Raw genomic sequence first — 57,671 nt, forward strand, 5'->3', positions numbered from 1 at the left:
AGGGCTTCTGTCCGGTGGACGGCACGCTACGTCGAACAAGCGTGTAACTTGCCGGGGGCAGAGGGCCGGGGGGCCTGTTTCCGGAGTGGCGCGGCAGTACATGGGGGGTTGCTCGATGGGCGTGCGGCTCATGGTGGTCGATGACCACCGTCTGCTCGCCGAGGCGCTCGCCTCGGCACTGAAACTGCGCGGCCACCGGGTGCTCGCCGCGGCCGCGCCGACGTCCGGGGCCGCGGAGCTGGTGATCAGCAGGGCGCCCGAGGTCTGCCTGTTCGGTACGGCGGCGCCCGCCGAACCGGGGGTGTTCGACCCGATCGCGCGGATCGGGCGGGAGCGCCCGCAGGTGGCCGTCGTGGTGCTGGGTCCGGTGCCGAGCCCGCGCGGGATCGCGGCGGCCTTCGCCGCGGGGGCGGCCGGGTACGTCCGCCACGACGAGCGCATCGAAGGCGTCGAACGCGCGATGGCCAAGGCCCGTGCCGGGGAGGCCGCGGTCGCCCCGCAGCTGCTGCGGAGCGCGTTCACCGAGCTGCTGCATCCGGCGGTCCAGCCGGACGACGAGGGGCAGCGGCTGCTGCGGATGCTCACCCCGCGCGAGGTCGAGGTGCTCGTGCGGGTGGCCGAGGGCGAGGACACCCGGCTGATCGCGGCCGGGATGCGGATCGCGTCGAGTACCGCGCGTACGCATGTGCAGCGCGTCCTGATGAAGCTGGGTGTCGGCTCCCGGCTGGAGGCCGCGGCCCTCGCGGCCCGGACGGGGCTCCTGGACCGGGCGGCGGGAACGCGGCAGGGGCCGGACGGCCTCGCGTGAACGCCTGACTCCCCGGCCTCTGCGATGCGCCGAGGCCGGCATCCGCATGGGGCCGGGTCGTGGGTGTGCCGCAGGCGGCGGCCGGTGCGTTCGGCGGGCTTCGCGGTGCCGCTCGCGCCCGGCGGTGCGCCGCTCCGGGCACAGGAGCTTCGCGACGGCGGCAGGATTCGCCCGCCGCGCCCGTGACGGATCCGGTGATCGCTGGACGAACCTGGGTCCTGGGGCGGTCGCGTGATGCCGATGGTGCCCTGTGGGCGGACGGCGGAGCCGCCGGCCGTCGCGGTGGCCCCTGCCCGTGCCGTCAGGTGACTGAACCTGGAGAGCCGCCGGGTCCCGGAAGCCGGGGCCGAGTGCTGACCTTTGTTTGATCGTGATCGCCCTGGTTCCCCGAGCGGACGTCACATCGCCCTCTCGCATTGACGCGCGTGTTGGCTTGTGATTTGTTATGTTCGGTTATGTTTGACGGGGTGGTACGGAGGAGCCTGGTGAAGAAGACGGTCACGACCCTCGCCGACGGCCGGGAGCTGATCTATTACGACTCCGCGGACGACGTCGTCCGCGATGCCGTCGACCTGCGGCCGCTGGACGCCGTCCCCGCGTCCGAGGGGGACTCGGAGATCCGCCGCGATCCGCTGCTCGGCGACGCGGTGGCCATCGCCTCGCACCGGCAGGGGCGCACGTACCACCCGCCCGCCGACGAGTGCCCGCTCTGCCCGTCGCGGGAGGGCAGGCTGAGCGAGATCCCCGACAGCCACTACGACGTCGCCGTCTTCGAGAACCGCTTCCCCTCACTGGCCGGCGACTCCGGCCGCTGCGAGGTCGTCTGCTTCACCTCCGACCACGACGTGTCCTTCGCCGGTCTCACCGAGGAGCAGGCCGGCCTGGTCCTGGAGGCCTGGACCGACCGCACCGCCGAGCTCGCCGAACTTCCGCAGGTCACCCAGGTGTTCTGCTTCGAGAACCGGGGCGCCGAGATCGGTGTCACGCTCGGTCATCCGCACGGGCAGATCTACGGCTACCCCTTCGTGACCCCGCGCACCGAGCTGATGATGCGCTCGGCGCGGACCCACCGGGCGGAGACCGGCCGCAACCTCTTCGACGACGTGGTCGCCCGGGAGCTGGCCGACGGCGACCGTGTCGTCCTGGAGGGCGAGCACTGGGTGGCCTTCGTGCCGTACGCGGCGCACTGGCCCTACGAGGTCCACCTCCACCCGCGCCGCCGCGTCCCCGACCTGCGGGAGCTCGACGACGCCGCCCGCACGGAGTTCCCACAGGTATATCTGGAACTCTTGAGGCGATTCGACCGGATCTTCGGCCCCGGAGAGCCGCCGACCCCGTACATCTCGGCCTGGCACCAGGCCCCGTTCGGGGTCCCCGGGCGGGAGGAGTTCGGGCTGCACCTGGAGCTTTTCACCATCCGGCGCACCTCCGGCAAGCTGAAGTTCCTCGCGGGCTCCGAGTCCGGCATGAGCGTGTTCATCAACGACGTGCCGCCGGAGACCGCGGCCCAGCGACTGCGAGAGGTAGCGAGCCAGTGAGCAACCCCGGTAAGAAGTACCTGGTGACGGGCGGCGCGGGATACGTCGGCAGTGTCGTCGCCGCGCATCTGCTGGAGGCGGGTCACACCGTGACCGTCCTCGACGACCTGTCGACCGGCTTCCGCGAGGGGGTCCCCGACGGGGCCCAGTTCATCGAGGGCCGCATCCAGGACGCCGCCGAGTGGCTGGACGCCTCGTACGACGGGGTGCTGCACTTCGCCGCGTACTCCCAGGTCGGCGAGTCCGTCGTCAACCCCGAGAAGTACTGGGTGAACAACGTCGGCGGGACCGCCGCCCTGCTCGCCGCCATGCGTGGCGCCGGCGTGCGGACGCTGGTCTTCTCCTCCACGGCGGCCACCTACGGCGAGCCGGTCTCCAGCCCCATCACGGAGTCCGACCCGACCGCGCCCACCAGCCCGTACGGCGCGTCCAAGCTGGCCGTCGACCACATGATCACCGGTGAGGCGACCGCGCACGGCCTGGCCGCCGTCTCCCTGCGCTACTTCAACGTCGCGGGGGCCTACGGCAGCTGCGGCGAGCGCCACAGCCCCGAGTCACACCTGATCCCGCTGGTCCTCCAGGTCGCGCTCGGGCAGCGCGAGGCGATCTCCGTGTACGGGGACGACTATCCGACCCCGGACGGCACCTGCGTACGCGACTACATCCACGTCGCCGACCTCGCCGAGGCCCATCTGCTGGCCCTGGACGCGGCCACCGCGGGCGAACACCTCATCTGCAACCTCGGCAACGGCAACGGCTTCTCCGTGCGCGAGGTCATCGAGACCGTCCGGCAGGTCACCGGCCATCCGGTCCCCGAGATCGCCGCCCCGCGGCGGGGAGGCGACCCCGCCGTCCTCGTCGCCTCCGCCGCCACCGCCAGGGAACGGCTCGGCTGGCAGCCGTCCCGCGCCGACCTGGCCGGAATCGTCGCCGACGCCTGGACGTTCGCCCGCCGAGAGGAACCCACCACGCCATGACCGACCACGCCGAGCTGACCGCCTCCTTCACCGAGCTCTACGGAATCGCGCCCGAGGGGATCTGGGCGGCGCCCGGGCGGGTGAATCTGATCGGTGAGTACACCGACTTCAACGACGGCTTCGTCATGCCGCTCGCCCTTCCGCACGCCGCACGCGCGGCCGTCGCCCGCCGCACGGACGGCGTGCTGCGGCTGCACTCCACCGACGTACCCGGCGGCGTCGTGTCCCTGCGCGTCGACGAGCTGACCCCGCACTCGGGTCACGGCTGGGCGGCCTACCCGGCCGGTGTCGTCTGGGCCCTGCGGGAGGCGGGCCACCCCGTCACCGGCGCGGACATCCAGCTCACCTCCACCGTCCCGGTGGGCGCCGGGCTCTCCTCGTCCGCCGCCCTGGAGGTCGTCACCGCGCTCGCGCTGAACGACCTCTTCGAGCTGGGCCTGAGCGCCCCGGAGCTCGCGGTGCTCGGCCAGCGCGCCGAGAACGCGTTCGTCGGAGTGCCCTGCGGGGTCATGGACCAGATGGCCTCGGCCTGCTGCACCGAGGGACACGCCCTGTACCTCGACACCCGTGACCTCACCCAGCGCCAGGTACCCTTCGACCTGGCCGCGCACGGGCTGCGACTGCTGGTCGTCGACACCCGGGTCAAGCACGCCCTGGGTGACGGCGCCTACGCGGAACGCCGCGCGGGCTGCGAGGCGGGGGCCCGGGCCCTGGGCATCGGCACCCTGCGGGACCTCCCGTACGAGGGTCTGGACGCCGCGCTCGACGCCCTGGCCGCAGCGGGCGAGGACGAGTCCGTCGTGCGCTACGTCCGCCATGTGGTGAGCGACAACCACCGGGTGGAGCAGGTCATCGCGCTGCTCGACGCGGGCGAGGTGCGTGCGGCGGGCCCGGTGCTCAACGCGGGGCACGTCTCGCTCCGCGACGATCTGCGGGTCTCCTGCCCGGAGCTGGACCTGGTGGTCTCCTCGGCGAACGCGGCCGGGGCACTCGGGGCCAGGATGACCGGAGGCGGCTTCGGCGGTTCGGCGATCGTGCTGGTGGAGGAGGAGGCGGCCGACAGGGTCGCCAAGTCCGTCGCGGAGGCGTTCACTTCGGCCGGTTACGCCGCCCCAGGAGTCTTCCCCGCGGTGCCTTCGGCGGGAGCCCGGCGGGTGTCAGCCGCTTGACCAGGATGAATTCGGCGACGCCGGGCGGATAGTCCTCGATCTCGCCGGCCACCTCGTACCCCTGCTTCCGGTAGAAGCCGGGGGCCTGGAAGTCCCAGGTCTCCAGCCGGGAGCGGGTGCAGGCCCGGTCGTCGCGGGCGAGGCGTTCCGCCTCGGCGAGCAGCCGTGCGCCGAGGCCCAGGCCGCGGTGGCGGGCGTCCACCCAGAGCAGATCCACATGGAGCCAGTGGGCCCAGGTCCGTCCGGACAGCCCGCCGGCGAGGGCTCCCTGTCCGTCCAGGAGCCATACCTCCAGGGGGACTTCGTGCTCGGCGGAGGTGGACCGCAGGGCCCGCAGTCCGGCTGATGCGTTCCCGTTGTCCTCGTGCAGTCGGCGGCCCAGCAGAATGCGTCGTTCCTTGTCCACTTCTGTCTCAAGACGGAACATGAACCACACCCTAAGGGCTGTCCCGCAACTCCTGGCGGGCGCACGACGACAGCTACGGCACCTCGCCGCGTTGTCGGAACGCCTGAATACGTCCAGTATTCGGGCGTCCCTCCGCCTTGCGACGCACCGCATCTGACGCCGCGCGCTGATCCACCAGGAATTGCGGGACAGCCCTTAGGCGCCGTGGGCCATCAGTTCCGTGAATTGCCTTCCGCGGTTCACCGCCCGCCGTACGCTGATGCACAGCACCGGTGGGGGCCGGTGTTGATTCAGGGGACGAGACAGTCGGATACGACGCCCGGGACGGGTGACGGTCGGACACGGCGGCGGCCGTGGATCGGCGGTCATCACAGACGTCCCGGGCGTCGTATCCGCAGCGGTCCGTCCCCGTCGGGGCAGGCCGATCAGGGGCGCCCCGGGAATGCACGCAGCATGGGGGTGTCTGTGGCTCGTATCCGGGTTCTCGTGGTCGATGACCACCGCATCTTTGCCGAGTCCCTCGCGGCCGCCCTTGCGGCCGAGCCGGACGTCGACGTGTCGGCGGCGGGCAGCGGCCCCGCCGCCCTGCGGTGTCTGGAGCGGGCGGCAGCCGAGGGGCACCGTTACGACGTGATGCTGGTGGATGCCGAGCTGGGCATCCTGCCGACGGGCGGTGCCCGCACCGTGCCCGTCGCCGTACCGAACGGGAACGGCCCGGTGGACGGCATCTCGCTGGTGGCCGGGGTGCGTTCCAGGCAGCCGTCGATCCGTACGGTGGTGCTCGCCGAGAAGGACGACCCGCGCAGGGCCGCGCTGGCACTGCAGGCGGGGGCATCGGGCTGGGTGGCCAAGGACTGTTCGCTGCAACGGCTGTTGACGGTCGTGCGGGGCGTGCTGCGGGACGAGACGCACCTGCCGGCCGCGCTTCTGACCGGTGTCCTGCGGGAGTTGACGGCGGCGCGCAAGCACCGTACCGAGAGCGAGCAGCTCGTGGAGTCGCTCACCCCGCGCGAGCACGAGGTGCTGCGCTGCATGGTGGCGGGCCTGGGCCGCAAGGCGGTGGCGGAGCGGCTCTTCCTGTCCCCGCACACGGTGCGTACGCACATGCAGAACGTGCTGGGGAAGCTGGGCGTCCACTCGACGCTGGCCGCCGTGGCGCTGGCCCGCAGGGCCGGGGTGGGTCCGGCCGCGCTAACCGGGGATGTTGTCGAACGGGGCGGTCAACTGGCGTAGCAGTCCGGCCAGTTCGGACCGCTGCCGGGGGGAGAGCTCGCCCAGGATGGCCCGCTCCTGGTCGAGCAGTCCGGCCAGCGACTGGTCGGCCTTGTCACGGCCCTCCGCGGTCAGCCGTACGAGCACCCCGCGGCGGTCGTTCGGGTCGGGCAGCCGCTCGACGAGGTTCTTCTTGGTCAGCCGGTCGATGCGGTTGGTCATCGTGCCCGAGGTGACCAGGGTCTGGGTCAGGAGCTGGCCCGGGGAGAGCTGGTACGGGGCGCCCGCGCGGCGCAGTGACGTCAGGACGTCGAATTCCCAGGGCTCCAGGTGGTGCTCGGCGAAGGCGATCCTGCGGGCCCGGTCGAGGTGGCGCGCCAGCCGGGAGACGCGGCTCAGCACCTCGAGTGGTTCCACGTCGAGGTCGGGGCGCTCTCGGCGCCATGCAGCGACCAGTCGGTCGACCTCGTCCTCCATGCCGATCAGTGTAGAGGGTCCCTCGACGTGAAGTCTCTTGAATTCGAGTGTCTTGACATCAAGATATTTGGGGGATGATCCTGAACCCATGACCGCACCCCTCTGGGATCCGCAGCAGTACCTGCGCCACGCGGACCACCGCACCCGGCCCTTCCACGACCTCCTGGCCCGGATCGGCCCGCTTCCCCATGACAGCGCCCCCCGCATCGCCGACCTCGGCTGCGGCGCCGGCAACGTCACCGCCCTGCTGGCGGCACGCTGGCCGCAGGCCCGCGTCACCGGCTACGACAACTCCCCGGAGATGCTGGAGCGGGCCCGTGCCCACACCGGACCCCGGCTGGACTTCGCCGAAGCCGACGCCGCGACCTGGACGCCCGACGAGACGTACGACCTGATCGTCTCCAGCGCCCTGCTCCAGTGGGTCCCCGACCACGCCGGCCGCTTCCCCCGCTGGCTGGACGCCCTCACCCCCGGCGGCACCCTCGCCTTCCAGGTCCCCGGCAACTTCGACGCCCCCAGCCACACGACCGGGTGCCGGTCGCTGCCGGCCATCTCGACCAGCCAGAAGTTCGGGATGCCGACCACACTACGGCCGCGAATCCGCGGGCGTCACGCGCCGGGCGTCAGCTCCTGCGGTGGCCGATCAGCCGCGGCTTCGACTCCAGGTTCTCCAGCCCGTGCCAGGCCAGATTCACCAGGTGCGCCGCGACCTCCGCCTTCTTCGGCTTGCGGACGTCCAGCCACCACTGGCCGGTCAGCGCCACCATGCCGACCAGGGCCTGCGCGTACAACGGGGCCAGCTTCGGGTCGAAGCCCCGGGCCTTGAACTCCATGCCCAGGATGTCCTCGACCTGCGTCGCGATATCGCTGATCAGTGAGGCGAACGTGCCCGTGGACTGCGCGACCGGGGAGTCGCGGACCAGGATCCGGAAGCCGTCCGTGTACGTCTCGATGTAGTCGAGCAACGCGAACGCCGCCTGCTCGAGCAGCTCCCGAGGATGGCCCGCCGTGAGGGCGCCGGTCACCAGATCCAGCAACTGGCGCATCTCACGGTCGACCACGACGGCGTACAGACCCTCCTTGCCTCCGAAGTGCTCGTAGACCACCGGCTTGGAGACCCCGGCGCGTGCCGCGATCTCCTCCACCGATGTGCCCTCGAACCCCTTGTCGGCGAAAAGGGCGCGGCCGATGTCGAGCAGCTGTTCACGGCGCTCCTTGCCGGTCATCCGGACCCGCCGGGTCCGCCGGGTGGGGGCAGGCCTGGTCGTCTCGCCGCTGGTGCTTCCGTCGGTCGCCACGTCGTCAATCATGCCGGGTCGGCAGCCACGGACTTGCGCCGGGAGTCGATACGCGAGGCATCGGGCCAGCGGACGTCGTACGCCCAGCCCAGCTGCTCGAACCAGCGGATCAGCCGGGCACTCGAATCGATCTGGCCCTTCATCACCCCGTGCCGTGCGCTCGTCGGGTCCGCGTGGTGCAGGTTGTGCCAGGACTCGCCGCACGAGAGGACCGCCAGCCACCACACGTTCCCGGACCTGTCACGGGACTTGAAGGGCCGCTTGCCGACCGCGTGGCAGATCGAGTTGATCGACCAGGTCACGTGGTGCAGCAGCGCGACGCGGACCAGGGACCCCCAGAAGAACGCGGTGAACGCACCCCACCAAGACATCGTCACCAGGCCCCCGACCAGCGGCGGGATCGCCAGCGAGACGACCGTGAAGGTGAGGAAGTGACGTGAGATCGCGCGCAGCGCCGGGTCCCTGACCAGGTCGGGGGCGTACTTCTGCTGAGGCGTCTGCTCCTCGTTGAACATCCAGGCGATATGGGCCCACCACAGGCCCTTGAGCAGCGCGGGCAGGTTCTCTCCGTACCGCCACGGCGAGTGCGGGTCGCCCTCGGCGTCGGAGAACCGGTGGTGCTTGCGGTGGTCGGCCACCCAGCGCACCAGCGGACCCTCCACAGCCATCGAACCCGCGACGGCCAGGGCGATGCGGAGCGGACGCTTCGCCTTGAACGAACCATGCGTGAAGTAGCGGTGGAAGCCGATCGTCACGCCGTGGCATCCGAGGTAGTACATGCCGACCAGCAGACCCAGATCGAGCCAGCTGACACCGCGGCCCCAGGCCAGCGGCACCGCCACGACCAGGGCCGCGAACGGCACCACGATGAAGAGCAGCAGGGCGATCTGCTCGATCGAACGCTTCTTGTCGCCGCCGAGCGTGGCGGAGGGAGAGGTGGAGTCGCCTGCCACCGTGGGCAGGCCGTCGTCGATCACGTCGGGGCTGGTGGGCATTGGGGAGTCCCCCGTGGGGTGAGGAAATGTGACGGAATGAGCATGCTACGCATCCGTAACCTACGGCAACGTAAGTATGCCAGCGAAGTGGCCCGCAGCACGAGAGCGGCGCCGTCACCATCCTTGCGGCGCCAGGACCGTGCCGTCGGGACGGACCGCCCCCAAGGGCAACGAGCACGCCCGTCCTCGGGACACCTATCCTGGGTGGGTCGGACAGCGCGGTCCGCACTCTGCTTTCCCGGGGGTGACGTCAGCACCGCGACAGCCCCGGACCCCCTGTGACAGAAGTGCTCAACCACTGCAAGGAGCCGCACACTGTGAGCAGTGCCGACCAGACCCCTGCCGCCGGAGCCGAACTGCGGGCCGACATCCGCCGCCTCGGTGACCTGCTGGGCGAGACCCTCGTACGCCAGGAGGGCCAGGACCTCCTCGACCTCGTCGAGCGTGTCCGGGCCCTGACCCGTACCGACGGCGAGGCAGCAGCCGAGCTCCTCGGCGACACGGACCTGGAGACCGCCGCACAGCTCGTGCGCGCCTTCTCCACGTACTTCCACCTCGCCAACGTCACCGAGCAGGTCCACCGCGCCCACGAGATGCGCGACCGCCGGGCCGCCGAGGGCGGGCTCCTCGCCCGCACCGCCGACCGGCTCAAGGACGCCGACCCCGAGCACCTGCGCGAGACCGTCAAGAACCTCAACGTACGACCGGTCTTCACCGCGCACCCGACGGAGGCCGCGCGCCGCTCCGTACTGAACAAGCTCCGCCGCATCGCCGAGCTCCTCGACACCCCCGTCATCGAGGCCGACCGCCGCCGCCACGACCTGCGGCTCGCCGAGAACATCGACCTCATCTGGCAGACGGACGAGCTCCGCGTCGTACGCCCCGAACCGGCCGACGAGGCCCGCAACGCCATCTACTACCTCGACGAACTCCACGCCGAAGCCGTGGGCGACGTGCTGGAGGACCTCGCCGCCGAGCTGGAACGCGTCGGGGTCGAACTGCCCGCGGGCACCCGCCCGCTGACCTTCGGCACGTGGATCGGCGGAGACCGCGACGGCAACCCCAACGTGACGCCCGCCGTCACCTGGGAGGTGCTGATCCTCCAGCACGAGCACGGCATCACGGACGCCCTCGAACTCATCGACTACCTCCGCGGGCTCCTCTCCAACTCCATCCGCTACACCGGAGCCACCGACGAGCTCCTCACCTCGCTGCAGACCGACCTGGAGCTGCTGCCCGAGATCAGCCCCCGCTACAAGCGGCTGAACGCCGAGGAGCCCTACCGGCTCAAGGCCACCTGCATCCGACAGAAGCTCGTCAACACCCGCGAGCGGCTGGCCTCCGGTACCCCGCACCGCCCCGGCTGCGACTACCTCGGCACCGCCGAGCTCATCGCCGACCTGGTCCTCATCCAGACCTCGCTGCGCGAGCACCGGGGCGGACTGTTCGCCGACGGCCGCATGGACCGCACCATCCGCACGCTCTCCGCGTTCGGCCTGCAGCTCGCCACCATGGACGTACGCGAGCACGCCGACGCCCACCACCACGCGCTCGGCCAGCTCTTCGACCGCCTCGGCGAGGAGTCCTGGCGCTATGCCGACATGCCGCGCGACTACCGGCAGAAGCTCCTCGCCAAGGAGCTGCGCTCCCGTCGCCCGCTCGCCCCGACCCCGGCCCCGCTCGACGCCGCCGGCGAGAAGACCCTCGGCGTCTTCCACACCATCAGCCACGCCTTCGAGCGCTTCGGCCCCGAAGTCATCGAGTCCTACATCATCTCGATGTGCCAGGGCGCCGACGACGTCTTCGCCGCCGCCGTCCTCGCCCGCGAGGCCGGACTCGTCGACCTGCACGGCGGCTGGGCCAAGATCGGCATCGTGCCGCTCCTGGAGACCACCGACGAGCTCCGCGCCGCCGACGTCATCCTCGACGAGATGCTCGCCGACCCCTCCTACCGCCGCCTCGTCTCGCTCCGCGGCGACGTCCAGGAGGTCATGCTCGGCTACTCCGACTCCTCGAAGTTCGGCGGCATCACCACCTCCCAGTGGGAGATCCACCGCGCCCAGCGCCGGCTCCGCGACGTCGCCCACCGCTACGGCGTACGGCTGCGCCTCTTCCACGGCCGCGGCGGCACCGTCGGCCGTGGCGGCGGCCCCTCGCACGACGCGATCCTCGCGCAGCCCTGGGGCACGCTGGAGGGCGAGATCAAGGTGACCGAGCAGGGCGAGGTCATCTCCGACAAGTACCTCATCCCGGCGCTCGCCCGGGAGAACCTGGAGCTGACCGTCGCGGCCACCCTCCAGGCCTCCGCGCTGCACACCGCGCCCCGTCAGTCCGACGAGGCGCTGGCCCGCTGGGACGCGGCGATGGACACCGTGTCCGACGCCGCCCACGACGCCTACCGCAGGCTCGTCGAAGACCCCGATCTGCCCGCGTACTTCCTCGCCTCCACCCCGGTCGACCAGCTCGCCGACCTGCACCTGGGCTCGCGGCCCTCCCGCCGCCCCGGCTCGGGCGTCTCGCTCGACGGCCTGCGCGCCATCCCCTGGGTCTTCGGCTGGACCCAGTCACGGCAGATCGTCCCCGGCTGGTACGGCGTCGGCTCCGGCCTCAAGGCACTGCGCGAGGCCGGTCTGGGCACCGTCCTGGAAGAGATGCACGAACACTGGCACTTCTTCCAGAACTTCCTCTCCAACGTCGAGATGACCCTCGCCAAGACCGACCTGCGCATCGCCCGGCACTACGTCGACACCCTCGTCCCCGACGAGCTCAAGCACGTCTTCGACGACATCGAGGCCGAGCACGCGCTGACCGTCCAGGAAGTCCTCAAGGTCACCGGCAACACCGAACTGCTCGGCACCAGCCCGGTGCTCCAGCAGACCTTCGCCATCCGCGACGCCTACCTGGACCCGATCTCCTACCTCCAGGTGTCGCTGCTGGCCCGCCAGCGCCAGGCGGCCGAGCGGGGCGAGGAGGCCGACCCGCTGCTCGCCCGGGCCCTGCTGCTCACCGTGAACGGTGTCGCCGCGGGCCTGCGCAACACCGGCTGACCCGTACCGGAGCGAGCGGGTGCGGTCCCGTCAGAGGGCGATGAACGTCGCCGTCAGCAGGGCCGCACCCGCGATCCCGACGCTCCAGGCCGTCCGCGTCAGCCGCATACCGCCGCCGATCACCAGGGCGGCCAGCAGCAGCGCACCGCCCAGCGGCATCCACGCGTGCAGAAAGCCCGGCGTCCCGGCGCGTACGACCTCACCGGTGCCGGGCTTCACCACCACGGGGAAGCGGTCCCCCTTCCTCACCGCCACGGACCGCTGGACCGTCACGGCGGACCGGTCCTGCGACTGCGCGTCGGGAGCGAACGACCCCGTGCACACCTCCTCGCCGCACCCCGTGACCGCCATGGTGCCGTGCTCACGGCCCTTGGCCAGGATGATGTGGTGCGCGGTGTTCCAGGACGACCACCCACCCGCGACGAGCAGCAGCAGGACGATGCAGCCCGCGGTGAACGTACGGCCGTGGGCCAGCAGACGGTGGGAGGAACTCTGCTTCATGGGGGCCGATCCTTGGGCAGAGCCCTGCCCTCGGTCAACCTGTGGCCGAAAATGGCCCAGGAAGCAGCGGGAATGTCAGGAGTTGTACGTGGACTGGGCCCGCTCCAGCCCGTCCGCCAGCAGAGCCTCCACCGAATCCGCCGCCCGGTCGACCAGGTAGGCCAGCTCCTTGCGCTCCGTACCCGAGAAGTCCTTCAGCACGAAGTCCGCCACCTGCATCCGTCCCGGCGGCCGGCCGATCCCGAACCGCACCCGGTGGTACTCCGGACCCATCGCTTTCGTCATCGACTTCAGCCCGTTGTGCCCGTTGTCGCCGCCGCCCAGCTTCAGCCGCAGCATGCCGAAGTCGATGTCCAGCTCGTCATGGACCGCCACGACGTGGTCCGTGGGCACCTTGTAGAAGTCGCGCAACGCCGTGACGGGTCCGCCGGACAGATTCATGTACGACATCGGCTTGGCCAGCACCACCCGCCGGCTCGCGGGCCCGGGTGGCCCGATCCGGCCCTCCAGCACCTGCGCCTGCGCCTTCTGCGCCCGCTTGAACTTCCCGCCGATCCGCTCGGCCAGGAGGTCGGCGACCATGAAGCCGACGTTGTGCCGGTTCGCCGCGTACTCGGGGCCGGGGTTGCCGAGGCCCACGATCAGCCAGGGGTCGGTGACGTCGGACATCTGCGCTCGGTCTCCTCGCGTACGGACCAGTGATGACAGGGAAACGGGGCGGCGGATCCCCCGGAAGGGAACCGCCACCCCGTCAGTGAAGCAGGTGGGGCGAGGCTCAGGCCTCGGCGGAAGCCTCCTCGGCGGGGGCCTCCTCGACCTGCGCGGCGACGACCTGGAGCACGACGGCGTCCTCGTCACCGGCGAGCACGGAGCCCTTGGGCAGCGGGATGTCCTTGGCCAGGATCGAGTCACCGGCGTCCAGACCCGCGATCGAGACCGTGACGGACTCGGGGATGTGGGTGGCCTCGGCCTCGACGAGCAGGGTGTTCTGGACGTACTCGAGGAGGTTGCCGCCCGGGGCCAGCTCGCCCTCGACGTGCACCGCGATCTCGACCTCGACCTTCTCGCCGCGCTTCACGGTGAGGAGGTCGACGTGCTCGATGTTGCCCTTGATCGCGTTGCGCTGGACGGCCTTCGGGATGACCAGGGTGTTCTTGCCGTCGATCTCGAGACCGATCAGGACGTTGGCGGTGCGGAGCGCGAGCTGCAGCTCGTGGCCCGGCAGCGTGATGTGCACGGACTCGGCACCGTGGCCGTAGACGACCGCGGGGACCAGGTTGGCACGACGCGTACGGCGGGCGGCGCCCTTGCCGAACTCGGTACGGACCTCTGCGGCGAGCTTGATCTCGGCCATGATGCACTCCTCGTAAGGTGACGAAACTGCGGAGGTCACCCGGCCCACGACAGGCCTGCTACGAAGAGCGCGTCGATAACGGACAGCCGGCCCCATGAGTAGTCATGAGAACGGCCTCCCTCGCCGAGCAACTCGCTGAGTCTACCCGGCGGGGAGGCCGCATCCCAAAGTGGATCACCCGCAGGTGGTCATCCGCTGTGCTCCTCCTGCTCCTCGAAGAGGCTCGTCACCGAACCGTCCTCGAAGACCTCACGCACCGCACGCGCGATGGTCGGCGCGATCGAGAGCACCGTGATCTTGTCGATCTCCAGCTCGCCCGGGGTCGGCAGGGTGTCCGTGAAGACGAACTCGCTGACCTTCGAGTTCTTCAGGCGGTCCGCGGCCGGGCCGGACAGCACGCCGTGGGTGGCCGTCACTATGACGTCCTCGGCGCCGTGCGCGAACAGGGCGTCGGCGGCGGCGCAGATCGTGCCGCCCGTGTCGATCATGTCGTCGACCAGGACACAGACCCGGCCCTCGACGTTACCGACGACCTCGTGGACGCTGACCTGGTTGGGCACGTCCTTGTCGCGGCGCTTGTGGACGATCGCCAGCGGAGCGTCCAGCCGGTCGCACCAGCGGTCGGCGACGCGCACACGGCCGGCGTCCGGGGAGACGATCGTCAGCTTCGAACGGTCGACCTTGGCGCCCACGTAGTCCGCCAGGATCGGCAGCGCGAACAGGTGGTCGACCGGGCCGTCGAAGAAGCCCTGGATCTGGTCGGTGTGCAGGTCGACGGTGAGGATGCGGTCCGCACCCGCCGTCTTCATCAGGTCCGCGATCAGACGCGCCGAGATCGGCTCGCGGCCACGGTGCTTCTTGTCCTGGCGGGCGTAGCCGTAGAACGGCACGATCACCGTGATGGACCGGGCGGACGCGCGCTTCAGCGCGTCCAGCATGATGAGCTGCTCCATGATCCACTTGTTGATCGGAGCCGTGTGGCTCTGGATCAGGAAGCAGTCGGCGCCGCGGGCGGACTCCTGGAAACGTACGTAGATCTCACCGTTGGCGAAATCGAAGGCCTTCGTCGGCACGAGACCGACACCGAGTTGATGTGCGACCTCCTCGGCCAGCTCGGGGTGGGCGCGGCCGGAGAAGAGCATCAGTTTCTTCTCGCCGGTCGTCTTGATCCCGGTCACAGCACAGTCTCCTCAGACGTGTATCTGGCACCGCGCGCATGAGTCCCGATGTGCGACGAGCCAGCCGAAATGGGTGAGCATCTATCACGGTACGCCGCCTTGGACGCACCTGTTTCCGGTCAGCTTTCGCCGTCGGCCCCCCCGGCCGCGGCCTGAGCCGCCTGCGCGGCCGCGCTTCCGGGACGCTTCCGGGCCACCCAGCCCTCGATATTCCGCTGCTGGCCCCGGGCGACGGCCAGCGAACCGGCGGGCACATCCTTGGTGATGACCGATCCGGCCGCCGTGTAAACGCCGTCCCCGACCGTGACGGGTGCCACAAACATATTGTCCGACCCGGTCCGGCAGTGGGACCCGATCGTGGTGTGGTGCTTGGCCTCACCGTCGTAGTTCACGAAGACGCTGGCCGCACCGATGTTCGTGTGGTCGCCGATCGTCGCGTCACCGACGTAGCTCAGGTGCGGAACCTTGGTGCCCTCGCCGATCGTGGCGTTCTTCATCTCCACGTACGCACCGGCCTTGGACCTCGCACCCAGCCGCGTGCCCGGCCGCAGGTAGGCGAAGGGGCCGACCGTCGCACCGGGACCCACCTCGGCGCCGAGCGCGACCGTGTTGTCCACCCGCGCGCCCGCGTGCACGACGGTGTCCGTCAGCCGGGAGTTGGGGCCGGCCTCGGCGTCCTCCGCGAGGTGCGTCGTCCCCAGCAGCTGCGTACCCGGGTGCACGACCGCGTCCCGCTCGTACGTCACCGTCGCGTCGATCAGCGTCGACGCCGGGTCCACGACCGTCACACCGGCCAGCATGGCGCGCTCCAGCAGCCGCTCGTTGAGCAGCCGCCGGGCCTGGGCCAGCTGCAGCCGGTTGTTGATGCCCAGGATCTCCCGGTGGTCGTTCGCCACCGAGGCGCCCACCCGGTGGCCCGCCTCGCGCAGGATCGACAGCACGTCGGTGAGGTACTCCTCGCCCTGGCTGTTGTCCGTACGCACCTTGCCGAGCGCGTCGCCGAGCAGCCGCCCGTCGAACGCGAACACCCCGGAGTTGATCTCCCGGATCGCCCGCTGCGCCTCGGTGGCGTCCTTGTGCTCGACGATCCCGGTCACCGCACCGGTGGCCGCGTCGCGGACGATCCGGCCGTAGCCGGTGGAGTCCGGGACCTCGGCGGTCAGCACGGTGACGGCGTTCGCGTCGGCGGCGTGGGTCGCGGCGAGCGCGGAGAGGGTCTCGCCGGAAAGCAGCGGGGTGTCGCCGCAGACGACGATCACGGTGCCCTCGACGGCGCCACCGAGCTCCTCGAGCCCCATCCGTACGGCGTGCCCGGTGCCGTTCTGCTCGGCCTGGTAGGCGGTGCGCACGGGGGTGTCCCCGGCGGAGAGGTGCGCGGTGACCTGCTCGCTCGCATGGCCGACGACCACCACGAGGTGCTGGGGGCCGAGCTCACGGGCGGCGGCGACGACATGTCCGACGAGCGAGCGCCCGGAGATCTCGTGCAGGACCTTGGGGGTCTTCGACTTCATGCGGGTGCCCTCACCCGCTGCGAGGACGACGACGGCTGCCGGGCTGTTGGCGCTCACGGATGTGCCCTTCGGCTTCAGGTGGTGGACATCCGCAGGATACCGGGGGCTTTTCGCCGCGAAACGAGCGCGGGCCCCGACCGGTGAGGTCGGGGCCCGCGCTCGTAGCTCCCCCACCAGGACTCGAACCCGGACAAATAGCACCAAAAGCTACTGTGCTGCCAATTACACCATGGGGGAACGAAGCGGACGTTGTGTCATTCCGCTCGATTGGCACCCAACACTATGCCGTACCAAGCGCCTTCCGCGCGACGGTGGAGCCCGGCGCTTCCGGTGACGCCGACGGGCGGGCGTACCGAGGCCGCCCGTCCGGCCGGTGGCGGCTGAGGGCCCCTCCCCGCCGGCATGCGTCATGCCGAGAACATCCGGCCCGGAAGGGCGAGCGGTTCACCGGATCGTGCGGTCCACCCGCCCTCGCGGCACGACCGGTCACTTTCCGTGCCTGCGGAGTCCCCGGAAAATGGGATGCGCCCGCCCGTAGTCTGGATGCCATGACCGCAACGGGGGCAGACCGGGAAGCGGCGGGTCCGACCACCCGCGGCCACTGGTGGTGGGAGCGGCGGCGCGGTGCCGCCCTGGACGTGGGACTGGCGCTGGTTTCGGCGCTGGAGTGTGCGCTGGAGGGGGTGGCGTTCGCCGAGGAGACCGGGCTGCCGGTGCCGGTGGCGGTGCTCTTCGGGCTGCTGGCCGGATCGGTGCTGGTGGTGCGCAGGCGCTGGCCGATCGCCGTGGTGCTGGTGTCGATCGCGATGACGCCGGCCGAGATGGGCTTCCTGATGGCGCTCGTCGGCCTGTACACACTGGCGGCCTCGGACGTGCCGCGCAGGATCACCGTCGTGCTGACGGGGATGACGCTCGTCGGGACGTTCCTCGTCACCTATGTACGGCTGCGGCAGAGCGTTACGGCCCATGCCGACTTCGGGCCGGCCGACTGGTACGTGCCGCTGATGTCCGTCTTCATGGCCCTGGGGCTGACGGCGCCCGCCGTGCTCTTCGGCCTGTACATCGGGGCGCGGCGGCGGCTCATGGAGAGCCTGCGGGAGCGGGCCGACTCGCTGGAGCGGGAGCTGTCGCTCCTGGCGGACCGGGCCGAGGAGCGGGCCGAGTGGGCGCGTACGGAGGAGCGGGGCAGGATCGCCCGCGAGATGCACGACGTGGTCGCGCACCGGGTCAGCCTGATGGTGGTGCACGCGGCGGCGCTCCAGGCGGTGGCGCCCAAGGACCCGGCGAAGGCGGTGCGCAACGCGGCGCTGGTCGGTGACATGGGCCGGAAGGCGCTGACGGAGCTGCGGGAGATGCTCGGCGTCCTGCGCAGCGGGGACGCGCTGGTCGCACCTGCGGCCGGCCGGGTACCGCTGGCCTCGGTGGGCCGCGCTGCGGCTGCGGCCGCCGCGGCGGCGGTCGCGGAGGACGGACCGCGGCTGCGTGAGGTGGAGGCGCTCGTGGCGCAGTCCCGGGAGGCGGGGATGACGGTCGAGCTCCTGGTGGACGGCGAGCTGCGCCCGTACGCCCCGGAGGTCGAGCAGACGGCGTACCGGGTGGTGCAGGAGGCCCTGACGAACGTCCACAAGCATGCCGCCGGTGCGAAGGCGTGGGTGCGGCTGGCCCACCGGGGGTCCGAGGTGGCGATGCAGGTGGAGAACGGCCCGACGGACGGGGTCACGGCGGACGCCGGGCTGCCGAGCGGCGGCAACGGCCTGGTGGGGATGCGGGAGCGGGTGCTCGGCCTGGGCGGCGTGTTCGTGTCCGGTCCGACGGACGCGGGCGGCTTCCGGGTCTCCGCGGTCCTGCCAACCGTCTCCGGCCAGTCCGGCGGCTGAGGCTTCGTTCCGGTCAGCCGGGGGTGAGCCGCTCCGGCTGCACCCCGGTCACCAGGGTCGCGAGGGCCCGGTCGATATCGGGTCCGAGGTACCAGTCCCCGGTGTGGTCGATGGAGTAGACCCGCCCCTCGGTGTCGATCGCGAGCACCGCCTGCCCGTCCCCTTCCTCGCCGAGTGGTGCGACCTCGGTCCGCAGCGCGCGTCCGAGGTCCCCGAGCGTCCGGGCGAGGTGCAGCCCGCCCATCGGGTCGATGCGGACCGTGGCCGGTGCGATCTGGCGGCCGGGCGCGGACGCGGTGATGCGCAGTCCGCCGAACTCGGCCCAGGCCTCGACCGCCGCCGGGAAGACCGCGTGCTGGTGTCCGGCCGGCGAGGCGTGGGAGCGCAGGGCGTCGGCCCATTCCTCGGCCTGCCGGATGTCCCGGCGTCCCGGCTCCCAGCCGGCCTGCCGCAGGGCGGCGTCGACGCCGACGGGGAAGCGGGTGGAGGAGGCGCGGTCCTGCTGGGCGGGTACGTCGGGTCGGTTGCGCATCGCTGTGTGCTCAGCCCTTCTCGGCGGTGGTCGCCGCACCGGCGGTGGTGAGGTCGACGGGGCGTACGCCGAAGTGCGCGAGCATCTCCGTGCAGGAGCGGCAGGGACGCGCGTAGCTGCCGTGCAGCGGGTCGCCGTCCTCGCGGATGTGCCGGGCGGTGAGCCGGGCGTGCTTGAGCGCGCGGCGGGCTTCCCCGCTGGTGAGGGGCTTGCGCTGGGCGCGCTTGGAGCGGCCGCTCTCGGCGGCGGTGAGCTGGCGGGAGAGCAGTATCGCCTCGGGGCAGCGTCCGGTGAAGCGTTCGCGCTGGCCGCTGGTGAGGGTGTCGAGGAAGTCCTGGACGAGTGGGTGCAGCACCGGCGGCTGGTCCCCCTTGCCGGCGGTGCAGGTCAGTGTCTCGCCGCGTACGGACAGGGCCGCGGCCACGGCCGGCAGGATGCCGTCGCGGCGGTGGTGCAGTCGTGGCGCGCGGCTGGGTTCGGTGCTGCTCCAGCTGAGTCGCGGATCTCCGGATGTGACTGTTCGTACAGAGTGCATGGTGTGGACGTCCCTCCCGCAATCCCCCGAGTTGCGGGGGACAGCCTGCCAAATATGCAGGGTGGTGGGGAAGCTGGGTCGCTGATACGTGTCTGCGTGTCGCGGCCCGGTGGCCCGATCGTCGCGTGTCCGTCACGCGGCGGTGACGTTCGGTGAAGGGTTGCGGAGGAGCGGGAGCCCTTGGCGCCCCACCGCATAGGCTGTGCGGAACACCAGACGCAGCAGGGGGCAACCGCCATGACGACAGGTCGGCTCGGGCAGCAAGCCGCGCCACCGAACGCGGCCTACGCCGGGCAGGTCGTGCACTTCCCGGACCCGGTCCGGGCCTCCCGCCACCCCAGGGGTGTGCGCGTGGACGAGAACGGCTACCCGGTGCTTTCGCCGTACGCGCGGGCCGCTGCGGAGATCGCTGATCCTCCGCCGGGATTCGGGATCGACGAGCTGCGGCTCACGGACTACGTGTCGGCGAACGCGGCCATGGCGGCGAGCGGGCACGAGCTGTGGGACACGATCCCGGCGGTGGCCACTCCGCACGGCTGGACATGGCATCACGTGCCGGGCGGCCGGCGGATGGAGCTCGTCCCGGTCGAGGTGAAGGCGCTGCTGCGTCATCACGGCGGCCTGGCGACCACCTCGGTGGACCAGAACCGGCGGGGGACCCGGCCGCTGCAGGAGACCAGGCCCGCCCACTTCCGGCTGCCGAAGGGCGCGGTGGCGGTGAGCGAGCAGCAGGTCCTGGGTGTCGAGGAGGACCTCGGCTACCGGCTCCCCGGTGCGTACCGCTCGTTCCTGAAGGCGGCCGGCGGTTGTGCCCCGGTCGGCGCCGCGCTGGACGCGGAGCTCGGCCTGCTGGTCGACCAGCCGTTCTTCACGGTGCGCGAAGAGGCCGCCATGAACGACCTGGTGTACGTCAACAAGTGCCTGCGGGACCACTTCACCAAGGACTTTCTGGGCGTCGGTTTCGTCCAGGGCGGCATCATCGCCGTGAAGGTGCGCGGCGCCGACGTGGGCTCGGTGTGGTTCTGCGCGTACGACGACGCCAGGGACCAGGACGGCTGGAGCGTGCAGGAGCGGGTGGAGCGGCTCCTGCTGCCCTGCGGTACGGACTTCGACGCCTTCCTCCAGCGCCTCGCGGGTAACCCCCCGGAGCTGGAGACCGTGGCGAACCTGATGGTGGACGGCGGCTTCGCGCAGGCCGTCCCGGTGGAGGGGTGAGCGCGGTGGTGACTTTCGCGCAGGCACAGGAGCGGGCGGACGAGTGGGTCAACGGTGACGTGCCCGCCTATCAGCACCGTGAGGTGCGGGTCCGTGAGTTCGAGCTGGGCTTCGTGGTGTGGGCCGAGGACCGGGCGGAGGGCCCGGTCTCGGACGGGGGCCGCCAGCGGCTGGTGATCGCGCGTGACAGCGGTGAGGCCACCCTGTGGCCCGGACTGCCCGTCGGCGAGGTCATCCGGCGGTACGAGGAGGAGTACGGGGTGTCCGACGCGGCGCCGGACGCTCCGGAGCCACCGCGGCGCATCGATCTGAATCAGACCTCGTTCCTGCTGAGCCCGCCGGAGTGGCTCCAGGAAGCGGCGGACAAGTTGGGGATCCCGGACCGGCGGGCGGAGTCGGACCCGCCTCCGGCACCCGTCCCCGCGCCCCTGCCCTCCCCTTCTCCCGTTCCTGCGGAGCCGGCCGGTCCGGGGGCGACCCCGTGGCCGGCCGCGGGCGGGCAGCGGGACTACGAGCCCACCGCGTCCGACGGCGTGCCCGCCGGGGCGACGCCGTGGGCCGGTACGGACACCAACGCGGGTTCGGAGGACGGGGCGGTGGGGCTGCCGGTGACGGTGTTCGCGCCGCCGCTCTCCGGGTCGGACGACGACGGGACCCCGCCGCCGGTCGTGCCGGCCGAGGCGCCCACGGCCCTGATGTCGGGTGGCAGCCGGCTGCCCCGGACCGCGGTCGTCCCCGGGCTTGACCCCCAGGCCGGTGCCCCGGGCACCCCGCCGCCGGGCGCGGGCGACATCGCGGACGCGGCGACGAGCAAGGCCGTCGTGCCGCCGCGCGGTGCGCGCAACACCGGCTCGACGCCTCCGCCGCCGAGTGCCCCCGGCACCCCGGGGGCACCGCCCGGTGCGACTCCGCCGCCGTCGGGGCCCGGTACGGCCGGCGGGTACGTACCGACGCAGCTCGTCTCGCAGCTCGGCCCCCCTGGGGCTCCCGGCGCTCCGCAGCCGCCTGCTCCTCCCGGTCCCCCCGGTCCTCCTGGTCCTCCTGGTCCTCCCGGTCCTCCGCCCGGGGCGACGCCGCCCCCGGGCGGTGGGATGCACCAGGCCGCGACGATGTTCGCCGACGCGAGCATCGGTGGTGCGAACGCGCTGCGGCCCCCGGGTCCGCCCGGTGTCCCGGGCACGCCGCCGCCGCCCGGTCCTCCCGGCGTGCCCGGGGCTGTGCAGCCGCCCGGTCCGCCCGGTCCTCCGCCCGGTGCGCAGGGCCCGCACACGCCGCCGCCCCCGGCCTACGGCTACCCGCAGCAGCCGTCCGGTCGGCCCACGGTCGGTCCGGGCTACCAGGCGGTGCTGCGCTTCCGCGCGCCCGACGGCAGTGAGCAGCAGCTGATCCGGCGTTCGGCGCCGGGTACGCCGCATCCCGAGTGGCAGATGCTGCACGAGCTGCGCGGGATGAACGTGCCGCCGCAGCAGGTCATCGAGCTGCACACGGAGCTGGCGTCCTGCGAGCTGCCCGGTGGTTACTGCGCGCGGATGATCCGGGAGACCTGGCCGCAGGTCCGGATCACCAGCGTCGCCCCGTACGGCACGGATCACGCGAGCCGCCAGCAGGGCATGCAGCATCTGCTGACGCATCAGGGCGAGCTGCACCAGGTCGCCGACGGTCCGGCGCGGCCGGCCCCGGTGCGGGCGCCGCTGCCGCAGATGCCGCCCGCCCTCGCCGTACCGCCGGAGGCGCTGGCCGAGGAGCTGCTCGGGGCTTTCGGTCCGCAGGGCGTGCTCCGCTTCGACCAGCGGGCGGTGTCCCGTCAGGGCGTGCCCGAGGTCGTGGCGCGGACACTGGTGTGGGCGGGTCTGCCCGCCGACTTCGGTCCCTTCTTCTGGGCGCAGCCGGGTCATCCCGTGGTGCCGACGCTGGCGGAGCTGGCGACGCAGCGTCAGGTGCAGCCGGCCTCGGACGCGGGTTCGTATCTGGTGATGGGGTCCGACTTCGGCCGGGCGATCTGTGTGCAGTACGGAACGGCGAACATCGTGGCCGTGCCGGTCGAGGCGGGTCCCGGCGGGCAGCCCGTGCCGCCGCAGTTCGTGAACACGGGTCTGCCGGAGTTCGTGCGGTCGATGGCGCTGCTGGGCCGCATGTGGCGGCTGCGCTTCGGCCTGAATCCGGAGCAGGCGGGCCGTTGGACGGTCGATTTCCAGGCGCAGTTGGTGGCCCTGGACCCGGCCGCGCTGGCTTCGCCGGAGAGCTGGTGGTCGGTTCTGCTGGAGCAGATGTGGGACGGACTGCTCTGACCTGACCCGTTGTGTGCAGGACGCCCGGACCCCTTGTGGGGTCGGGCGTCCTGTGCGTGCGGGGTCTGTGATGCCTGTCGCTTCCGTCTTGAAAGGGACTGATCGATTCCGACTTCCGGCACCAATTGCCGCATCCTTGACGTATTGCTGGGTGGCCGGGGAGTCGAGCGGGAAAGAGGGCTTCAGGGATGAGTGGTGGACCGGTGTCCGCGTTCGACGTCGTCGGCGTCCGGGGACGTGGTTACCGTCCGGAGCAGGTGGACCGTACCGTGGCCGCGTTGTCGGCGGAGCGGGACGGGGCCCTGGAGCGGCTCTCCCGGCTGACGGCCCTGGCCGAGGAGCTGACGGCCGAGTCGGCGCGGCTGGGCGAGGAGGTGGCCTCGCTCGCGCCGCAGACGTACGTCTCGCTGGGGAAGCGGGCCCGGCAGATCCTCGCCCTCGCGGAGGCCGAGGCCGAGGCGCTTCACGGCGCGGCGCTGGAGGCGGCGCAGGAGCTGCGGGACGCGGCGGACGCGGCGGGCCGCTCCGCCCGGGGGGCGGCCCGTGAGGACGCCGCGAAGGTGTGGTCGGCCGCCGACGCCCGGGCGGAGGAGGTACTGGCCGCGGCGCGGGCCACGGCCGAGGGCCTCTTCGAGGAGGCGCGCGCGCAGGCCGACGGGATCCGTGGGGCCGCCGGGGCGGAGATGGCGCAGACCCGTCGTCGGACGGCCGGCGTGCTGGCCCGGCAGGAGCGGGAGCATGCGGAGCGGGCCAAGGCCGCGGAGGCGGAGATCGCCGGCGCCGAGGCCGCCGCGGCGGCACGGGAGGCGGAGCTGACGGCGCGGGCCGAGGCACTGCTGGATCAGGCGCGACGGGAGCTCTCGGAGACGGAGGAGGCGGCCCGGCACGGTCAGGAGGACGCCGAGGCGCGGGCCGCGGAGGTGCTGTCGGGGGCGCGGGTCGCCGAGGAGCGGGTGGTCCGGGAGACGGAGCGGGTGCTGCGGGAGCACGAGGAGGGCCGGGAGGAGGCGCGGGCGCACATGGCGCACGTACGCAGCTCGCTGGCGGCGCTCACCGGGCGCACGGCTCCGGCCGGGGACTGAACACGGGGACCGCGGAACGTGGGCTTCGGCCACCATCGCGGTGAACGGTGCGGAAGGCCGTCGGTCTCGCGGATGCGGCGCGCGCTCCGTACCGTCGGCCGTCCGCGTGCCGGCCGTCGGGGTGGCCCCCGGTCCTGCGGGGGCGGGCCACCCCGACGGCGGGTGACGCGGTTACTTGAGACCGAGTACCTGCTCCAGCGGGTCGATGCAGAAGTAGACGAGGAAGAGCGCCGCGGTGCCCCAGAGCAGCCAGTGGACTTCCCGGGCCTTGCCCAGGCACGCCTTGATGACCACGTAGGAGACGAAGCCCGCGCCGATGCCGTTGGTGATGGAGTACGTGAACGGCATGACGACGATGGTGAGGAACGCGGGGATGGCGAGTTCGTAGCGGTCCCAGTCGATGTGCTTGACCTGGGTCATCATCAGGAATCCGACCACGACGAGCGCGGGGGCCGCGGCCTGGAGGGGCACGATGGTGAGGACCGGGGTGAAGAAGAGGGCCAGAGCGAACATGCCGCCGGTGACGAGGTTGGCGAAGCCCGTGCGGGCGCCTTCGCCGACACCCGCGGCGGACTCGATGTAGGCGGTGGCGGACGACGAGGAGGAGGCGCCGCCGGCGACGGCCGCCGCGCCGTCGATGAGCAGGACGCGGCCCAGGTTGGGGACCTTGCCGCGCTCGTCGAGGAGTCCGGCTTCGGCGGTGACGCCGACGACGGTGCCCATCGTGTCGAAGAAGTCCGACAGGACGAGGGTGAAGACGAGCAGGACCACGGTCAGGATGCTGACCTGTGCGAACGAGCCGAGCAGGTCGAACTGGCCCAGCAGCCCGAAGTCGGGGGCGGCGACGGGCTGGTCGGGCAGGGTGGGGGAGGTCAGGCCCCAGGTCTTGATGTCGGCGACCGCGTTGACGACGAGCGCGAGGACGGTCATCAGGACGATGCTGATGAGGATGGCGCCCTTGACCTTGCGGGCGAGCAGGACGATCGTCACGAGCACGCCGAGGCAGAAGACGAGCATGGGCCAGCCGGTGAGGGTGCCGGTGCCGAGCTGGACGGGCACGGTGGTGTTCGCGGCATCCGGGATGCGGGTGACGAAGCCGGCGTCCACGAAGCCGATGAAGGCGATGAACAGGCCGATGCCTACGCTGATGGCCTGCTTGAGGGGTTGCGGGATGGCGTGCATGATGGCCTCGCGCAGGCCTGTCACCACGAGGACGCAGATCAGCAGACCCTCGAGCACGATGAGGCCCATCGCGTCGTCCCAGCTCATCAGGGGAGCGACCTGGAAGGCGACGACGGCGTTGATGCCCAGGCCCGCGGCCAGTGCGAGCGGCAGGTTGCCGCCCACGCCCATGATCAAAGTCATTACGGCGGCCACCAGGGCGGTGGCGGTGACCAGTTGGACGGAATCCAGCTGCTCGCCGAATTTGTCCTTGGCGCTCCCGAGGATGATCGGGTTGAGCACCAGGACGTATGCCATGGTGAAGAATGTAGCGAATCCGCCACGTATTTCACGGCCGTAGGTCGAGCCGCGTTCACTGATGCGGAAGAACCGGTCAAGTGGACTGCCGGACCCGGTGGGTGGCTCGGTTGCCGGGCTTTTCGTGCTGGGGTGCATGGCTGAGACTCCTGGGCTTACAGATGAGCGGGGGTGTGCGGCCGGTGCCGCCTGAAGCGGTTGACAGGCAGGTGTGCGAACACGTGTGTGGCACCTCGCGAGCGCATATTACGCGGCGGGCCGCGGTTCGCAATTGCGCTGCAACATCAGGAAATTGAATGTAGTTTCAGTTTTCAACTACCTCTTGTAGGTTCCTGCGAAATCGCTGGTGACCTATCCCGCCAAACCGTGATGCAGGCGACATCGACTATGGAATTGACGGGGTCAACTCCCTACGCTTCGCGCGTGCATCCACCACTCCCCTTCAACGCACGTGCTGCCCGCACCCTGCGCGAAAAGCTCGGGATGGCCCCCGATCACGTCGCCTACGGCATGCGAGCCTCCTTCGGCATGGTTCACATCACCCCCGACCACGTCATCGCATGGGAACGCGGCACCCATCTGCCCAGTCCTACCGAACTCACAGCCCTGGCCGGGGCCCTGTGGTGCAACCCCGGCGAACTCATGGGCCGTCCCCGCACCTTGCGTGAACACCGCATCGCCCGTGGCGTGCCCGCCGAGGACGTCGCCCGCGCCACGGGCCTGAGACTTGACGCCTACACCCACATGGAAGAGACCGACGGGTGGGCCGGGGACAAGCAGCAGTCCGCCAAACTCGGCAGACTCCTCAACCTCCCCCCACGCGACTTCATCGCCGTCACCGGCCTCGAGGACGAACTCGCCCACCTCCTGGGTGAAGCGGTCTCCACCCGCTGGCAGGCCCACATCCGCCCCATCGCCCGGCTCATCTCCATGGAGCGCCGGGACCTGCAGGACACCCTTCGCGCCATGCACCACGAGTACCAGGAGCTCCTGGCCGTCACCCTCAGCAGGGCGGGCAGCGCCAGCGCCTTCGGTGAGGACGGGCGGCGCTACCTCGACGACATCGTCGACCGGTTCTGGTCCCGACTGCCGGAGAACTGAAAGAGCCCCCTCCAGGACACCCGGTCAGGGGTGCGGCCGCCAGGTCGCCGTACCTCCGCCGGGTGGTCCGCGGCCGACGCACGGATCCCCTGCCCGGATCCCCTACCCGGATCTCCGCCCAGGGGCCGCTTCCCCTAGGGGGAGCGTCGTGGTCCAGCCCGGGGAGCGTTCCTCCCGCCGGAGGACGTGGCGAGAACGCCCCGCTCCTTACCGTGTTCCTGCACCGCACGTTGCGGCTGACCACAGAGGGCGGGGTGGGGAAAACCCCACCCGAAGACTGCGCTGGGCACCAGCGCGCCGGACCCCCCTCGCACCCGAGACTCGGAACGTACACAGAGACGTCCAGGCATCGACCGACATAGGAGAAAAACCGTGACAACGGCTGTAACCATTCCCAGGCACGGGGGCACTGGAGGGCGTACGGCCGTCGCTGCGCGAGCGCGGCAGGTCGTCAAGGCGTACGGCGTGGGGGAGACCCGGGTCGTCGCGCTCGACCATGTCGATGTGGACATCGAGCGCGGGCGGTTCACGGCGATCATGGGCCCCTCCGGCTCCGGCAAGTCGACGCTCATGCACTGCCTGGCCGGTCTGGACACCGTGACCTCGGGCGAGATCCACCTGGCGGACACCGAGATCACCGGGCTCAAGGACAAGAAGCTCACCCAGCTGCGCCGGGACCGTATCGGCTTCATCTTCCAGGCGTTCAACCTGCTCCCGACGCTCAACGCGATCGAGAACATCACGCTGCCGATGGACATCGCGGGCCGCAAACCCGATGCCGGCTGGCTGCAGCAGGTCGTCGAGACCGTCGGTCTCGCCGACCGGCTGAAGCACCGGCCGACACAGCTCTCCGGCGGCCAGCAGCAGCGTGTCGCGGTGGCCCGTGCCCTGGCCGCCCGGCCGGAGATCATCTTCGGTGACGAGCCCACCGGGAACCTGGACTCGCGGGCCGGCGCCGAGGTGCTGTCCTTCCTGCGCAGGTCGGTCGACGAGCTCGGCCAGACCATCGTCATGGTCACCCACGACCCGGTGGCCGCCTCCTACGCGGACCGGGTCCTCTACCTCGCGGACGGATCCATCGTCGACGAGATGCGCGACCCGACGGCCGATCAGGTCCTGGACCGTATGAAGGACTTCGACGCGCGCGGGCGGACGTCATGACCGTCTGGAAGACCTCGACGCGCAACTTCCTCGCGCACAAGGGGCGGATGGCGCTCTCCGCTGTGGCCGTCCTGCTGTCGGTGGCGTTCGTGTGCGGCACGCTCGTCTTCACCGACACGATGAACACCACCTTCGACAAGCTCTTCGCGGCGTCGTCGGCCGATGTCACCGTCAGCCCGAAGGCGGCCGAGGGCGCCGACGAGCTGCCGGAGAACGGCCGGCCCGAAGCGCTGCCCTCCTCCGTCCTCGCACAGGTGGAGAAGGCCGACGGGGTGAAGGAGGCCGAGGGCGGAGTCATGAGCATGTCCGTCACGGTCGTCGACAGCCACAACAAGAACATGGGCTCCGAGACCGGCGCCCCGACGATCGCCGGCAACTGGACGCGGAACGACCTGCGTTCCATGGAGATCACCTCCGGTCACGCGCCGCGCGGCCCGACCGAGGTCATGGTCGACGCCGACACCGCCGAGAAGCACCACCTGAGGATCGGTGACGAGCTGCGGACCGTCGCCGTCACCGGTGACATCGAGGCGAGGATCAGCGGCATCGCCGCCTTCACGGTGACCAACCCGGGTGCGGCCGTCGTCTACTTCGACACGGCGACCGCCCAGCACAAGCTCCTCGGCGAGCCCGGTGCCTTCACCCACATCTCCGTCCAGGCCGAACCCGGTGTCGACGACACGCTGCTGAAGAAGAACGTCGCCTCGGCCCTGGGCGACCCGGGTTCGTACACGCTGCAGACCCAGGACGAGGCCGCCGCGGCCAACAAGGACTCCATGGGGTCCTTCCTCGACGTCATGAAGTACGCGATGCTCGGCTTCGCCGGGATCGCCTTCCTCGTCGGCATCTTCCTGATCGTGAACACGTTCTCGATGCTGGTCGCCCAGCGCACCCGTGAGATCGGCCTGATGCGGGCCATCGGCTCCAGCCGCAAGCAGGTCAACCGGTCGGTGCTGGTGGAAGCGGTGCTCCTCGGCATCGTCGGATCGGTCCTCGGCGTCGGCGCCGGGATCGGTCTCGCCGTCGGGCTGATGAAGCTCATGGGTGCCATGGGCATGGAGCTGTCCACCAAGGACCTCACCATCGCGTGGACGACCCCGGTCACCGGGCTCGCGCTCGGCGTCGTCGTGACCGTACTTGCCGCGTACATCCCGGCCCGCCGGGCGGGCAAGGTCTCGCCGATGGCGGCCCTGCGTGACGCCGGGACCCCGGCGGACGCGAAGTCGGGCTGGATCCGGGCCGGAGCCGGCCTGGTCGTCACCGGGGCCGGTGCCGCGGGCCTGTGGGCGACGACGCGGGCGGACGAGGCGAGCGAGGGCTCGCTCTACCTGGGCCTGGGCGTGGTCCTCACCCTCATCGGCTTCATCGTGATCGGCCCGCTGCTGGCCGGTGTGGTGGTGCGGGCGCTCAGCGTCGTCGTCCTGCGGCTGTTCGGCCCGGTCGGCCGGCTGGCGGAGCGCAACGCCCTGCGCAACCCGCGGCGTACGGGAGCCACCGGTGCGGCCCTGATGATCGGTCTGGCCCTGGTGGCCTGCCTCTCGGTCGTGGGCTCGTCCATGGTCGCCTCGGCCACGGACGAGCTGGACAAGTCGGTGGGCACGGACTTCATCGTCCAGTCGAGCACCGGCCAACTGGTCGTCCCGCAGGCGGCGGAGGCCATCAAGAACGTGCCCGGCATCGAGCACGTCACCGACTACAAGGCCGTCAGCGCGAAGCTCACCTCCCCGGACGGAAAGACGGAGGACGAGGGCCTCGTCGCCGCGGACCCGACCTACCAGGACGACCTGCGGCGCACGACGGTCGCCGGTGATCTGGCCGACGCGTACGGCAGGAACGCCATGTCGGTCGGCGACGACTACGCCGTCCGGCACGGGATCGAGGTCGGGGACGAGATCACCGTCGCCTTCAAGGCCGGCGAGACGGCGAAGCTGAGGGTCGCCGCGATCACCTCGGACGAGACGAACGTGGACAAGGGCGCGATGTACACCAACATCACGACCGCCGAGCAGTACGTTCCCGCCGACCGGATGCCCGAGAACCTGATCATGTTCGCCAAGGCCCAGGACGGCAAGGAGAAGGAGGCGTACGCGGCCCTCAAGGGCGCGCTCGCCGAGTACCCGCAGTACAAGGTGCAGAACCAGGCCGACTTCAAGCAGGACCTGAAGGACCAGATCGGCCAGCTGCTGAACATCGTGTACGGCCTGCTCGCCCTGGCGATCATCGTCGCGGTGCTCGGAGTGGTGAACACCCTGGCCCTCTCGGTGGTCGAGCGGACCCGTGAGATCGGCCTGATGCGGGCCATCGGCCTCTCCCGCCGCCAGCTGCGCCGCATGATCCGGCTGGAGTCCGTGGTCATCGCGCTGTTCGGCGCCCTGCTCGGCCTCGGCCTGGGCATGGGCTGGGGCACCTCGGCCCAGAAGCTGCTGGCCCTGGAAGGCCTCGGCGTCCTGGAGATCCCGTGGCCGACGATCCTCACGGTGTTCGTCGCCTCGGCCTTCGTCGGACTGTTCGCCGCGCTGGTCCCGGCCTTCCGGGCCGGCCGGATGAACGTCCTGAACGCGATCGCCACCGACGGGTGAATCCGGCGGACGTAGGATGACCTGATCCGGCCCCGGGGCGTTCCTCCAAACGCCCCGGGCCGGATTTCTGCGCGGACCGCAGGGCCCGGGACTCCCGTTGCGGGAGCGGCGCCCACCCCGGAGTCGTACGCTGGAACCCCCGGCCCGTCCTACGTGTCGGGTCCTTCGCGTTGCTCACCTCGCCCCACCGGACGGAATGCCTTCATGAGCCTGCACGGTCTGCTGGACGTCGTCGTCACCGACCCGGCGCTCTCCGAAGCGGTGAAGGCCGCCACCGACGGCCACCGGACCCACGTCGACCTGGTCGGCCCGCCCGCCGCCCGCCCCTTCGCCGTGGCCGCTCTGGCCCGCGAGGCCGGGCGGACCGTGCTCGCCGTCACCGCCACCGGCCGGGAGGCCGAGGACCTGGCAGCCGCGCTGCGGACGCTGCTGCCCCCGGACACCGTCGCGGAGTTCCCCTCCTGGGAGACCCTGCCCCACGAGCGGCTCTCGCCGCGTTCGGACACCGTGGGCCGCCGCCTCGCCGTGCTCCGCCGTCTTGCGCACCCCCGGCAGGACGACCCGGAGACCGGCCCGGTCAGCGTGGTCGTCGCTCCGGTCCGTTCCGTGCTCCAGCCGCAGGTCAAGGGTCTCGGCGACCTGGAGCCGGTGGCGCTGAGCAGCGGGCAGACCGCCGATCTGGGCCAGGTCGTGGACGCGCTCGCGGCGGCCGCGTACGCCCGGGTCGAGCTCGTCGAGAAGCGCGGCGAGTTCGCCGTACGCGGCGGCATCCTGGACGTCTTCCCGCCGACCGAGGAGCACCCCCTCCGGGTGGAGTTCTGGGGGGACGACGTCGAGGAGATCCGCTACTTCAAGATCGCCGACCAGCGGTCCCTGGAGGTTGCCGAGCACGGGCTGTGGGCGCCGCCCTGCCGGGAGCTGCTGCTCACCGCGGACGTCCGCGAGAAGGCCGCGGCCCTCGCCGAGGCCCACCCCGAGCTGGGCGAGCTGCTGAACAAGATCGCCGAAGGAATCGCCGTCGAGGGCATGGAGTCCCTCGCGCCGGTCCTCGTCGACGAGATGGAGCTGCTGCTCGACGTCCTGCCGGAGGGCTCGATGGCGCTGGTCTGCGACCCGGAGCGGGTACGGACCCGGGCAGCCGACCTGGTCGCCACCAGCCAGGAGTTCCTCCAGGCGTCCTGGGCGGCCACCGCGGGGGGCGGCGAGGCCCCGATCGATGTCGGCGCGGCCTCCCTGCGGGGCATCGCCGACGTCCGCGACCACGCCCGTGAGCTGGGCATGATGTGGTGGTCCACGTCCCCGTTCGCCGCGGACGACGAGCTGGACGACGACACCCTGAAGCTGGGGATGCGCGCGCCGGAGACGTACCGCGGCGACACCGCCCGGGCGCTCGCCGACACCAAGGGCTGGCTCGCCGACGGCTGGCGCACGGTGTACGTCACCGAGGGGCACGGGACGGCGTCCCGTATCGCCGGGGTCCTCGGCGGCGAGGGCATCGCGGCCCGCGTCGACCAGGACCTCGCGGAGATCGCGCCGTCCCTCGTGCACGTCGCGTGCGGCGCCCTCGACCACGGCTTCGTCGCCCCGGGCCTGCGGCTGGCCGTGCTGACCGAGACGGACCTGACCGGTCAGCGCACCGCGAGCAAGGACCTGGGCCGGATGCCGGCCCGCCGCCGCAAGTCCGTCGACCCGCTGACCCTCCAGGCCGGCGACTACATCGTCCACGAGCAGCACGGCGTCGGCCGCTACGTCGAGATGGTGCAGCGCACGGTGCAGGGCGCGACCCGCGAGTACCTCCTCGTCGAGTACGCCCCCGCCAAGCGCGGCCAGCCCGGCGACCGCCTCTACATCCCCACCGACCAGCTGGAGCAGGTCACCAAGTACGTCGGCGGCGAGGCGCCCACCCTGCACCGGCTCGGCGGCGCCGACTGGACCAAGACCAAGCAGCGGGCCAAGAAGGCCGTCAAGGAGATCGCCGCCGACCTGATCAAGCTGTACTCCGCGCGGATGGCGGCCCCCGGCCACGCCTTCGCCCCGGACACCCCGTGGCAGCGCGAGCTGGAGGACGCCTTCCCCTACGCGGAGACGCCCGACCAGCTGTCCACGATCGCCGAGGTCAAGGAGGACATGGAGAAGTCCGTCCCGATGGACCGGCTGATCTGCGGCGACGTGGGCTACGGCAAGACGGAGATCGCGGTCCGGGCTGCCTTCAAGGCCGTCCAGGACGGCAAGCAGGTCGCCGTCCTCGTCCCGACGACGCTCCTGGTCCAGCAGCACTTCGGCACGTTCACCGAGCGGTACGCGCAGTTCCCCGTCAACGTACGGGCGCTGAGCCGCTTCCAGTCGGACACCGAGTCGAAGGCGACACTGGAGGGGCTGAAGGACGGGTCCGTCGACCTGGTCATCGGCACGCACCGGCTGTTCTCGTCGGAGACGAGGTTCAAGGACCTGGGCCTGGTCATCGTCGACGAGGAGCAGCGCTTCGGCGTCGAGCACAAGGAGCAGCTGAAGAAGCTCCGCGCCAACGTCGACGTGCTCACCATGTCCGCGACGCCCATTCCCCGTACGCTCGAGATGGCCGTCACCGGAATCCGCGAGATGTCGACGATCACGACGCCCCCGGAGGAGCGGCACCCCGTCCTGACCTTCGTCGGACCGTACGAGGAGAAGCAGATCGGTGCGGCCGTCCGGCGTGAACTCCTGCGTGAGGGCCAGGTGTTCTACATCCACAACCGGGTCGAGTCCATCGACCGGGCCGCGGCCCGGCTGCGCGAGATCGTGCCGGAGGCGCGGATCGCCACGGCGCACGGGCAGATGGGCGAAAGCGCGCTGGAGCAGGTCGTCGTCGACTTCTGGGAGAAGAAGTTCGATGTGCTCGTCTCCACGACGATCGTCGAGTCCGGCATCGACATCTCCAACGCGAACACGCTGATCGTGGAGCGGGGCGACAACTTCGGCCTCTCCCAGCTGCATCAGCTGCGCGGCCGGGTCGGCCGGGGCCGGGACCGGGGCTACTCCTACTTCCTGTACCCGCCGGAGAAGCCCCTCACCGAGACCGCGCACGAGCGCCTGGCGACGATCGCCCAGCACACCGAGATGGGTGCGGGCATGTACGTGGCGATGAAGGACCTGGAGATCCGCGGCGCCGGGAACCTGCTGGGCGGGGAGCAGTCGGGCCACATCGCCGGTGTCGGCTTCGACCTGTACATCCGGATGGTGGGCGAGGCGGTGGCCGACTACCGGGCCGCGGTGGACGGTGGTGTCGAGGAGGAGCCGCCGCTGGAGGTCAAGATCGAGCTCCCGGTCGACGCGCACGTCCCGCACGACTACGCCCCCGGGGAGCGGCTGCGCCTCCAGGCGTACCGGGCCATCGCCTCCGCCAACACGGAGGACGACATCAGGGCCGTCCGTGAGGAGCTCACCGACCGCTACGGCAAGCTTCCCGAGCCTGTGGAGAACCTCCTGCTGGTGGCGGGCCTGCGGATGCTGGCCCGGGCCTGCGGGGTCGGCGAGATCGTGCTGCAGGGCCCGAACATCCGGTTCGCGCCGGTGGAGCTGCGGGAGTCGCAGGAGCTGCGGCTGAAGCGGCTGCACCCGAAGACGGTCATCAAGCCGGCGGCCCACCAGATCCTGGTGCCCCGCCCGACGGCGGGCAGGATCGGCGGCAAGCCGGTGGTGGGGCGTGAACTCCTTTCGTGGACAGGGGAGTTCCTCACGACGATTCTGGGGTCGTAGCCGCCGCGTCCGGAGGGAAAAGGAGGCCGGCGAGGACCCGGAAGACCTCCTCGGGGTCCCTGTCCCCCACCGGCGCGTCCAGGTTGCCGCTGAGCAGCAGGGTGGCGAAGCCGTGGGCGAGGGACCAGGCGGCGATGCCCGCGAGCCGGTCGTCGTCGCCACGGGCGGTGCCGGGCAGGCCGGAGATCCCGGCGCGCAGCGCTTCGGTGGCGCGGGCCTTCGCGGCGACCAGTCGGGGGTCGTCGGGGTGCTGCAGTTCGGGGCGGAACATCACCTGGAAGTGCGCGGGGTGCTCTGCCGCGAACCGTACGTAGGCCACGCCCCGTTCCCGCAGGCCGGCGGCGTCGGCCAGGGCGTCGGCGAACAGGCCGTAGCCCTCGGCGGCGACGGCGGTGAGCAGACCCGTCCGGTCCTTGAAGTGGTGGGTCGGGGCGGCGTGCGAGACACCGGCCCGGCGGGCCAGGTCGCGCAGGGAGAGGGCCCCGGGGCCGTCCGTGGCGATGACGTCCAGGGCGGAGGCGAGGAGGGCGCGCCGCAGGTCGCCGTGGTGGTACACGCGCTCGCTGTTCATGGGCAGTACGGTACGCCGAATCTAGTCATTGACAAGTTCGACGGGGAGAGGCAGGCTGAACTATCTAGTCAGTGACAAGATGAGCCGTTCTGCGGAAGGCGGAGACATGTCCGACGAGCTGGGTCGCGTGCGCCGGATGTGGCACCTCCTGGAGCCCCTGCACGCCGTTCTCTACTACGCGCCCGCAGCCTTCGAGGAGGCGGCCGCCCTCGGCCACGCCGTCGACGAGCGGTGGCCGAGCTACTTCGCGTGGCGCGCGGCGCCGCTCGGGGAGGCCGGGGCCGACCGGGTGGCCGCGACGTTCTTCAGCTTCAGCCCCACGATGATCGCCGGGTACGTGCCGGCCGGCTGGTCCGTCGCCGCCCCGGAGGCGGTGCTGGCCGCCCGGACGAGGGCCGTCGACCGGATGTACCGGTCGCTGTTCTCCGACCGGGTGCACGGCCCGGAGTTCGCCGAGGCCGCCGGGCTGGCGCGTCGGGCGGCACAGGCCGCGGACGTGACGGACCGTCCCCTCGCGCAGGCCAATGCCGCTCTGCCCTGGCCGGACGCGCCGCACCTGGTGCTCTGGCAGGCCGCGACGATCCTGCGGGAGCACCGGGGGGACGGCCACCTGGAGGCGCTCGTCTCCGCGGGCCTCGGCCCCGTCGAGTCGCTGGTCTCCTTCGCGGCCGTCGGAGCGGCGCGCCCGGAGGTGTTCGCGAGCCGGGGGTGGAGCGGGGCGGAGTGGTCGGCGGCGCGCGCCCGTCTCCTGGAGCGCGGGCTGCTGGAGGAGGACGGGAGGGCCACGGACGCCGGACGGGCGTTGCGGGCGGAGGTGGAACGGCGCACGGACGAACTGGCGTCGGATCCGTGGGACGCCCTGGACCCCGCGGAGCAGGAGCGGCTCGTGGAGCTGCTGGGGCCCTTGTGGGTGGAGGTGCTCGGCTCCGGGCTGTTGCCGTCCGAGACGACGCTGGGCATCGGAAGGGTGTGAGGCGGCGGCGCCCGGGTGTGCCACCGGGCTCCGCCGCCCCGGTCAACGGGTGCCGGCCTCCGTGGGGCTGCCGCCGGTGGGCAGCTTCCGGTCCGGGCAGGCCTTCAGCACCTTCGTCATCGCGTCCTTCTCGGCCCGGGTCACCCACAGCCCGTACTTCTTCTTGACCGCGACCTGTCCCGCCACATAGGTGCAGCGGTACGCCGTGTTGGGGGGCAGCCAGGTCGCGGTGTCCCCGTCCCCCTTGCGCCGGTTGGCGGAGGAGTCGGCCGCGACGAGGTTGAGCGGATCGTTCGCGAAGGCCCGTCTCTTGGCGTCGCTCCACTTCTGCGCGCCCTTCTGCCAGGCGTCGGACAGGGCGACGAGGTGGTCTATGTCGACCTTGCTGCGCCCGCGTTCGAAGGTGACGCGGCCTCCGGTGTAGGGCTCCGGGTCGAGGACCCCACTCAGCACCTTGCATCCGTCGGAGTCCCGGGAGACGTCGTCGAGCTGCTCGGCGAGTATGTCGTCCCGGGTTCCGCACCCGTTGTCGTCGGTATCGAGCCAGCCGGATCCGAACGCGTCGCGCTCGTACCCCGTCTTCGGCGCCCGGCCCTTCACCGTCAGGCCGTCGGTGGCCCGCAGCGCCGATCCCGCCGGGACGGGGCCGGGCGCCGTGTCGGCCGGACCGCCCGTGAACTCGCAGCCGGGCAGGGCGAGCGCACCCGCCAGCGTCAGGGCGGCGATCGGAAGCAGGCGGCGGGCGCGGGGTGAGGCGTGGAAGAGAGTCACGACGCAACAGCGTAGGGGGCGGTGCTGCCGGGGAGGCAGGGGGCCCGCACGGTCGATTTCCGGACGACTGCCATGGCTGCCGGAAAATAGCCCATCTGTTCGGTGAGGTTCCGTCATGATGGCTCTGTCGATGTTACGGAGGGGGCTCTGGCATCACCTGTCGTGGGTGGCGACGCGTGTGCGCGTCGTGTGGATCAGCGACGTCCCGTGCGAGGGAGGGGACCGGTGCGCCGCCCGGCGGCCCGTCCTGCGGACATCACCGCGACCTGGCCGGCGCCGACGTGCCCCGAGGGCGGAGAACCGCCCCGCCCGGCCCACCCTCCCCCTTGTTCGCGTCCAGTCGTTCCGTATCCAGATGTCAGGAGACAGCCCATGGCTGACGAGTTGGTGCGCCGCGCCCAGAGGTTCGTGAACACGACCTACAACAACGGTGCGACGCTCGGCATATCCAAGCTCGACGAGAACGGTCAGACCGGCTGGACCACGATGTACGCCCTGACCCGGGCACTCCAGTACGAGATGGGCATCACCAGCCTGTCCGACTCGTTCGGTCCGACCACCCTGTCGACGATCGGTGCGAAGTACGGAAAGCTCGACGGGACGACCATTCCGTCCGCGAACTTCTGCCGAGTCATCCAGTCCGCTCTGTACTGCAAGGGCTACGACGGCGGTGAGATCGACGGCACGTACAACTCCCGTGTCCAGGACGCCGTCCTGAAGCTGAACCAGAACATGGGTGTGAGCTCCACGTATCCGGGCAGTTCGCTGTGGCCGAAGGTGGTCAAGGGTCTGTTCAACATGGACGCCTATGTCACCGTCAGTAATGGATCGGATGCCATTCGCTCCATTCAGCAGTGGCTGAACGGCCGGTACATTCTGCGCAAGGACTTCTACATCATCCCCTGCGACGGCCATCACTCCCGTGACGTCGCCAAGTCGATGCTGTACGCGATCCAGTTCGAGCTGGGCATGGCCGACGGGACGGCCAACGGTGTCTTCGGTCCCGGCACGCAGTCCGGCCTCAGGTCCCACACGGTGTCCACCGGTACCACCGGCACGTGGGCGCAGCTGTTCACCGCGGCCATGATCCTGAACAAGCGCGACGTCCCCTTCGGCAACTTCACCGCCGCGGTGCAGAGCGGCGTGGAGAGCTTCCAGGCGTTCATCAAGCTCCCGGTCACCGGCAACGGGGACTTCCAGACCTGGGCTTCGCTGCTCGTCTCCTACGGCGACCAGTCCCGCCCGGGCACGGCGTGCGACGGCGTCACGAAGATCACGCCGGCGCGGGCACAGACGCTGAAGGACGCCGGCTACAAGTACATCGGGCGCTACCTCTACAACTCGTCCACGTCGAGCCTGCCCGAGAAGCAGATCCAGCCGGGCGAGCTCGCCACGATCAAGGAGTACGGGCTGCGCTGCTTCCCGATCTATCAGACGTGGAGCCGGTCGGCCGACTACTTCTCCTACGTTCAGGGCACCAACGACGCGTTCATGGCGATCGAATGGGCGCAGCATCACGGGTTCAAGGCCGGGAGCATCATCTACTTCGCGGTCGACTACGACGCGATGGACGGTGAGGTCACCGAGTACATCATCCCGCACTTCCGCGGGGTGATGCGCACCATCGGGGAGAACTCCGGTTACGGCGTGGGCGTCTACGGGCCGCGCAACGTGTGCCAGCGCGTTGCGGACGCCGGATATGCGGCGGCGAGCTTCGTCTCCGACATGTCGAGCGGGTTCTCGGGGAACCTCGGCTACCCGATGCCGACGAACTGGGCCTTCGACCAGATCGTCACCCTCACCGTCGGATCGGGTGCGGGGGCGATCGAGATCGACAAGAACGTCGCCTCCGGCCGTGACACCGGGCAGGGCGACTTCGCCCCCGGCTCCTCCACCGTCGGCCTGGACGTCGACCTGGACAAGGCCGCGTACCAGGCGTCGATGCTGACGGACGTCAAGAGCTATCTCACCTCGATCGGTGTGCCGGAGACCGGTGGAGACGGCTGGACCGACGACGACTGGGCCACCCTGGGCGGCATCTCCACCACCAAGGCGTTCGAGCTCGTGCTGAGCGCGGACTGGCTGTTCACCTCGCTGGCGCGGCAGCTCAAGCTCCGCAAGGCGCTGATCCAGGCGCCGGTGCTGTGGGAGCTGCGCAAGCTGAATCCCCTGGACTTCATCGCCGACGATGCCGTCCGACTGGGGGTGAAGGGCGACTCCAGCACCGGCTGGGGCCAGATCTTCGCATGGGTGACCATCGAGGCCCGCAACTACTGCATGCAGCAGGGAATCATCAACGGAACGCCACTGACCGGTTCGGACACCAGGGCGGTGTGGGACAACCTCCAGGACCCGCTGTACAATGTCCGGTCGGTCTCCTACCTGACGGTCTACAACGCCCACCAGCTCGGCATCCCCCGACCGGGGCTGAACACCGGCGCTGCCGACACCCAGGCCCTCCTGGCCCGGTACAACGGGGAGGGCGACGACGCCGCGAAATACGGCCGGGAGCTGATGGGGTTGTACAACGTGCTGGAGAACTACAACCAGCTCTCACGCACCACGTGAGCGGGGTCGCGGGTGGGACTGGGCGCATGTGGACATGGTTGCCGGCAGCCGTGGGCGTGAACGTGCTGCTCGGCATTCCCGGTGTCGTTCCGATATGGCTGCTCTGGCACTACGCGTCGAACGGGCCGCTCGCGGATATCGGCTGGACCCGGCGCGAGGCGACGGAGAACGACGGGATGCTGCTGTGGCTCCTGATCGTCGTGCCGGTGAACGCGGCGTTCCTTCTCGTCTGGTGGCTCGCCAACCGCCCCGTGCGGCACAGGGTGGCGCTGGACCCCCGCGTGTACTGGCCGGCCGGTGCCCTCATGGCCCTGGTGCCTACGTTCATCCTCATGTTCGTCCTGTGAGAAAGGGATTGAAGGCGTGCGAAACGACATAACGAGGCGGGCCGTGGTGACGAGCGCCGCTGTGATCGGTGCTGCGGCTGCCGTGGGGTCCTTCGTGCCGGGAACGGCTGCGGCGGCGACGAAGAGCGAGCCGGAGAAGCTCCCGACCTCGCCCAACGGGTGGACGATCGAGAAGGAGGCGAACCACGTCTCCACGGTGTGGACGCGTCCGGTGGCCGGCACAGGCCTCAAGGTCGATGTCCGGATCGGCGACGTGGAGGCGATCCTCCTCCATGTGACCCGCCGCTTCCATTACGAGGTCGAGCAGCTCCAGCGGGTCGACCTGGCCGGCTGGCAGGAGGCCGGCACGCTCCGCGAGGGTCTGCCGGAATCGAACCTGGCGTCCGGCACCGCGGTGCGGATCCGCCCCGGTGCCGCGGCGAAGGGAGGGCTCTTCCCCCAGCAGGAGCTCGTACTGCGGGACATCCTCGCGGACTGCGAGGGCGTGGTGCGGTGGGGCGGGGACGACCGTGAGGTGAACGAGTCGCTCTTCTACGTCGACGCTGCACCCGAGGACGAACGGGTGGCGAGACTCGGCGAGCGGTTCCGCGACTGGGACGCGACGCCGGGTCTGGGCGCCGGTGCCGCGGTGGACGTCCAGTCCTCGTCCCGGCGGGACCGCGCGGAGCGGCTGGCCCGGATCCAGCGGTCGGCCTGATCCGGCAGGGCTCCGCCCCCTCCCGGAGGAGGCGGAGCCCTCAGGGTCTCAAACGAGTTGGCGGATGGCGGGGGGCTGTCTAGCGTGGGCCGGATGGACCTCATGATCACCACGCTCGCCGCGCGGCCCGAGCTCGCCCGGGCGATGGACGAGATGCCGGACACCTGGCCCGAGTTCATACTCGAGGACCTGGTCGGCTGGGCGAACTTCCCCCGGATCGCCGTGGAGTTCCCCGAGTACGTCCTCGTCGCCACGGATCCGGACGGTGTCGTCGTCGCGCGGGCGTACTCCGTGCCCTTCGCCCTGGAGGCTGCGGGGAGGGGGCGGCTGCCCGGGGGCGGCTGGGACCAGGTCCTGCTGTGGGCGTTCTCCGATCTGCGGCACGGGCGCACGCCGGACACCGTGAGCGCGATCGAGATCACGGTCGCCGCGGGGCGGCTCGGCCAGGGGATCTCCGGCCGGATGCTGGCCGCGATGCGGGAGAACGCGGTGCGGCTCGGATTCCGGGAGGTGGTCGCCCCGGTCCGGCCGAGCGCGAAGCACACGGATACCGAGGCGCCGATGGAGGAGTACGCCCGGCGGACCAGGCCGGAGGACGGGCTGCCCCGCGACCCGTGGCTGCGGGTCCATGTGCGGGCCGGCGGGGTGATCGAGGCGGTGGCCCCGTCGTCCATGACGGTGAGCGCGCCTCTGGAGCGCTGGCGGTCCTGGACCGGGCTGCCGTTCGACGGGGAGGGCCCGGTGGTGGTGCCGGGGGCTCTGGTGCCCGTGCACTGCTCGGCCACGCACGGGTACGCGGTGTACGTCGAGCCGAACGTGTGGGTCAGGCACCGGGTGTGAGCATGCGTACGGCCCGCCCCCGTACGCGGTCCGTGCGAGGGGACGGGCCGGACGGGTCAGCCGACGGCCGGCTTCCTCACGGTGAGCGGTGCGCCGAACGCGGAGAACTCCACGGTGAGTGCTCTCGCGGTGCCGTCGGTGACGCGCATCCTCAGGAGGTGGGGCGGGCCCTTCGTGGCGACGCTCGCCGTCCATTCCTCCTCGTCCGTCCCGCCGGTGAGGGTGAGGGCGGGCGCACCGGCGACCGTCGTGGGTCCTCCCACGCGGGCCGTCGCGCTCGTCGAAGCGATCCCGTCGAGGAGACCGCGCGGGTCGCAGTAGCGCAGGTTCTCCGCCGTGCGCCGGTCGTCGGCGGGCGCCGTCAACCAGCGGCCGGTGAGCCTTCCGATGGCGTCCTTGCCGTCCCCGTCGGTCCCGCCGTTCCCGGCCGGGCGGTCCGCGGCGGCGGCGCGGAGCATCGCTTCGTCGGACTTCGTGTAGACGACACCGTCGGCCCGGACCAGCTCCATGGTCCCCGCCGTCCCCAGGGAGAACGTTCCGGCGCACGCCCCCCTGGCGCCCGTCGCGACGAACGCCTGGACGGGGCCGTCCGCAGACTCCGTGGCGACGGTCAGGCGCACGGTCGTGGCCGCCCGGGTGGCGGCCACCGCCTTGTCGGTGATCTCGGGACCGGTCAGACCGGCGAACGGCGCCGGTGTCCCCGAGGAGCGGGCGAACGCGTCGCAGGCGGTGAGACCGAGTGCCAGCGCGGTGCAGAGAGCGGCTGCTGTGATGCGGGCTGAGGGGCGTCGCACGGTACGGAGACTCCGGGGGTGTCAGGGGCGGCCGGGGGAGGACGGGTCCGTCAGAGCTTCAGGTCCCACTGGCTGGCGTCCCAGTCGAAGCCGGGCCCGACCTCGACGGTCAGCCGCTTCGCGTCCGCCGGGGCGTCGAAGGCGAACTGCACCGTGATCTTCTTGCCCGGCAGGACCGTGCCGTTGAAGCCCTCGCCGACCTTGCCGTCGAAGATCTGCTCGGCGTTCACGCCGTCCTCACCGGCGCGGGCGTCGACGCTGACGAGAGCGGAGTCGAACTTCTCCTTCGTCTTGTTCTCGATGATCACGGAGACCTTGTAGGCGCGGTTGCCCTTGGTGTGCCCGGCGGCGTACGCGTCGGGCGTGTACGCGGCGGCGCCGCTGACCGTGACCTCCAGGCCGTCGTCGTACACGGCGGTGTCGCGGCCCTCCAGGGTCTCGGCGGCCGGCTCGTCCTCGCTCGCGGGGGCGTTCTCGGCCGCGTCGCCCTTCTTGTCGTCCTCGGCGGCACCCGGCTTCGCCGAGGCCGAACTGCCCGACACCTCCTTGGAGATGTCGTTCACCGCGTCGTCCACTGCCTTGAAGGTGAGGACCGCGCCGACCACCGACAGGATCAGCGACACCAGACCGAGCACGGCGCCGGACGTGGCCACCCCCTTGTTGCTCGCCTCGCCGCGCTTGGCACGGCCCCGGCCCGCCAGGCCCAGGATCAGGGCGATGACGCCGAGGATGCCCGCCAGCCAGAAGAGGAACGGGATCAGTCCGGAGACGGTTCCGATGATGCCGAGGACGAGGGCGGAGATGCCGAGGCCGTTGCGGGCGGGGCGGAAGCCCGGGGCCTGGCCGGGGGCGTAGGGCTGCTGGGGCTGCGGTGGCGACGTGAACTGGGACATGGGTGTGCCCTCCGGCGAAGAACAGGGATGTGTGAGCGGTTCTGTGCGCCATGCGCTGTGGCGACGAGTTAATGAGACCAGAACCTGTGAATTGAGTCAACACGATTCACATGTTGAAGGTCTGCCTCTGCTGTGAACCGATGTGGTGCCCGTCGGATGGGTATGCTCGCCGACACGACGGATCTATCGGGGAGACAGCCAGTGCCGGAGAGCTCGACAGAGGTGACCGCGGCCGGGATCGCACGGCTCGCGGGGGTGGGGCGCGCGGCCGTCAGTAACTGGCGCCGACGCCATGCCGACTTCCCGCGGCCGGTCGGCGGCACCGACACCAGCCCGTCCTTCTCCCTGCCCGAGGTCGAGCGGTGGCTGCGTGACCAGGGAAAGCTCGCCGAGGTCCCGCTCCGGGAACGGGTCTGGCAGCAGCTGTCCGGACACCCGGCCGGCACCGTCACCGCGCTGGTCCACACCGGCTGTGCCCTGCTGCTCGTCCGGGACAGGCCCACCGCCTGGCTGGAGATCACCGCCGTCTCGGACGCGCGGATGGCCGAGGTCCTGCCGGTCGCGCTGGACGACGCACTGACCGCCCGTTTCGGACCCGAGCGCATCGTCCACACGCCCTCCGGAGCCGACCTGCTGCCCTCCGTGCCGCTCCTGCGTGCCGCGGCCGACCTGGCGGCCGAGGCAGGCGTCCGGACGGCGTTCGAGTTCCTCTTCGGCCGCCAGCTCGACGCCAATCCTCGCCAGTACACCCTCACGCCACCCGATCTGGCCGAGCTGATGACGGCACTGGCCGAGCAGTACGGGGCGGCAGGCCGCCGGATCGAGAAGCGGCCGGCCCGCGCAGTCCTCGACCCCGCCGCCGGAACGGGCGCCCTCCTGCGGGCGGCCGGCGGGTCCACCGCGCTGTACGCGCAGGAGGCCGACCCCGCCCTCGCCGCGCTCACCGCGCTCCGGCTCGCGCTCCACTCCGAAGGTGCCGCGGGAACGGACGGGGGCGCGCTCGTCGTCCGTGCCGGCGACACCCTGCGCACCGACGCCTTCCCCCAGCTCGCGGTGGACGCCGTGCTCTGCCACCCACCGTTCAACGAGCGCAACTGGGGCCACGACGAGCTCGCCTACGACCCCCGCTGGGAGTACGGCTTCCCCGCCCGTACCGAATCCGAACTCGCCTGGGTCCAGCACGCCCTCGCCCATCTCCGGGAGGGCGGAACCGCCGTCCTGCTGATGCCTCCGGCCGCCGCCTCCCGCCGCTCGGGCCGCCGGATCCGGGCCGATCTGCTGCGCCGCGGCGCCCTGCGCGCCGTCATCGCGCTCCCCGCCGGGGCCGCGCCCCCGTACGGCATCCCGCTCCACCTGTGGGTGCTGCGCAAGCCGGGAGCGGGTCACCCCGCCACCCCCGAGCTGCTGCTCGTCGACACCGCGGAGTCGGCGCAGGCAGCGGCCCACGCGGGCTCCGCTGCGGCCGGCGGCCGCGACCGCGTCGACTGGACCGCCGTACGGAGCACCGCACTCGACGCATGGCACGCGTTCGCGGACAAGGACGGCAAGGACCGGACGGACCGCACCGACCGGCCCGGGACCAGCCGCGCGGTCCCCGTCATCGAACTCCTCGACGACGACGTGGACCTGGCCCCCGCCCGCCATCTGCCGCCCCCGGCCGGCGGCGGCGCGGCCGAACTGGCCCGCGTACGGGAACGGCTGGGCGACACCCTGAAGCTGACCGCCCGCCTCACCCCGCCGCCCGCGGCCCCCGCCGAACCGGCCCGACGGACCCTCACCACGGTCGGCGAACTGGCCCGCGTCGGTGCGCTCCAGCTGCGCACCGGCTCCGGCGGCGGCACGGCACCCGTCCTCACCGAGCATGACGTCCTCGCCGGTACGGCACCGAGCGGTACGGCACCGAGCGGCGCTCCCGCCGCCGGAGCACCGGCCCAGGAGGACGAACCACTCCTCCTGGAGGAGGGCGACGTCATCCTGCCCCTGCTCGGCGGCGGCTCCGTCACCCGCGTCGTGGACGAGGCCACGGCCGGTGCCGCGCTCGGCCGCAACCTCCAGCTGCTGCGCCCCGATCCGGCCGCCCTCGACCCCTGGTTCCTCGCCGGGTTCCTGCGCGGCACCGCCAACCACCGGCAGGCCAGCAGCTACGCCTCCACCGCGACCCGGCTCGACGCCCGGCGCCTCCAGCTGCCGAGACTGCCGCTCGCCGAACAGCGGCAGTACGGCGCGCGGTTCCGGGCACTCGCCGCGTTCGAGGACGCCCTGCGCACGGCCGGCCGGCTCGGCGGACAGCTGGTCCAGGGGATGTACGACGGACTCACGGACGGCAGCGTCGCTCCGAAGTGACGTGAAGCACAACGGTTGTGCACAACCCGGGACCCGCTGTCCCTGTCGGTGTATACGCTCACAGCAACGTCCGACACACTCCCCTCCCAGGAGCAGCACATGCACGGCTACGGCTATCCGCCGCAGCAGCGACCGAAGCGGCGGCCGTCCTCGGCGACGCTGACCGCGCTGCGCGTGCTCTTCGTGGCGCTGACGCTGATGAGCTGCGGGTTCCTGTCCTGGGCAGCCCTGCTGCGGCTGGCGACCGTCACCCGCAAGGGGCTGGACTGGACCCTGATGGTGGTGGTCCTCGCGCTCAACGCCGGCATGTTCGCCTACATCCTCTCCATGCCGGACGACGAGGACGAACTGACGGACGCGCAGGCGCTGCTCTTCCTCGGCTGGCTGCTCTGCACCGTGGTCGGCACCCTCACCTACTACCTGTACGCGGAGATACGGCACTACGGCCCGGAGCACGGATACCCCGGCCCGTACGCGGCCCACGTACCGCCGCAGGCCCCCGCCGTCACTCCCGCGACGCCCACCCCCGGTTACGGCTACCCGCCGGCCCCGGTGCCCCCGGCCGGCCCCCGGCACACACCCGCCCCGACACCTGCGCCCACGCCGGCACCCCCGCCCGCCCCGCCCCAGCGCCTGGACCAGGTGCGTGCCGAGCTCGACGAGCTGAGCGACTACCTCCGCAAGGAGGGGGGCAGCCGGTGAACGGGCGCGTCATCGCCGGGCGGTACGAGCTGGCCGCGATTCTCGGCCAGGGAGGCATGGGCCAGGTCTGGACGGCGTACGACCAGCGCCTGGACCGCCGTGTCGCGGTGAAGCTCCTGCGACCGGACCGGGTCGCGGGCCCTTCCGGGAGCGCCGCCGCCGACGAGCTGCGCCGCCGCTTCGTCCGCGAGTGCAGGGTCACCGCCCAGGTCGACCACCCCGGCCTGGTCACCGTGCACGACGCGGGGAGCGACGACGACGACCTCTACCTCGTCATGCAGTACGTCGAGGGCGCCGACCTCGCCGACCACCTGGCCGAACACGACCCCTACCCCTGGCCCTGGGCCGTCGCGACCGCCGCCCAGCTCTGCGCCGTGCTCTCCGCCGTGCACGCCGTGCCGATCGTCCACCGCGACCTCAAGCCGCGCAACGCCATGGTCAGGCCCGACGGCACCGTCATCGTGCTCGACCTCGGCGTGGCCTCCGTCCTGGACACCGACACCACGCGTCTGACGCACACGGGCTCACCCATCGGTTCCCCGGCCTACATGGCCCCCGAACAGGCCATGGGCGGCGCCGTCGGCCCGTACACCGACCTGTACGCGCTCGGGGTGCTTCTCCACGAACTGCTCAGCGGGGACGTGCCGTTCGCGGGCTCCACCGCCCTCGGCGTGCTGCACCGCCATCTCTACGAACCGCCGCTCCCGGTCCGCCGGCTACGGCCCGAAGTCCCCGAGGCGCTCGAAGCGCTCGTACTGAGGCTCCTCGCGAAGGATCCGCAGCACCGACCGGCCTCCGCCCAGGAGGTGTACGAGTCGCTGCGCCCACTGCTGCCGGCCGGGGGCACCCCGGCCGGGCCCCTCGACCCGACCCGCCCCTTCCTCCGGCCGCACGCCCCGTGGCCCGACCGCGCCGCGACCCCGGCGTCCGTGCCGGCCCCGGTGCCCGCCCCCTTCCCCGCGCGGCAGACGCACGCGACGGGCGCCCCCGCGCCCCGCCCGGATGTCGCGAAGGCGGTCGACGAGGTGAAACAGCTGCTCAGCGAGGGCCGGATCACCCAGGCCGTCGACATCCTCGGGGGCATCCTCCCGGCGGCCGCCGCCGAGCACGGGGAGCACTCCCCGGTCGTCCGGATCCTGCGCAAGCAGTACGCGGCCACACTGATGGACGACGGGCAGTTCCGCCGGGCCCTGCCCGAGCTGCGCCGGCTCGCCGACGACCGCGCGGCGGAGGCGGGCCCGGCCGACTCCCAGACCCTGCAGTTCCGCTACGACGCCGCGCAGTGCCTGGAGCAGCTCGGCGAGGCGGCCGCCGCGCTCGCCGAGTACCGCGCGGTCCTTCCCTACTACGAGAACGCCTACGGGGCGCCACCCCCGGACCGGGGCCGTGCCTTCGACATCCGGCACCGCATCGGCCACCTGCTGCTCGCGGTCGGCGACCACGCGGCGGGACGCGGACAGCTGCAGACGCTGCTGTACGACGCGGAGCGGGCGTACGGGCCGCACCACCCGCTTCCCCTGGAGCTGCGCAGGCAGCTCACCCACCAGCAGGAGGTGCGCGGCGGCTGAAATCGGCCCCGCCGCCGCACCGCATCCCCAACTCCTTCCGAATCGTTGGTCGAATCAGTGGCCCCAGCCCTCTCCACTGCCTAACATCGATCACCGCAAGGCTTTGTGCACCGATGCACAAACTCTCCCCGGGAGGCTCCTTTGCACCGCCGACGTCGCACCGCGCTCGCCGTATCCGCCGCAACGCTCGTCGCGGCACCCCTCCTGGCCGCCTGTGGCGGCGATGCCCACCCCGGCGCCGCAGCCGTGGTCGGCGGGGACCGGATCGAGGTCACCACGGTCCAGGAGCAGGCGCAGGACGTGCGCAGCGCGCAGCGGAGCTCGGCGCAGTCCGCGCAGCTCGTGAAGAAGTCCGGGCAGCTCAACCGGGCCAAGCTGCACAGCCTGATCTTCCAACGGGTCCTGGACCGTGCCGCGGAGGACGCGGGAGTGGGCGTCAGCCGCAAGGAGGTGCAGCAGGTCCGCAGTGCCGCCGCGGCGCAGTCCGGCGGCGACAAGGGGCTGCGGACCGTGATGCTGGAGCAGCGCTGGGTCGCTCCCGGCCAGATCGAGGACGATCTGCGCAAGGAGGTCCAGCTGCCGAAGCTGGCGCAGGCGCTCGGTGTCGACCTGCAGACCCCGGCCGGCCAGCAGGCCGTCGGCGAGGCGCTCACCAAGGCATCGAAGGCGCTGCACATCGACGTCAACCCGCGCTACGGCAGCTGGGACGACCAGAAGGTCCAGCTCAGCACCTACAAGGCCCCGTGGATCGAGCAGGTCACCACGTTCCAGGCGCAGGAGCCCGAAGCCGGCGCCTGACCGGGACCGGGCACCCGCCGGGGTGCCGAGGGCAGGGACACGCCGGGATCCGGTCGCGGTAGGTTCGGGGCGTGAACGCTGAAGCCCCCGGCCGTATCGTCCTGCTCACCGCCAGCCACCGGGTCGCGCCCGGCCTGCTGTCCTGGCCCGCCTGGCAGACGCTGCGCGCCGCCGACCGGGTGCTGTGCGCGGAGCCGGACCACCCGCAGCTGCCGTACCTGCGTGAGGCGGGCGTCGCCGTCGAGCACACCGCGCCGTCGGCCGAGGCGCTCGTGGACGACTGCGCGGGCGGCCGGACCGTCGTCGTGCTGGTGGGCGGCGAGGGCGACCGGCCGCTCACCGACGGACTGGCGAGGCTCGGCGGTTCGGGCCGGGTGCGGATGCCGGACCTGGAACTGCTGCCCGGTTCCTACGACCTGCCGGGCGCCCGGCTGCTGGACCTGGTCCAGGTCATGGACCGGATCCGGCGGGAATGCCCCTGGACCTCGCAGAAGACGCATGAGGGCCTCGCGAAGTACGCCATCGAGGAGGCGTACGAACTGGTCGAGGCGATCGAGGACGGTGACCGCGAGGAGCTGCGCGAGGAGCTCGGGGACGTCCTGCTGCAGGTCGTCTTCCACGCCAGGATCGCGCAGGAGGACCCGGACGAGCCGTTTTCCGTCGACGACGTCGCGGCCACGATCGTGGAGAAGCTGATCCACCGTCATCCCCATGTGTTCGGCGACGAGACCGCCGAGACCCCTCAGGACGTCCACGCGCACTGGCTGCGTACGAAGGCGATCGAGAAGCAGCGGGACTCGGTCACCGACGGGGTGCCGCTCGGCCAGCCCGGTCTCGCCCTCGCGGCGAAGCTCGGCGGCCGGGCCCGTCACGCCGGCCTCGACGTCGCGCTTCCCGCGGGCGACTCCATCGGCTACCAGCTGCTCGCCCTCGCCGTACGCGCCGAACAGGACGGCACCGACCCGGAGGCCGCCCTGCGGGCCGCCGCCCGCGCCTACCGGGACGCGATCCGGGCGGCGGAGGGCCACACGGCAGCTCCGGATAACGTCGAGGGGTGAACGACAGCCCCGCCGAGACCCCCGCGCCCGCCGCCCCCGAACTCTTCACCTGGGAGTTCGCCACCGATCCCTACCCCGCCTACGCCTGGCTCCGCGAGCACAGCCCGGTCCACCGCACCGAGCTGCCCAGCGGTGTCGAGGCCTGGCTGGTGACGCGGTACGCGGATGCCCGGCAGGCTCTCGCCGACACCCGGCTCTCCAAGAATCCTGCGCACCACGCCGGGTCGGCGAACGCCAAGGGGAAGACCGGCATCCCGGGGGAGCGCAAGGCGGAGCTGATGACGCATCTGCTGAACATCGACCCGCCGGACCACACCCGGCTGCGCCGGCTCGTCTCCAAGGCGTTCACCCCGCGCAGGGTCGCCGAGTTCGCGCCGCGTGTGCAGGAGCTGACGGACCGCCTCATCGACACCTTCATCGAGGAGGGGAAGGCGGACCTCATCCACGACTTCGCCTTCCCGCTCCCCATCTACGCGATCTGTGACCTGCTGGGGGTGCCTCCGGAGGACCAGGACGACTTCCGGGACTGGGCCGGGATGATGATCCGGCACGGCGGCGGGCCCCGCGGCGGAGTGGCCAGGTCGGTGAAGAAGATGCGGGGCTACCTTGCCGAACTCATCCACCGTAAAAGGGGGAATCCCGGCGACGACCTGATCTCGGGACTCATCCGGGCGAGCGACCACGGCGAGCACCTCACCGAGAACGAGGCCGCTGCGATGGCCTTCATCCTGCTCTTCGCCGGTTTCGAGACCACGGTCAACCTCATCGGCAACGGCACGTACGCCCTGCTGCGCAACCCGGAACAGCGGATGCGGCTGGAGCGCTCGCTGGCGGCGGGCGAGACGGAGCTGCTGGCCACGGGCATCGAGGAGCTGCTGCGGTACGACGGTCCTGTGGAGCTGGCGACGTGGCGCTACGCCACCGAACCCGTGACGCTCGGAGGCCGGCACATCGCGGCGGGGGACCCCGTTCTCGTGGTGCTGGCAGCCGCCGACCGCGATCCGGAGCGCTTCCGCGACGCGGACACCCTGGACCTCGCACGGAGTGACAATCAGCACCTCGGATACGGGCACGGCATCCACTACTGCCTGGGTGCACCGCTGGCCCGGCTGGAGGGGCAGGCGGCGCTGGCCGCGCTGCTGAGACGCCTCCCTGACCTGCGGCTCGCTGCGGAACCTGCCGATTTGCGATGGCGGGGCGGGCTCATCATGCGCGGACTGCGCACGCTTCCGGTGGAGTTCGAACCCGGACATCCGGCCGAAAGAAGTGACACTCTGTCAACTCTGTGACTTTCGCGTGATCTCCGCTGCATCGACTTGTGACACACGTTCGAGTACGGCTAGGTTCACCGTTCGACTCACCCGTCACATGTCAGTCACACGGAAGGCAATCCCATGGGCTCCGCGAATGGCAGACACCGCCGCCCTCGCCAGGCACCCGCCATCGTCGTCGCCGCGGGCGTGACGGGATCGGCCATCGCCATCCCGCTGCTCGGTGCGACCGGCGCGCACGCCGCCGACGCCTCGACCTGGGACCGGGTCGCCGAGTGCGAGAGCGGCGGGATGTGGAGCGCCGACCTCGGTAACGGCCACTACGGCGGCCTGCAGTTCTCGCAGGACGACTGGTCGGCCTACGGCGGCACGGCGTACGCCTCCCGCGCCGACCTCGCGAGCCGCTCGCAGCAGATATCGGTCGCGGAGAAGGTGCTGAGCGACAAGGGGCCGCAGGCGTGGCCCAGCTGCGCGGTGATCTCCGGACTCGCGCTGGACGGCGCCCTGCCCGGCGTCGACCCGGGCGGCGAGCCGTCCGCCGGTCAAACGGACACGGCGACCCCGTCGGACACCGCTTCGGGCGGGACGCCGGACAAGGCGGACGGGAAGAACAAGAACGACAAGGCGGACACGTCCGAGGAGGACGCCGCGCCGGACGCGCCCGAGCCGTCCTCGTCGCCCTCCACCTCTCCGTCCCCCGGGGCGTCCGGAACGTCCGGCGCCGCGGAGGGCGCCGGCGAGACGGGCGGGAAGCACCGCGGTCCGGCGGCCCCCGAGGCGGATGCCGGGACGGACCTGGAGAGCGGGCGCGAGTCCGGCCGGCACGCCTCGCGCGGCGAGTCCGGCGCCCGTGAGGGTGCGGAGGCCGGCGCGGACGGGACCTACACCGTCCGCGAGGGCGACAACCTCTGGGCGATCGCCGACGCGCGGGAACTGCCCGGCGGCTGGCCCGCGCTCTACGCGGCCAACAAGACGGAACTGGGCTCCGACCCGGATGTGATCCTGCCCGGCCAGAGTCTCGACCTGGGCCTCCAGGCGGACGCGAAGGATGCCGGAGCGGACGCGCAGCCCGGTGCCGAGGCCGCGGTCGGCAAGTGATCAAAGACGGGAAAACACCCCAAAATCAGGGGTAGTTCAGGGGCCTATGTCCACTTATGCGTAAGTGAGACATGGGTCTCTTTGCTTGAACTGGCCCGCCTCACCCGTCTGCTCGGCCCGTATCGCCTCCGACCTGCGGAAACGGCAGGGTCCTCCAGGGTGATAAGTGCTGATTGACAGTTATGTCCATCTTTGAATGTCGGCGTTGTGTGTGTTTACGGTCTGAACCGCTCGCACCGCGGGCACCTTCGACCGACACGCCGAATCCTGCCGTCGGCCGAAGGGGACAGACGCGTAAAGCGCCGTAGGCAGGAGCGGGGGACCCAGGTAAGTGCCGGACCCGGCCGTCGGAAGACGGGCGAGGGCCGGCTCGGGGTGAAGTCGCCTGCCAGTGCGGGCGACCGGGCAACTCACAGGCCCGAACCCGACAGCTCACCTCGTAGGCGTCGGTGAGGAGAACCATGCTGCTTTCGAGCAAGGGCAAGCACCGTCGCCCGTCCAAGGCCGTCCGTATCGCCACCCTGGCCGGCGTCACCGGTGCGGCCGTGGCCGTTCCGCTGATGGGCGCGACCGGTGCCTCCGCCGCCTCCGTCGCCACGTGGGAAGCCGTCGCGCAGTGCGAGTCCGGCGGCAACTGGTCCATCAACACCGGCAACGGCTACTACGGCGGCCTGCAGTTCTCGCAGTCCAGCTGGGCGGCCGCCGGCGGCACCCAGTACGCCTCCCGCGCCGACCTGGCCAGCAAGGACCAGCAGATAGCCACCGCCGAGAAGCTCCTCGACCTGCAGGGCCCGGGTGCGTGGGCCTGCGCCGGCGCCGGCGGCCTGACCGACGACGGTGTGGACCCGGGTGTCGACACCGGCTCCGCGCAGAGCGAGGCCGAGCCGAAGGCGGCTCAGCCGGAGCGCGAGGCCGAGCAGCCCGCCAGCCGCAGCGAGACGCGCACGGCCCCCGAGGCCGAGAAGACCGTGACCACTCCGACCGGCGACAAGGTCAAGAAGGGTGACGGCGAATACAAGGTGAAGGCAGGCGACACCCTCAGCACGATCGCCGGGGCCAAGGGCGTCAAGGGCGGCTGGCAGAAGGTGTTCGAGCTGAACGACGACATCGTCGAGGACGCCGACCTGATCTTCCCGGGTCAGCAGCTCCACCTGAAGTAGTCCCGGCCTTTCCTCCCGGCGGTGCTCCCGGCCCGGCGCGCTCACCCCCGTGTGCGCCGGGCCGGGGCGTTTTCCCGGGGGTCCCGTGAGGGCGATCGTTCAACTGTTGTAGTTACCGGCCAGTAAATTTCTGGAGCTTTGCCGGTAATGCGGGTCCTTGGGTCCTTTTTCGTCCCAGGGGACGGGCGGTCGGCCGACGGAGCGGGCCGGGCCGGTTAGGCTCGTGCCGCAAGGCCACAGTGACCCTGCACAACCAGTGTCATATCCCAGAAGGAGATGCCTCGTGCCGTCCATCGACGTCGTCGTAGCCAGGGAAATCCTCGACTCCCGGGGCAACCCCACGGTCGAGGTCGAGGTTGGCCTCGACGACGGCAGCACGGGACGTGCTGCCGTTCCGTCCGGCGCCTCCACCGGTGCGTTCGAGGCCATCGAGCTTCGCGACGGCGACCCCAACCGCTACCACGGCAAGGGTGTCGAGAAGGCCGTCCTCGCCGTCATCGAGCAGATCGGCCCGGAGCTCGTCGGTTACGACGCCACCGAGCAGCGCCTCATCGACCAGGCGATGTTCGACCTCGACGCGACCGAGAACAAGGGCTCGCTCGGCGCCAACGCCATCCTCGGTGTCTCGCTGGCCGTGGCCCACGCCGCGTCCGAGGCCTCCGACCTCCCGTTGTTCCGCTACCTCGGCGGCCCGAACGCGCACCTGCTGCCCGTTCCGATGATGAACATCCTGAACGGCGGCTCGCACGCCGACTCCAACGTGGACATCCAGGAGTTCATGATCGCGCCGATCGGCGCCGAGTCCTTCTCCGAGGCCCTGCGCTGGGGTGCGGAGATCTACCACACCCTGAAGAAGGTCCTGAAGACCAAGGGCCTGTCCACCGGTCTCGGCGACGAGGGCGGCTTCGCCCCGAACCTCGAGTCCAACCGCGCCGCCCTGGACCTCATCATCGAGGCCGTCAAGGAGGCCGGCTACGTCCCGGGCCGCGACATCGCGCTCGCGCTCGACGTCGCCGCGTCCGAGTTCTACAAGGACGGTGTCTACGAGTTCGAGGGCAAGTCCCGTTCGGCCGCCGAGATGACCGAGTACTACGAGGAGCTCGTCTCCGCGTACCCGCTCGTCTCCATCGAGGACCCGCTGTACGAGGACGACTGGGCCGGCTGGAAGGTCATCACCGACAAGCTCGGCGCCAAGGTGCAGATCGTCGGTGACGACCTCTTCGTCACCAACCCGGAGCGCCTCGCCCGCGGCATCGAGGAGGGCTCGGCCAACGCCCTGCTCGTCAAGGTCAACCAGATCGGTTCGCTGACCGAGACCCTGGACGCCGTCGAGCTCGCGCAGCGCAACGGCTTCAAGTGCATGATGTCCCACCGCTCCGGTGAGACCGAGGACGTCACCATCGCCGACCTCGCCGTCGCCGTGAACTGCGGTCAGATCAAGACCGGCGCCCCGGCCCGCTCGGACCGTGTCGCCAAGTACAACCAGCTGCTGCGCATCGAGGAGATCCTCGACGACGCCGCGGTGTACGCGGGCCGTTCGGCGTTCCCGCGGTTCCGCTTCGAGGGCTGACAGCCCGGCAGCAGGAGCTGAGCCCCCGTTCGGCACCGGCCTCCGTCCGTCCCCGCACTCGGTCCCGTACCGTGTGCGGGGACGGACGTGCGTAACGGGGAGGCGTGAGAGATGGCCGGGAAGGATCGTGACCGGTTCTCCACAGCGACCAGGCTGCGGCTGCTCGGCGAGCAGACGGCGGCCCGCGTCTACCGGTCCCAGAACCGCCGCCAGGCCCGGCGCTCCCGGCTCACCGGCCGGGCCGCGTTCCTGGCGCTGATCGTCTGCTCCCTGGTGGTCGCCCTCGCGTACCCGATGCGGCAGTACATCTCCCAGCGCGACCAGATCGCGGATCAGGAGAGGCTCTCGCGGGAGGCGCACGAGCGGACCGAGGAGCTGCGGGACGAGAAGGCGCGGCTCCAGGACGACGCGTACATCCGTCGTCTCGCCCGTCAGCACCTGCACTACGTCCTGCCCGGGGAGACCGGCTACACGGTGATCGACCCGGACGCGTCGGAGGTCCGCCGCGGGGAACCGGGCGCGACGGGCAGGCCCTGGCACTCGAACCTCTGGGACGGCGTCGACAGCGCGGACCGCGAATGACTCCGGCGCCGCTCCCGTGCACGCACCGACACATACAGACCGACCGATGACATTCAAGGCAGGCATGGACACGCCCCCTCCGCAGACCGAATCCACCACGCCCACCGCGGCGGACATCGCCGCCTTCGAGCAGCAGCTCGGCCGGCCGCCGCGCGGACTGCGCGCCATCGCGCACCGCTGCCCCTGCGGCAATCCGGACGTGGTCGAGACGCAGCCACGCCTGGAGGACGGCACGCCGTTCCCGACGACGTACTACCTGACCTGCCCGCGTGCCGCGTCCGCGATCGGCACGCTGGAGGCCAACGGGGTCATGAAGGAGATGACCGAGCGCCTCACGACGGACCCGGAGCTGGCCGCCGCCTACCGCGCGGCCCACGAGGACTACCTCGCGCGCCGCGACGCCATCGAGGTCCTGGAGGGCTTCCCGAGCGCGGGCGGCATGCCGGACCGGGTGAAGTGCCTGCACGTCCTGGTCGGCCACTCGCTCGCCGCGGGGCCCGGGGTGAATCCCCTGGGGGACGAGGCGATCGCGATGCTGCCCGAGTGGTGGGCGAAGGGACCCTGCGTCTCGCCGTGCGGCGAGACGCAGCCCTCCTGACCCGCCTGCCGTGACCGGGAACCGCCCCCGGACCGCCCGCCCGCGCCCTCCCCGGCTTCGTCCGGGGGCCGCGGGCCTGGGCTCCGCCGCCGGTGCGGGCCCGGGCCCGCACCGGCGGGTGAGGGCATCTTCGAGCGTACGAGGACCGCGGGCCGGGTGAGCCCCGGCCTACACAACAGGAGCCCCCATGACCCGCGTTGCCGCCATCGACTGCGGTACCAACTCCATCCGTCTGCTGGTCGCCGACGTGGACCCGGCCACCGGGCACCTCACCGAGCTCGACCGCCGGATGCGGATCGTCCGGCTCGGCCAGGGCGTCGACCGCACCGGACGGCTGGCCCCCGAGGCGCTGGAGCGCACTTTCGCCGCCTGCAGGGAGTACGCGGCCGCGATCAAGGAGCTCGGCGCGGAGCGGATCCGGTTCGTCGCCACCTCCGCCTCCCGCGATGCGGAGAACAGCGACACGTTCGTCCGGGGCGTCCTGGACATCCTGGGTGCCGAGCCCGAGGTCGTCAGCGGCGACCAGGAGGCGCGGCTCTCCTTCGACGGGGCGACCAAGGAGCTGGTCGGCAGCGACCACCTGGACAAGCCCTACCTCGTCGTGGACATCGGCGGCGGCTCCACCGAGTTCGTCGTCGGCGACGACGAGGTCCGTGCGGCCCGGTCCGTGGACATCGGCTGCGTCCGTATGACGGAGCGCCACCTGGTCCGGGAGGGGGCGGTCGTGGACCCGCCCACGCCCGACAGGATCGCCGCGATCCGCGCGGACATCGACGCCGCCCTCGACCTGGCGGAGGAGACCGTGCCGATCGCCGAGGCGGCCACGCTCGTCGGTCTGGCGGGCACGGTGACCACCCTCGCCGCGATCGCGCTCGGGCTGCGGGAGTACGACTCCGAGGCGATCCACCACTCCCGCATCTCCCTGGAGCAGGTACGGGAGATCACCGGACGGCTCCTCGCCTCGACGCACGAGCAGCGGGCGCGGATCCCCGCGATGCACCCGGGCCGGGTCGATGTGATCACCTCCGGGGCGCTCGTCCTGCTCGCGGTGATGGAGCGGTCCGGGGCTGCGGAGGTCGTCGTCAGCGAGCACGACATCCTCGACGGCATCGCCTGGTCGGCGGCCTGATCACAGTGCGGTCGAAGCGATCGTGAGATCGCGCTCAAACGCACTCCGGCCTGCACTTTTGAGCCGCTCATGACCGCCGGAGCCCCCCGTGGAGGGGGCTTACGCGAGCTGCCGCGACGAAGTTCGTGAACTTCTTCACAAGGAATTCGGTCCCGCTGGGCGAAGTTCTGCCTCGAAGGGGCTCCGGGGTCCGCCCACTGGGCCGTGCGAGGGGGGTGCCGGGGTGTTTCGGGAGTGTGGCGAGGGGGTGTCGCGGACCGGTGGTCCACCGGACCCGCCGGCACAAGGGCCAGCTCACAAGCGGTGAACAACGTTCGCCGGTGGGCCGTGGTTCCCCTCCGGCAACATGACCTCGGTCACGCGGGCGGCGAAGTGTAGCAGAGGGCGGCGCATACCTTGTGAAGGGGCTCACGAGCATGCCCCCCGAGGGGGGTGGATACTCGATGGCATGAGCACCACGGAGCGTCCCAGGATCCTCGTTGTAGGCGGTGGGTACGTAGGCCTGTACGCAGCTCGTCGCATTCTGAAGAAGATGCGGTACGGGGAGGCGACCGTCACGGTCGTCGACCCTCGCTCGTACATGACGTACCAGCCCTTCCTCCCCGAAGCTGCTGCCGGCAGCATCTCGCCTCGGCATGTCGTCGTCCCGCTGCGACGCGTCCTGCCCAAGGCCGAGGTTCTCACCGGCCGTGTCACGACCATCGATCAGGACCGCAAGGTCGCCACGGTCGCGCCGCTCGTCGGCGAGGCCTACGAGCTGCCCTTCGACTACCTGGTCATCGCGATGGGCGCGGTCTCCCGCACCTTCCCGATCCCCGGCCTCGCCGAGCAGGGCATCGGCATGAAGGGCATCGAGGAGTCCATCGGTCTGCGCAACCACGTCCTCGAACAGCTGGACAAGGCTGACTCGACGACCGATGAGGACGTCCGCCGCAAGGCGCTGACGTTCGTCTTCGTGGGCGGCGGCTTCGCCGGCGCGGAGACCATCGGTGAGGTCGAGGACATGGCGCGCGACGCCGCCAAGTACTACACCAACGTGAAGCGCGAGGACATGCGCTTCATCCTGGTCGACGCCGCCGACAAGATCCTTCCCGAGGTCGGCCCGAAGCTGGGCGCGTACGGCAAGGAGCACCTGGAGAGCCGCGGCGTGGAGATCTACCTCTCCACCTCCATGGACTCCTGCGTCGACGGTCACGTGGTGCTGAAGAACGGCCTGGAGGTCGACTCCAGCACGATCGTGTGGACGGCCGGCGTCAAGCCGAACCCGGCCCTGGCGCGCTTCGGC

48 protein-coding genes, 1 tRNA gene, 1 pseudogene and 1 riboswitch (1 of these 51 cut by a window edge) are annotated in these 57,671 nt (G+C 71.3%); of the genes and pseudogenes, 33 read left to right on the forward strand and 17 right to left on the reverse strand.

All coding sequences use genetic code 11. The features are described 5' to 3' along the window. Positions 1–115 precede the first annotated feature (115 nt). The 4 genes from AB0F38_RS15955 to galK all read left to right on the forward strand — a co-directional run bounded on the left by AB0F38_RS15955 (position 116) and on the right by galK (position 4,492). Entirely contained in the window at positions 116–808 is a 693-nt protein-coding gene (locus AB0F38_RS15955) for a LuxR C-terminal-related transcriptional regulator (RefSeq protein WP_361892617.1), read from the forward strand. A gap of 485 nt (positions 809–1,293) precedes the next feature. Continuing rightward, entirely contained in the window at positions 1,294–2,346 is a 1,053-nt protein-coding gene (galT, locus tag AB0F38_RS15960) for a galactose-1-phosphate uridylyltransferase (protein ID WP_361892620.1), read from the forward strand. Further along, the gene (gene galE / locus AB0F38_RS15965) at positions 2,343–3,323 is read left to right on the forward strand and encodes a UDP-glucose 4-epimerase GalE (RefSeq protein ID WP_361892624.1); all 981 of its coding nucleotides are present in this window, start codon (positions 2,343–2,345) and stop codon (positions 3,321–3,323) included. Before galT ends, galE begins: the two co-directional genes overlap by 4 nt. Beyond that, positions 3,320–4,492: a galactokinase gene (gene galK, locus AB0F38_RS15970; protein ID WP_361892627.1), complete on the forward strand. Its 1,173-nt coding sequence runs from the start codon at positions 3,320–3,322 to the stop codon at positions 4,490–4,492. Before galE ends, galK begins: the two co-directional genes overlap by 4 nt. On the opposite strand, the gene AB0F38_RS15975 is transcribed toward galK, so the two are convergent. Continuing rightward, positions 4,413–4,919 carry an N-acetyltransferase gene (locus AB0F38_RS15975; protein ID WP_361892630.1) on the reverse strand — a complete coding sequence of 169 codons (507 nt, stop codon included), beginning with the start codon at positions 4,917–4,919 and terminating at the stop codon, positions 4,413–4,415. The two genes, galK and AB0F38_RS15975, sit on opposite strands and share 80 nt — an antisense overlap. A 432-nt stretch (positions 4,920–5,351) precedes the next feature. Here AB0F38_RS15975 and AB0F38_RS15980 point away from each other — a divergent pair, with 432 nt between their 5' ends. Beyond that, complete coding sequence (locus tag AB0F38_RS15980; protein ID WP_361892633.1) at positions 5,352–6,131, forward strand: response regulator transcription factor; 780 nt, start codon at positions 5,352–5,354, stop codon at positions 6,129–6,131. Here the strand turns inward: AB0F38_RS15980 and AB0F38_RS15985 are convergent. Then, complete coding sequence (locus AB0F38_RS15985) at positions 6,090–6,587, reverse strand: MarR family transcriptional regulator (RefSeq protein WP_361892636.1); 498 nt, start codon at positions 6,585–6,587, stop codon at positions 6,090–6,092. The two genes, AB0F38_RS15980 and AB0F38_RS15985, sit on opposite strands and share 42 nt — an antisense overlap. Positions 6,588–6,675: 88 nt before the next feature. On the opposite strand from AB0F38_RS15985, the pseudogene AB0F38_RS15990 reads away from it, so the two are divergent. Then, positions 6,676–7,113, forward strand: a pseudogene (locus tag AB0F38_RS15990) (methyltransferase domain-containing protein); the annotation flags it as partial. Positions 7,114–7,210: 97 nt separating this feature from the next. Here the strand turns inward: AB0F38_RS15990 and AB0F38_RS15995 are convergent. Next, positions 7,211–7,897: a TetR/AcrR family transcriptional regulator gene (locus tag AB0F38_RS15995; RefSeq protein ID WP_361892638.1), complete on the reverse strand. Its 687-nt coding sequence runs from the start codon at positions 7,895–7,897 to the stop codon at positions 7,211–7,213. After that, positions 7,894–8,880, reverse strand: coding sequence for a fatty acid desaturase (locus AB0F38_RS16000; RefSeq protein WP_361892641.1), 987 nt, complete (start codon positions 8,878–8,880; stop codon positions 7,894–7,896). Before AB0F38_RS16000 ends, AB0F38_RS15995 begins: the two co-directional genes overlap by 4 nt. Positions 8,881–9,197: 317 nt before the next feature. On the opposite strand from AB0F38_RS16000, the gene ppc reads away from it, so the two are divergent. After that, complete coding sequence (ppc, locus tag AB0F38_RS16005; RefSeq protein WP_361892644.1) at positions 9,198–11,927, forward strand: phosphoenolpyruvate carboxylase; 2,730 nt, start codon at positions 9,198–9,200, stop codon at positions 11,925–11,927. 30 nt (positions 11,928–11,957) lie between these two features. Here ppc and AB0F38_RS16010 read toward each other — a convergent pair whose 3' ends face one another. The 6 genes from AB0F38_RS16010 to AB0F38_RS16035 all read right to left on the reverse strand — a co-directional run bounded on the left by AB0F38_RS16010 (position 11,958) and on the right by AB0F38_RS16035 (position 16,708). Continuing rightward, positions 11,958–12,428: a hypothetical protein gene (locus AB0F38_RS16010; protein ID WP_361892646.1), complete on the reverse strand. Its 471-nt coding sequence runs from the start codon at positions 12,426–12,428 to the stop codon at positions 11,958–11,960. Between the two features lie 75 nt (positions 12,429–12,503). Continuing rightward, on the reverse strand, positions 12,504–13,097 hold the full coding sequence (gene pth, locus AB0F38_RS16015; protein WP_361892649.1) for an aminoacyl-tRNA hydrolase: 594 nt from the start codon (positions 13,095–13,097) through the stop codon (positions 12,504–12,506). Between the two features lie 106 nt (positions 13,098–13,203). Further along, positions 13,204–13,782: a 50S ribosomal protein L25/general stress protein Ctc gene (locus AB0F38_RS16020; RefSeq protein ID WP_361892652.1), complete on the reverse strand. Its 579-nt coding sequence runs from the start codon at positions 13,780–13,782 to the stop codon at positions 13,204–13,206. Between the two features lie 188 nt (positions 13,783–13,970). Continuing rightward, on the reverse strand, positions 13,971–14,960 hold the full coding sequence (locus tag AB0F38_RS16025) for a ribose-phosphate diphosphokinase (protein ID WP_361892655.1): 990 nt from the start codon (positions 14,958–14,960) through the stop codon (positions 13,971–13,973). Between the two features lie 119 nt (positions 14,961–15,079). Continuing rightward, positions 15,080–16,528 carry a bifunctional UDP-N-acetylglucosamine diphosphorylase/glucosamine-1-phosphate N-acetyltransferase GlmU gene (glmU, locus tag AB0F38_RS16030; RefSeq protein ID WP_361892658.1) on the reverse strand — a complete coding sequence of 483 codons (1,449 nt, stop codon included), beginning with the start codon at positions 16,526–16,528 and terminating at the stop codon, positions 15,080–15,082. 108 nt (positions 16,529–16,636) lie between these two features. Next, positions 16,637–16,708 (reverse strand) — tRNA-Gln (locus tag AB0F38_RS16035). A 311-nt stretch (positions 16,709–17,019) separates the two neighbouring features. On the opposite strand from AB0F38_RS16035, the gene AB0F38_RS16040 reads away from it, so the two are divergent. Beyond that, positions 17,020–18,348, forward strand: a complete 1,329-nt coding sequence (locus tag AB0F38_RS16040; protein ID WP_361892660.1) for a histidine kinase — start codon at positions 17,020–17,022, stop codon at positions 18,346–18,348. 13 nt (positions 18,349–18,361) lie between these two features. Here the strand turns inward: AB0F38_RS16040 and AB0F38_RS16045 are convergent, their stop codons facing one another. Further along, on the reverse strand, positions 18,362–18,880 hold the full coding sequence (locus tag AB0F38_RS16045) for an SUKH-3 domain-containing protein (protein ID WP_361892663.1): 519 nt from the start codon (positions 18,878–18,880) through the stop codon (positions 18,362–18,364). A 10-nt stretch (positions 18,881–18,890) separates the two neighbouring features. Continuing rightward, positions 18,891–19,415: a YwqJ-related putative deaminase gene (locus AB0F38_RS16050; protein WP_361892666.1), complete on the reverse strand. Its 525-nt coding sequence runs from the start codon at positions 19,413–19,415 to the stop codon at positions 18,891–18,893. 237 nt (positions 19,416–19,652) lie between these two features. On the opposite strand from AB0F38_RS16050, the gene AB0F38_RS16055 reads away from it, so the two are divergent. The 3 genes from AB0F38_RS16055 (at position 19,653) to AB0F38_RS16065 (ending at position 24,000) form a co-directional block, all read left to right on the forward strand. Then, the gene (locus AB0F38_RS16055) at positions 19,653–20,630 is read left to right on the forward strand and encodes an SMI1/KNR4 family protein (RefSeq protein ID WP_361892669.1); all 978 of its coding nucleotides are present in this window, start codon (positions 19,653–19,655) and stop codon (positions 20,628–20,630) included. Then, positions 20,627–22,918 carry an SUKH-4 family immunity protein gene (locus tag AB0F38_RS16060; RefSeq protein ID WP_361892672.1) on the forward strand — a complete coding sequence of 764 codons (2,292 nt, stop codon included), beginning with the start codon at positions 20,627–20,629 and terminating at the stop codon, positions 22,916–22,918. Before AB0F38_RS16055 ends, AB0F38_RS16060 begins: the two co-directional genes overlap by 4 nt. A gap of 188 nt (positions 22,919–23,106) precedes the next feature. Further along, a complete protein-coding gene (locus AB0F38_RS16065) occupies positions 23,107–24,000 on the forward strand; it encodes a cellulose-binding protein (RefSeq protein WP_361892675.1) in 894 nt (297 codons plus the stop codon). A gap of 171 nt (positions 24,001–24,171) precedes the next feature. On the opposite strand, the gene AB0F38_RS16070 is transcribed toward AB0F38_RS16065, so the two are convergent. After that, positions 24,172–25,617, reverse strand: a complete 1,446-nt coding sequence (locus AB0F38_RS16070; RefSeq protein ID WP_361892678.1) for an NCS2 family permease — start codon at positions 25,615–25,617, stop codon at positions 24,172–24,174. Positions 25,618–25,902: 285 nt separating this feature from the next. Here AB0F38_RS16070 and AB0F38_RS16075 point away from each other — a divergent pair, with 285 nt between their 5' ends. The 4 genes from AB0F38_RS16075 (at position 25,903) to mfd (ending at position 34,055) form a co-directional block, all read left to right on the forward strand. Continuing rightward, the gene (locus AB0F38_RS16075) at positions 25,903–26,580 is read left to right on the forward strand and encodes a helix-turn-helix transcriptional regulator (RefSeq protein WP_361892681.1); all 678 of its coding nucleotides are present in this window, start codon (positions 25,903–25,905) and stop codon (positions 26,578–26,580) included. A 372-nt stretch (positions 26,581–26,952) separates the two neighbouring features. Further along, positions 26,953–27,741, forward strand: a complete 789-nt coding sequence (locus AB0F38_RS16080; RefSeq protein WP_361892684.1) for an ABC transporter ATP-binding protein — start codon at positions 26,953–26,955, stop codon at positions 27,739–27,741. Further along, positions 27,738–30,320: an FtsX-like permease family protein gene (locus AB0F38_RS16085; RefSeq protein ID WP_361892687.1), complete on the forward strand. Its 2,583-nt coding sequence runs from the start codon at positions 27,738–27,740 to the stop codon at positions 30,318–30,320. The genes AB0F38_RS16080 and AB0F38_RS16085 overlap by 4 nt, the downstream gene beginning before the upstream one ends. Before the next feature lie 204 nt (positions 30,321–30,524). Next, complete coding sequence (mfd, locus tag AB0F38_RS16090) at positions 30,525–34,055, forward strand: transcription-repair coupling factor (RefSeq protein ID WP_361892690.1); 3,531 nt, start codon at positions 30,525–30,527, stop codon at positions 34,053–34,055. On the opposite strand, the gene AB0F38_RS16095 is transcribed toward mfd, so the two are convergent. Then, positions 34,033–34,626: a TetR/AcrR family transcriptional regulator gene (locus AB0F38_RS16095; protein ID WP_361892693.1), complete on the reverse strand. Its 594-nt coding sequence runs from the start codon at positions 34,624–34,626 to the stop codon at positions 34,033–34,035. The genes mfd and AB0F38_RS16095 overlap by 23 nt on opposite strands. A gap of 106 nt (positions 34,627–34,732) precedes the next feature. Between AB0F38_RS16095 and AB0F38_RS16100 the strand changes: the two genes are divergently transcribed. After that, a complete protein-coding gene (locus tag AB0F38_RS16100; protein WP_361892696.1) occupies positions 34,733–35,599 on the forward strand; it encodes a hypothetical protein in 867 nt (288 codons plus the stop codon). A 42-nt stretch (positions 35,600–35,641) separates the two neighbouring features. Here the strand turns inward: AB0F38_RS16100 and AB0F38_RS16105 are convergent, their stop codons facing one another. Beyond that, positions 35,642–36,292 (reverse strand): HNH endonuclease family protein, encoded by a 651-nt coding sequence (locus tag AB0F38_RS16105; RefSeq protein WP_361892937.1) that lies wholly within the window; start codon positions 36,290–36,292, stop codon positions 35,642–35,644. 450 nt (positions 36,293–36,742) lie between these two features. On the opposite strand from AB0F38_RS16105, the gene AB0F38_RS16110 reads away from it, so the two are divergent. The 4 genes from AB0F38_RS16110 to AB0F38_RS16125 all read left to right on the forward strand — a co-directional run bounded on the left by AB0F38_RS16110 (position 36,743) and on the right by AB0F38_RS16125 (position 40,822). Further along, complete coding sequence (locus AB0F38_RS16110) at positions 36,743–38,938, forward strand: glycoside hydrolase domain-containing protein (RefSeq protein WP_361892699.1); 2,196 nt, start codon at positions 36,743–36,745, stop codon at positions 38,936–38,938. Positions 38,939–38,964: 26 nt separating this feature from the next. Continuing rightward, complete coding sequence (locus AB0F38_RS16115) at positions 38,965–39,285, forward strand: hypothetical protein (protein ID WP_361892702.1); 321 nt, start codon at positions 38,965–38,967, stop codon at positions 39,283–39,285. Between the two features lie 16 nt (positions 39,286–39,301). Next, positions 39,302–39,982, forward strand: a complete 681-nt coding sequence (locus AB0F38_RS16120) for a hypothetical protein (protein WP_361892705.1) — start codon at positions 39,302–39,304, stop codon at positions 39,980–39,982. A 93-nt stretch (positions 39,983–40,075) separates the two neighbouring features. After that, on the forward strand, positions 40,076–40,822 hold the full coding sequence (locus AB0F38_RS16125) for an N-acetyltransferase (RefSeq protein ID WP_361892708.1): 747 nt from the start codon (positions 40,076–40,078) through the stop codon (positions 40,820–40,822). A gap of 56 nt (positions 40,823–40,878) precedes the next feature. On the opposite strand, the gene AB0F38_RS16130 is transcribed toward AB0F38_RS16125, so the two are convergent. Both AB0F38_RS16130 and AB0F38_RS16135 read right to left on the reverse strand, forming a co-directional pair. Continuing rightward, entirely contained in the window at positions 40,879–41,616 is a 738-nt protein-coding gene (locus AB0F38_RS16130) for a hypothetical protein (RefSeq protein WP_361892711.1), read from the reverse strand. Between the two features lie 50 nt (positions 41,617–41,666). Further along, on the reverse strand, positions 41,667–42,509 hold the full coding sequence (locus AB0F38_RS16135; protein ID WP_361892713.1) for a DUF4190 domain-containing protein: 843 nt from the start codon (positions 42,507–42,509) through the stop codon (positions 41,667–41,669). Positions 42,510–42,710: 201 nt separating this feature from the next. Here AB0F38_RS16135 and AB0F38_RS16140 point away from each other — a divergent pair, with 201 nt between their 5' ends. The 13 genes from AB0F38_RS16140 to AB0F38_RS16200 all read left to right on the forward strand — a co-directional run. Beyond that, on the forward strand, positions 42,711–44,852 hold the full coding sequence (locus AB0F38_RS16140; RefSeq protein WP_361892716.1) for an N-6 DNA methylase: 2,142 nt from the start codon (positions 42,711–42,713) through the stop codon (positions 44,850–44,852). A 99-nt stretch (positions 44,853–44,951) separates the two neighbouring features. Beyond that, positions 44,952–45,554 (forward strand): hypothetical protein, encoded by a 603-nt coding sequence (locus tag AB0F38_RS16145; RefSeq protein ID WP_361892719.1) that lies wholly within the window; start codon positions 44,952–44,954, stop codon positions 45,552–45,554. Continuing rightward, the gene (locus tag AB0F38_RS16150; protein ID WP_361892722.1) at positions 45,551–47,122 is read left to right on the forward strand and encodes a serine/threonine-protein kinase; all 1,572 of its coding nucleotides are present in this window, start codon (positions 45,551–45,553) and stop codon (positions 47,120–47,122) included. The genes AB0F38_RS16145 and AB0F38_RS16150 overlap by 4 nt, the downstream gene beginning before the upstream one ends. Positions 47,123–47,263: 141 nt before the next feature. Then, positions 47,264–47,920, forward strand: a complete 657-nt coding sequence (locus AB0F38_RS16155; protein WP_361892725.1) for a SurA N-terminal domain-containing protein — start codon at positions 47,264–47,266, stop codon at positions 47,918–47,920. A gap of 71 nt (positions 47,921–47,991) precedes the next feature. Continuing rightward, positions 47,992–48,978, forward strand: a complete 987-nt coding sequence (locus AB0F38_RS16160; RefSeq protein ID WP_361892727.1) for a nucleoside triphosphate pyrophosphohydrolase — start codon at positions 47,992–47,994, stop codon at positions 48,976–48,978. After that, the gene (locus AB0F38_RS16165; protein ID WP_361892730.1) at positions 48,975–50,267 is read left to right on the forward strand and encodes a cytochrome P450; all 1,293 of its coding nucleotides are present in this window, start codon (positions 48,975–48,977) and stop codon (positions 50,265–50,267) included. Before AB0F38_RS16160 ends, AB0F38_RS16165 begins: the two co-directional genes overlap by 4 nt. A 105-nt stretch (positions 50,268–50,372) precedes the next feature. Beyond that, positions 50,373–51,347, forward strand: a complete 975-nt coding sequence (locus tag AB0F38_RS16170) for a transglycosylase family protein (protein ID WP_361892733.1) — start codon at positions 50,373–50,375, stop codon at positions 51,345–51,347. A gap of 290 nt (positions 51,348–51,637) precedes the next feature. Next, a riboswitch (cyclic di-AMP (ydaO/yuaA leader) is annotated at positions 51,638–51,808 on the forward strand. Further along, positions 51,809–52,507, forward strand: a complete 699-nt coding sequence (locus AB0F38_RS16175; RefSeq protein WP_361892736.1) for a transglycosylase family protein — start codon at positions 51,809–51,811, stop codon at positions 52,505–52,507. A 283-nt stretch (positions 52,508–52,790) separates the two neighbouring features. Next, positions 52,791–54,077, forward strand: coding sequence for a phosphopyruvate hydratase (gene eno, locus AB0F38_RS16180; protein ID WP_361892739.1), 1,287 nt, complete (start codon positions 52,791–52,793; stop codon positions 54,075–54,077). A 111-nt stretch (positions 54,078–54,188) separates the two neighbouring features. Further along, on the forward strand, positions 54,189–54,659 hold the full coding sequence (locus tag AB0F38_RS16185) for a septum formation initiator family protein (protein ID WP_361892741.1): 471 nt from the start codon (positions 54,189–54,191) through the stop codon (positions 54,657–54,659). A gap of 64 nt (positions 54,660–54,723) precedes the next feature. Further along, positions 54,724–55,257 carry a DUF501 domain-containing protein gene (locus AB0F38_RS16190; protein WP_361892940.1) on the forward strand — a complete coding sequence of 178 codons (534 nt, stop codon included), beginning with the start codon at positions 54,724–54,726 and terminating at the stop codon, positions 55,255–55,257. Positions 55,258–55,444: 187 nt separating this feature from the next. After that, positions 55,445–56,386 (forward strand): Ppx/GppA phosphatase family protein, encoded by a 942-nt coding sequence (locus AB0F38_RS16195; protein ID WP_361892744.1) that lies wholly within the window; start codon positions 55,445–55,447, stop codon positions 56,384–56,386. A gap of 448 nt (positions 56,387–56,834) precedes the next feature. Beyond that, a protein-coding gene (locus AB0F38_RS16200; RefSeq protein ID WP_361892747.1) for an NAD(P)/FAD-dependent oxidoreductase crosses the window boundary here: on the forward strand, positions 56,835–57,671 show its 5' portion. 552 nt of this gene lie beyond the right edge of the window; only the first 837 of its 1,389 coding nucleotides appear in the window; it begins with the start codon at positions 56,835–56,837; its stop codon lies beyond the right edge, outside the window.

It is taken from the genome of Streptomyces sp. NPDC025273, from assembly GCF_040638585.1.
Classification (GTDB): domain Bacteria; phylum Actinomycetota; class Actinomycetes; order Streptomycetales; family Streptomycetaceae; genus Streptomyces; species Streptomyces cinereorectus.

Excerpts from the sequence above, each read along its gene's own strand:
- AB0F38_RS15955 (WP_361892617.1), top strand. The coding sequence starts at position 116 with ATGGGCGTGCGGCTCATGGTGGTCGATGACCACCGTCTGCTCGCCGAG.
- galK (WP_361892627.1), top strand. The coding sequence starts at position 3,320 with ATGACCGACCACGCCGAGCTGACCGCCTCCTTCACCGAGCTCTACGGA.
- AB0F38_RS15975 (WP_361892630.1), bottom strand. The coding sequence starts at position 4,919 with ATGTTCCGTCTTGAGACAGAAGTGGACAAGGAACGACGCATTCTGCTG.
- AB0F38_RS15980 (WP_361892633.1), top strand. The coding sequence starts at position 5,352 with ATGGGGGTGTCTGTGGCTCGTATCCGGGTTCTCGTGGTCGATGACCAC.
- AB0F38_RS15985 (WP_361892636.1), bottom strand. The coding sequence starts at position 6,587 with ATGGAGGACGAGGTCGACCGACTGGTCGCTGCATGGCGCCGAGAGCGC.
- AB0F38_RS15995 (WP_361892638.1), bottom strand. The coding sequence starts at position 7,897 with ATGATTGACGACGTGGCGACCGACGGAAGCACCAGCGGCGAGACGACC.
- AB0F38_RS16000 (WP_361892641.1), bottom strand. The coding sequence starts at position 8,880 with ATGCCCACCAGCCCCGACGTGATCGACGACGGCCTGCCCACGGTGGCA.
- AB0F38_RS16010 (WP_361892646.1), bottom strand. The coding sequence starts at position 12,428 with ATGAAGCAGAGTTCCTCCCACCGTCTGCTGGCCCACGGCCGTACGTTC.
- pth (WP_361892649.1), bottom strand. The coding sequence starts at position 13,097 with ATGTCCGACGTCACCGACCCCTGGCTGATCGTGGGCCTCGGCAACCCC.
- AB0F38_RS16020 (WP_361892652.1), bottom strand. The coding sequence starts at position 13,782 with ATGGCCGAGATCAAGCTCGCCGCAGAGGTCCGTACCGAGTTCGGCAAG.
- AB0F38_RS16040 (WP_361892660.1), top strand. The coding sequence starts at position 17,020 with ATGACCGCAACGGGGGCAGACCGGGAAGCGGCGGGTCCGACCACCCGC.
- AB0F38_RS16045 (WP_361892663.1), bottom strand. The coding sequence starts at position 18,880 with ATGCGCAACCGACCCGACGTACCCGCCCAGCAGGACCGCGCCTCCTCC.
- AB0F38_RS16050 (WP_361892666.1), bottom strand. The coding sequence starts at position 19,415 with ATGCACTCTGTACGAACAGTCACATCCGGAGATCCGCGACTCAGCTGG.
- AB0F38_RS16055 (WP_361892669.1), top strand. The coding sequence starts at position 19,653 with ATGACGACAGGTCGGCTCGGGCAGCAAGCCGCGCCACCGAACGCGGCC.
- AB0F38_RS16065 (WP_361892675.1), top strand. The coding sequence starts at position 23,107 with ATGAGTGGTGGACCGGTGTCCGCGTTCGACGTCGTCGGCGTCCGGGGA.
- AB0F38_RS16070 (WP_361892678.1), bottom strand. The coding sequence starts at position 25,617 with ATGCACCCCAGCACGAAAAGCCCGGCAACCGAGCCACCCACCGGGTCC.
- AB0F38_RS16085 (WP_361892687.1), top strand. The coding sequence starts at position 27,738 with ATGACCGTCTGGAAGACCTCGACGCGCAACTTCCTCGCGCACAAGGGG.
- mfd (WP_361892690.1), top strand. The coding sequence starts at position 30,525 with ATGAGCCTGCACGGTCTGCTGGACGTCGTCGTCACCGACCCGGCGCTC.
- AB0F38_RS16095 (WP_361892693.1), bottom strand. The coding sequence starts at position 34,626 with ATGAACAGCGAGCGCGTGTACCACCACGGCGACCTGCGGCGCGCCCTC.
- AB0F38_RS16100 (WP_361892696.1), top strand. The coding sequence starts at position 34,733 with ATGTCCGACGAGCTGGGTCGCGTGCGCCGGATGTGGCACCTCCTGGAG.
- AB0F38_RS16110 (WP_361892699.1), top strand. The coding sequence starts at position 36,743 with ATGGCTGACGAGTTGGTGCGCCGCGCCCAGAGGTTCGTGAACACGACC.
- AB0F38_RS16115 (WP_361892702.1), top strand. The coding sequence starts at position 38,965 with ATGTGGACATGGTTGCCGGCAGCCGTGGGCGTGAACGTGCTGCTCGGC.
- AB0F38_RS16125 (WP_361892708.1), top strand. The coding sequence starts at position 40,076 with ATGGACCTCATGATCACCACGCTCGCCGCGCGGCCCGAGCTCGCCCGG.
- AB0F38_RS16135 (WP_361892713.1), bottom strand. The coding sequence starts at position 42,509 with ATGTCCCAGTTCACGTCGCCACCGCAGCCCCAGCAGCCCTACGCCCCC.
- AB0F38_RS16145 (WP_361892719.1), top strand. The coding sequence starts at position 44,952 with ATGCACGGCTACGGCTATCCGCCGCAGCAGCGACCGAAGCGGCGGCCG.
- AB0F38_RS16170 (WP_361892733.1), top strand. The coding sequence starts at position 50,373 with ATGGGCTCCGCGAATGGCAGACACCGCCGCCCTCGCCAGGCACCCGCC.
- AB0F38_RS16175 (WP_361892736.1), top strand. The coding sequence starts at position 51,809 with ATGCTGCTTTCGAGCAAGGGCAAGCACCGTCGCCCGTCCAAGGCCGTC.
- AB0F38_RS16185 (WP_361892741.1), top strand. The coding sequence starts at position 54,189 with ATGGCCGGGAAGGATCGTGACCGGTTCTCCACAGCGACCAGGCTGCGG.
- AB0F38_RS16190 (WP_361892940.1), top strand. The coding sequence starts at position 54,724 with ATGGACACGCCCCCTCCGCAGACCGAATCCACCACGCCCACCGCGGCG.
- AB0F38_RS16195 (WP_361892744.1), top strand. The coding sequence starts at position 55,445 with ATGACCCGCGTTGCCGCCATCGACTGCGGTACCAACTCCATCCGTCTG.